Annotated in this window: 45 protein-coding genes, 4 tRNA genes and 1 riboswitch (2 of these 50 only partly in view); of the genes, 29 read left to right on the forward strand and 20 right to left on the reverse strand. The window is 36.7% G+C overall.

The window, feature by feature from the left end; all coding sequences use genetic code 11:
- Both A1704_RS11495 and A1704_RS11500 read left to right on the forward strand, forming a co-directional pair.
- Positions 1–2,279: the 3' portion of a SusC/RagA family TonB-linked outer membrane protein gene (locus A1704_RS11495; RefSeq protein ID WP_062673469.1), read on the forward strand. The gene continues 655 nt to the left of window position 1, outside the view; the window shows 2,279 of its 2,934 coding nt (coding positions 656–2,934); its start codon lies beyond the left edge, outside the window; the stop codon is at positions 2,277–2,279.
- 18 nt (positions 2,280–2,297) lie between these two features.
- Positions 2,298–3,791: a RagB/SusD family nutrient uptake outer membrane protein gene (locus A1704_RS11500; RefSeq protein ID WP_062673472.1), complete on the forward strand. Its 1,494-nt coding sequence runs from the start codon at positions 2,298–2,300 to the stop codon at positions 3,789–3,791.
- A 95-nt stretch (positions 3,792–3,886) separates the two neighbouring features.
- Here A1704_RS11500 and A1704_RS11505 read toward each other — a convergent pair whose 3' ends face one another.
- From A1704_RS11505 to A1704_RS24035, 4 genes are read right to left on the reverse strand one after another with little or no spacing between them, the layout of a single operon-like run.
- Positions 3,887–4,561: a hypothetical protein gene (locus tag A1704_RS11505; RefSeq protein WP_131797504.1), complete on the reverse strand. Its 675-nt coding sequence runs from the start codon at positions 4,559–4,561 to the stop codon at positions 3,887–3,889.
- A 7-nt stretch (positions 4,562–4,568) separates the two neighbouring features.
- Entirely contained in the window at positions 4,569–11,501 is a 6,933-nt protein-coding gene (locus A1704_RS11510) for an RHS repeat-associated core domain-containing protein (protein ID WP_062673476.1), read from the reverse strand.
- 6 nt (positions 11,502–11,507) lie between these two features.
- The gene (locus A1704_RS11515; protein ID WP_062673478.1) at positions 11,508–11,975 is read right to left on the reverse strand and encodes a hypothetical protein; all 468 of its coding nucleotides are present in this window, start codon (positions 11,973–11,975) and stop codon (positions 11,508–11,510) included.
- A 6-nt stretch (positions 11,976–11,981) separates the two neighbouring features.
- Positions 11,982–12,848, reverse strand: coding sequence for a hypothetical protein (locus tag A1704_RS24035; RefSeq protein WP_082798767.1), 867 nt, complete (start codon positions 12,846–12,848; stop codon positions 11,982–11,984).
- Positions 12,849–13,211: 363 nt separating this feature from the next.
- On the opposite strand from A1704_RS24035, the gene A1704_RS11525 reads away from it, so the two are divergent.
- The 19 genes from A1704_RS11525 (at position 13,212) to A1704_RS11615 (ending at position 36,980) form a co-directional block, all read left to right on the forward strand.
- Positions 13,212–13,535 carry a DUF6660 family protein gene (locus A1704_RS11525; protein ID WP_082798768.1) on the forward strand — a complete coding sequence of 108 codons (324 nt, stop codon included), beginning with the start codon at positions 13,212–13,214 and terminating at the stop codon, positions 13,533–13,535.
- A gap of 147 nt (positions 13,536–13,682) precedes the next feature.
- Positions 13,683–18,044, forward strand: a complete 4,362-nt coding sequence (locus A1704_RS11530) for a CusA/CzcA family heavy metal efflux RND transporter (protein ID WP_082798769.1) — start codon at positions 13,683–13,685, stop codon at positions 18,042–18,044.
- An 82-nt stretch (positions 18,045–18,126) separates the two neighbouring features.
- Positions 18,127–19,356 (forward strand): efflux RND transporter periplasmic adaptor subunit, encoded by a 1,230-nt coding sequence (locus tag A1704_RS11535; RefSeq protein ID WP_062673799.1) that lies wholly within the window; start codon positions 18,127–18,129, stop codon positions 19,354–19,356.
- Positions 19,357–19,487: 131 nt separating this feature from the next.
- Complete coding sequence (locus A1704_RS11540) at positions 19,488–20,369, forward strand: bestrophin family protein (protein WP_062673483.1); 882 nt, start codon at positions 19,488–19,490, stop codon at positions 20,367–20,369.
- 16 nt (positions 20,370–20,385) lie between these two features.
- Positions 20,386–21,282 (forward strand): cation diffusion facilitator family transporter, encoded by an 897-nt coding sequence (locus A1704_RS11545; RefSeq protein ID WP_062673485.1) that lies wholly within the window; start codon positions 20,386–20,388, stop codon positions 21,280–21,282.
- Positions 21,283–21,299: 17 nt separating this feature from the next.
- Positions 21,300–21,719 carry a Fur family transcriptional regulator gene (locus tag A1704_RS11550; RefSeq protein ID WP_002983024.1) on the forward strand — a complete coding sequence of 140 codons (420 nt, stop codon included), beginning with the start codon at positions 21,300–21,302 and terminating at the stop codon, positions 21,717–21,719.
- Between the two features lie 378 nt (positions 21,720–22,097).
- Positions 22,098–23,747 (forward strand): heavy metal translocating P-type ATPase, encoded by a 1,650-nt coding sequence (locus A1704_RS11555; RefSeq protein ID WP_455580128.1) that lies wholly within the window; start codon positions 22,098–22,100, stop codon positions 23,745–23,747.
- 405 nt (positions 23,748–24,152) lie between these two features.
- Entirely contained in the window at positions 24,153–24,515 is a 363-nt protein-coding gene (locus A1704_RS11560) for a hypothetical protein (RefSeq protein ID WP_062673489.1), read from the forward strand.
- 211 nt (positions 24,516–24,726) lie between these two features.
- Positions 24,727–25,002 (forward strand): YHS domain-containing protein, encoded by a 276-nt coding sequence (locus tag A1704_RS24820; protein WP_062673491.1) that lies wholly within the window; start codon positions 24,727–24,729, stop codon positions 25,000–25,002.
- Positions 24,989–25,666: an SCO family protein gene (locus A1704_RS11570; RefSeq protein WP_117753100.1), complete on the forward strand. Its 678-nt coding sequence runs from the start codon at positions 24,989–24,991 to the stop codon at positions 25,664–25,666. The genes A1704_RS24820 and A1704_RS11570 overlap by 14 nt, the downstream gene beginning before the upstream one ends.
- A gap of 189 nt (positions 25,667–25,855) precedes the next feature.
- A complete protein-coding gene (locus A1704_RS11575) occupies positions 25,856–26,530 on the forward strand; it encodes a superoxide dismutase (protein WP_062673492.1) in 675 nt (224 codons plus the stop codon).
- Positions 26,531–26,534: 4 nt separating this feature from the next.
- Entirely contained in the window at positions 26,535–26,903 is a 369-nt protein-coding gene (locus tag A1704_RS11580) for a hypothetical protein (protein WP_065119602.1), read from the forward strand.
- 200 nt (positions 26,904–27,103) lie between these two features.
- A complete protein-coding gene (locus tag A1704_RS11585) occupies positions 27,104–27,934 on the forward strand; it encodes an MbnP family protein (protein WP_062673496.1) in 831 nt (276 codons plus the stop codon).
- Positions 27,927–28,976, forward strand: coding sequence for a cytochrome-c peroxidase (locus A1704_RS11590; protein WP_062673498.1), 1,050 nt, complete (start codon positions 27,927–27,929; stop codon positions 28,974–28,976). Before A1704_RS11585 ends, A1704_RS11590 begins: the two co-directional genes overlap by 8 nt.
- A gap of 12 nt (positions 28,977–28,988) precedes the next feature.
- A complete protein-coding gene (locus A1704_RS11595) occupies positions 28,989–29,936 on the forward strand; it encodes a transporter (protein ID WP_062673501.1) in 948 nt (315 codons plus the stop codon).
- A 91-nt stretch (positions 29,937–30,027) separates the two neighbouring features.
- Positions 30,028–30,212: riboswitch (cobalamin riboswitch) on the forward strand.
- 109 nt (positions 30,213–30,321) lie between these two features.
- The gene (locus A1704_RS11600; RefSeq protein WP_062673503.1) at positions 30,322–32,355 is read left to right on the forward strand and encodes a TonB-dependent receptor plug domain-containing protein; all 2,034 of its coding nucleotides are present in this window, start codon (positions 30,322–30,324) and stop codon (positions 32,353–32,355) included.
- On the forward strand, positions 32,352–33,485 hold the full coding sequence (locus tag A1704_RS11605; RefSeq protein ID WP_062673505.1) for a YncE family protein: 1,134 nt from the start codon (positions 32,352–32,354) through the stop codon (positions 33,483–33,485). Before A1704_RS11600 ends, A1704_RS11605 begins: the two co-directional genes overlap by 4 nt.
- 14 nt (positions 33,486–33,499) lie before the next feature.
- Positions 33,500–34,693 carry a hypothetical protein gene (locus tag A1704_RS11610; RefSeq protein WP_062673507.1) on the forward strand — a complete coding sequence of 398 codons (1,194 nt, stop codon included), beginning with the start codon at positions 33,500–33,502 and terminating at the stop codon, positions 34,691–34,693.
- A gap of 28 nt (positions 34,694–34,721) precedes the next feature.
- On the forward strand, positions 34,722–36,980 hold the full coding sequence (locus A1704_RS11615) for a T9SS type A sorting domain-containing protein (protein WP_062673509.1): 2,259 nt from the start codon (positions 34,722–34,724) through the stop codon (positions 36,978–36,980).
- A 165-nt stretch (positions 36,981–37,145) separates the two neighbouring features.
- Here A1704_RS11615 and A1704_RS11620 read toward each other — a convergent pair whose 3' ends face one another.
- The 10 genes from A1704_RS11620 to A1704_RS11670 all read right to left on the reverse strand — a co-directional run bounded on the left by A1704_RS11620 (position 37,146) and on the right by A1704_RS11670 (position 44,593).
- On the reverse strand, positions 37,146–37,934 hold the full coding sequence (locus A1704_RS11620) for a T9SS type A sorting domain-containing protein (protein ID WP_082798770.1): 789 nt from the start codon (positions 37,932–37,934) through the stop codon (positions 37,146–37,148).
- Between the two features lie 224 nt (positions 37,935–38,158).
- The gene (locus A1704_RS11625; protein WP_082798771.1) at positions 38,159–38,932 is read right to left on the reverse strand and encodes a T9SS type A sorting domain-containing protein; all 774 of its coding nucleotides are present in this window, start codon (positions 38,930–38,932) and stop codon (positions 38,159–38,161) included.
- A 297-nt stretch (positions 38,933–39,229) separates the two neighbouring features.
- Positions 39,230–39,301: transfer RNA gene (locus tag A1704_RS11630), tRNA-Glu, on the reverse strand.
- A gap of 64 nt (positions 39,302–39,365) precedes the next feature.
- Positions 39,366–39,437, reverse strand: a tRNA-Glu gene (locus A1704_RS11635).
- Positions 39,438–39,519: 82 nt separating this feature from the next.
- Positions 39,520–39,591 (reverse strand) — tRNA-Glu (locus A1704_RS11640).
- 10 nt (positions 39,592–39,601) lie between these two features.
- Positions 39,602–39,856, reverse strand: a complete 255-nt coding sequence (rpsT, locus tag A1704_RS11645) for a 30S ribosomal protein S20 (protein WP_002983073.1) — start codon at positions 39,854–39,856, stop codon at positions 39,602–39,604.
- 66 nt (positions 39,857–39,922) lie between these two features.
- Positions 39,923–40,243: a hypothetical protein gene (locus A1704_RS11650; protein ID WP_034694584.1), complete on the reverse strand. Its 321-nt coding sequence runs from the start codon at positions 40,241–40,243 to the stop codon at positions 39,923–39,925.
- 447 nt (positions 40,244–40,690) lie between these two features.
- A complete protein-coding gene (locus A1704_RS11660) occupies positions 40,691–42,742 on the reverse strand; it encodes a DNA/RNA non-specific endonuclease (RefSeq protein ID WP_062673517.1) in 2,052 nt (683 codons plus the stop codon).
- A gap of 429 nt (positions 42,743–43,171) precedes the next feature.
- Positions 43,172–43,246 (reverse strand) — tRNA-Glu (locus tag A1704_RS11665).
- A 60-nt stretch (positions 43,247–43,306) separates the two neighbouring features.
- The gene (locus A1704_RS11670) at positions 43,307–44,593 is read right to left on the reverse strand and encodes an N-acetylmuramoyl-L-alanine amidase family protein (protein ID WP_174525196.1); all 1,287 of its coding nucleotides are present in this window, start codon (positions 44,591–44,593) and stop codon (positions 43,307–43,309) included.
- Between the two features lie 53 nt (positions 44,594–44,646).
- Between A1704_RS11670 and A1704_RS11675 the strand changes: the two genes are divergently transcribed.
- The 3 genes from A1704_RS11675 (at position 44,647) to A1704_RS11685 (ending at position 48,212) form a co-directional block, all read left to right on the forward strand.
- On the forward strand, positions 44,647–47,232 hold the full coding sequence (locus tag A1704_RS11675; RefSeq protein ID WP_062673519.1) for a putative LPS assembly protein LptD: 2,586 nt from the start codon (positions 44,647–44,649) through the stop codon (positions 47,230–47,232).
- Positions 47,233–47,376: 144 nt separating this feature from the next.
- Positions 47,377–47,757, forward strand: coding sequence for a RidA family protein (locus tag A1704_RS11680; protein WP_062673521.1), 381 nt, complete (start codon positions 47,377–47,379; stop codon positions 47,755–47,757).
- On the forward strand, positions 47,757–48,212 hold the full coding sequence (locus A1704_RS11685) for a hypothetical protein (protein WP_062673523.1): 456 nt from the start codon (positions 47,757–47,759) through the stop codon (positions 48,210–48,212). The genes A1704_RS11680 and A1704_RS11685 overlap by 1 nt, the downstream gene beginning before the upstream one ends.
- A gap of 64 nt (positions 48,213–48,276) precedes the next feature.
- On the opposite strand, the gene A1704_RS11690 is transcribed toward A1704_RS11685, so the two are convergent.
- Positions 48,277–48,846, reverse strand: coding sequence for a GNAT family N-acetyltransferase (locus A1704_RS11690; RefSeq protein WP_062673525.1), 570 nt, complete (start codon positions 48,844–48,846; stop codon positions 48,277–48,279).
- A 166-nt stretch (positions 48,847–49,012) separates the two neighbouring features.
- The gene (locus A1704_RS11695; RefSeq protein WP_062673528.1) at positions 49,013–50,539 is read right to left on the reverse strand and encodes a trypsin-like peptidase domain-containing protein; all 1,527 of its coding nucleotides are present in this window, start codon (positions 50,537–50,539) and stop codon (positions 49,013–49,015) included.
- Positions 50,540–50,879: 340 nt separating this feature from the next.
- On the opposite strand from A1704_RS11695, the gene trhO reads away from it, so the two are divergent.
- The 4 genes from trhO to A1704_RS11715 are packed head-to-tail and all read left to right on the forward strand — an operon-like array spanning position 50,880 to position 54,355.
- A complete protein-coding gene (trhO, locus tag A1704_RS11700; protein ID WP_062673530.1) occupies positions 50,880–52,241 on the forward strand; it encodes an oxygen-dependent tRNA uridine(34) hydroxylase TrhO in 1,362 nt (453 codons plus the stop codon).
- Between the two features lie 58 nt (positions 52,242–52,299).
- Positions 52,300–53,544: a peptidase U32 family protein gene (locus tag A1704_RS11705; RefSeq protein ID WP_062673532.1), complete on the forward strand. Its 1,245-nt coding sequence runs from the start codon at positions 52,300–52,302 to the stop codon at positions 53,542–53,544.
- On the forward strand, positions 53,544–53,774 hold the full coding sequence (locus A1704_RS11710) for a ferredoxin (protein WP_062673534.1): 231 nt from the start codon (positions 53,544–53,546) through the stop codon (positions 53,772–53,774). The genes A1704_RS11705 and A1704_RS11710 overlap by 1 nt, the downstream gene beginning before the upstream one ends.
- Before the next feature lie 5 nt (positions 53,775–53,779).
- Positions 53,780–54,355 (forward strand): 5-formyltetrahydrofolate cyclo-ligase, encoded by a 576-nt coding sequence (locus tag A1704_RS11715; RefSeq protein WP_062673537.1) that lies wholly within the window; start codon positions 53,780–53,782, stop codon positions 54,353–54,355.
- Here the strand turns inward: A1704_RS11715 and A1704_RS11720 are convergent.
- Complete coding sequence (locus A1704_RS11720; protein WP_062673539.1) at positions 54,304–54,885, reverse strand: hypothetical protein; 582 nt, start codon at positions 54,883–54,885, stop codon at positions 54,304–54,306. The genes A1704_RS11715 and A1704_RS11720 overlap by 52 nt on opposite strands.
- A complete protein-coding gene (locus A1704_RS11725; protein ID WP_062673541.1) occupies positions 54,869–56,050 on the reverse strand; it encodes a hypothetical protein in 1,182 nt (393 codons plus the stop codon). Before A1704_RS11725 ends, A1704_RS11720 begins: the two co-directional genes overlap by 17 nt.
- Before the next feature lie 183 nt (positions 56,051–56,233).
- Here A1704_RS11725 and A1704_RS11730 point away from each other — a divergent pair, with 183 nt between their 5' ends.
- The gene (locus A1704_RS11730) at positions 56,234–56,563 is read left to right on the forward strand and encodes a hypothetical protein (RefSeq protein WP_034694620.1); all 330 of its coding nucleotides are present in this window, start codon (positions 56,234–56,236) and stop codon (positions 56,561–56,563) included.
- 122 nt (positions 56,564–56,685) lie between these two features.
- Here A1704_RS11730 and A1704_RS11735 read toward each other — a convergent pair whose 3' ends face one another.
- Both A1704_RS11735 and A1704_RS11740 read right to left on the reverse strand, forming a co-directional pair.
- A complete protein-coding gene (locus A1704_RS11735; RefSeq protein WP_062673543.1) occupies positions 56,686–57,453 on the reverse strand; it encodes a TrmH family RNA methyltransferase in 768 nt (255 codons plus the stop codon).
- Between the two features lie 20 nt (positions 57,454–57,473).
- A protein-coding gene (locus tag A1704_RS11740; protein ID WP_062673545.1) for a CPBP family intramembrane glutamic endopeptidase crosses the window boundary here: on the reverse strand, positions 57,474–57,671 show its 3' end. The gene runs 594 nt beyond the window's last position; 198 of the gene's 792 nt are visible here — the last part of the coding sequence; the start codon falls outside the window, past its right edge — the gene reads right to left on this strand; its stop codon occupies positions 57,474–57,476.

Here is a 57,671-nt window from a genome sequence, read left to right on the forward strand (position 1 = left end):
TTTCTTCTCAGCAGGCTGCTCAGATGGCAACGGATAATCTTGTTTCTACCCTTGGAATTAATCCATATGGAACTGCTTATCCAAAACCGGTGGGAACAGATGGGAAATTATTGCCTGGTGCATCACCACTCTGGAATGATGACTGGAGAGATATTTTACAGAGAGTGGCATCAAGAAACCAGGTGGATCTTGATATCAGCGGAGGTAGTGATAAAAGTAATTACTTCTTTTCACTAGGGTATCTGGATGATAAAGGGATGGCGATTGAATCCGGTTTTAAAAGATATAATACCAGATTAAAAATCAATTCGGAAGTGAAGAAATGGTTAAATGTTGGAGCAAACTTAAGCTATACAAACAGTATTCAGCAGGCACCAACTTCTTCAGATTCCAAGGCGAGCAATATCATCAATGCCGCAAGGTTTATTCCTTCTTTCTATCCTTATTATGAAAGAAATGCTGACGGAACTTACGTTTTAGATGCTGACGGAAATCCGATTTATGATTTTGGAAAGTACAGGCCCACAAATGCACTTCAAAATCAGAATGCGGCTGCAACTTTACCATTAGACAAAAACGAAAATAAAGAAGATAACTTTTCAGGAAAAGGATTCATGGAATTCACTTTCCTGCCGGAACTGAAATTCAAAACAAGCTTCTCAGTTGATTTGGTGAATTATAACGGTCATTATTATTTAAATCCATTACTTGGGCAAGGAGCGGAAATTGGAGGTTCAGTGACGAAAACCAATACCAGAACACTATCTTATACAACCAGTAATATCCTTACGTACGATAAAAAGTTTGGAAAGCATCACGTTAATGCACTGGCAGGACACGAATTCTACAAATACGATTATCAGACGATATCGGGAACAAGAAGTCAGTTTTCACTGCCTTATTACTATGAGCCGGATGCTGCTTCTTTGCTGGGAAGTTTCAGTGGAAACAGTAATAAATTAAGCTTATTGAGTTTCCTTGGAAAAGTAGAGTATGACTACAATAATACTTACTTCTTATCTGCATCGGGAAGAGCAGACAGCTCTTCGAGATTTGAAAAAGATAACAGATGGGGGAGATTCTGGTCAGTAGGAGGTTCATGGAAAATATCCAATGAGGAATTTATTAAAAGCCTGAATATATTCAATCAATTGACATTGCGTGCCAGCTATGGAGGACAAGGAAATGATAAATTACTTAGACCTAACGGACAACCGCTTTATTATGCTTATCAGGAGCTGTACAGATTTATCAGCCTTGGCGGAGAACCGGGTACAACTCTTGAAAAGACTTCCACTAATAATGTGAAATGGGAAACCAACCTTAATTTAAACGTAGGATTGGAATTCGCTATTTTGAATAACAGAGTTAAAGGGAATATCGAATACTTCAAAAGAAAAAGCCAGGATCTTCTGTTTAATATGCCGGTGGCACCATCGTTGGGTATCAGTGATTATCCTGCCAATATCGGAACCATTCAGAATACAGGATTTGAATTTTCACTATTCACAACCCCTGTTAAAACTGAGGATTTCCAATGGAATGTTGATGTTAACCTAAGCACTTTAAACAACAAAGTAACCAAATTACCGGGAGGTTCTCTTGTGGTGGGAACAAAGTTATTAACGGTAGGAGGTTCTGTATATGATTTCTTTATTCCGGAATGGGTGGGTGTAGATCCAGGCAATGGAAAGCCATTGTGGAAAACAGTTTCTACCGATGCTAGTGGAAATTCAGTGGAAGGAACTACTTCGGAATACTCAAAAGCAACAAAACTATTACAAGGTTCCGCATTGCCGAAACTGACAGGAGGAATCAGTACAAGCATTACCTATAAGAATTTTGACTTTTCAGGATTACTGACATTCAAAATCGGGGGTAAAATTTTAGATACAGATTATACTTCCATCATGCATAACGGAAGTGCGGGAGGACGTGCGTGGAGTTCTGAAATACTGAACAGATGGACACCGGATAATCCATATACAGATGTTCCCGCATTGAGCACAACAACGAATAACTGGACTTCAACGTCTTCAAGATTCCTGTATTCAGGTACTTATGCAAGACTTAAAAATGTAAGCTTGGGATATACACTTCCTGAGGATTATTTTGAGAAAATAGGATTGAAAAAATTCAGAATTTATATTCAGGCAGAAAACCTTCTGACCTTCTATAAACATAAAGGAATGGATCCTGAGCAGGCTTTGGACGGAACCACGTATTACAGATATCCTGCCATGAGAACCATCACTTTTGGTCTTCAGGCAACTCTTTAACCTTTTAAAATTGAAACAATGAAAAAATTAAAATACATATCATTTGTACTTATCGGATTTTTGTCGTTGGCAAGCTGCGAAAGCGAGCTGGATACAGCTCCTACTGATCAGGCCAGTAGTGTAGAAGTTTTCAAAACAGCCGAAAGTGCTGAGACGGTAGTGAACGGTACCTGGGCAAAATTTAATAATGACGGAACAACCTATGCCAATATCGGGTATTCCACTGTGTTGAGAGCCAGTGATGCAATGGGAAGTGACGTAGCGGTGCTGACAAACAAGTATGGTTTCGCTTCTACCTATGCCTTTACAGAAATGGTGAACAGTACAGCAAGCCGTCCGCTGTTTATCTGGACTATGTTGTATTCCACTATCAATAATATGAATAATGTGATAACAAGAATTGATGGAACAGAGGGCAGCCAGGAGAAAAAGGATCAGGTGAAAGGCCAGGCAAAGGCATTACGTGCTTTCTGTTACCTGAATCTGGCGAGCTTTTATCAGTTCAGCTATCTTAAAGACAAATCAGCGTTGACAGCCCCGATTTATACAGAACCTTCCACAACAAGCACAGTAGGGAAGAAGAGAGCAAGCCTTGAAGAAATTTATACTTTGATTAAAAGTGATCTTACCGACGCCGATAACCTGTTGAAAAATTATACAAGAAATAATAAGGATAAGATCAACCGTTCTGTGGTAAACGGACTTTTAGCAAGAACTTACCTGAATACAGGAGAATGGAGCAAAGCTTCAGCATCAGCAAAAATCGCAAGGGAAGGATTTTCTCTTATGGCTCCGGAAAAATATAAGGATGGATTCAATGATATCAACAATGCAGAATGGATCTGGGGACACGGTCAGACTCAGGAGCAATCTGATGCGAGCTATGCCTTCCACTATCTTGATGTATATTCATCAGGAAGTTATTATTATAGCTTTATGGCGGATCCTTATTTTAAAGACCTTTTTGATACTAATGATATCAGATCTCAATTGTTTTCATGGGATGGACAGAAAGGAAGAGAAGGATTGCTGAGGTATGCAAAGTTTAAGTTTAAACCAACTCTTATTGCAGACATTGTTTACATGAGAGCTGCAGAAATGTACCTGATCGAAGCAGAAGCCGAAGCCAGAAACGGAAATGTTTCTCAAGCGGTAGCAGTCTTGAACCAGTTGAAATCTGCCAGAAATGCTAATATTTATTCTGGATCATTGTCACAGAATGCAGTAGTAGATGCCGTTCTGATTGAAAGAAGAAAAGAATTGTTTGGAGAGGGTTTCTCTCTTTCAGATATTATCAGAACACAGGGCACAGTAATAAGAAAACCATTTGTAGATGCAGATGGAAAACCGATAAAAGTTCAGGTAACTACACCGGACGGTACCGTGAAAACTGTAGACGGTAAAGGACATTCTGTTCTTGATTTCCCGGATAAATCTGCTTTTACACCCAATAGTAATTATTATTTATTCAGTATTCCACAAAGAGAATTTGAGAATAACCCGAATTTATAAGATATAGTCCATAATTAGATTGATTTTTTTAAGCCACTGCTTTTGCGGTGGTTTTTTTGTGAAATAAAAATCCCCCAAATGATTGGGGGATTAAACTATGGATTATTGTAAACTTTATAAATCAAAGGGATCTTATTTGAATATATTTGCCCAGTAAATATGGTAAACTGTTGTTCCTTGTCTTTATTATGTAGTACACTGTAATATCTAAACATGATCTCCTGTGGGTTTTGTAAACTTACTTGGAAATAATAATCTTTGGAGTTCTCCATGTTAAAATACCTTCCCATATAACTTGGAAAATTAACTTTAGTACTGAAGGTTTTCTTTTCTTTGGATTTTATTATGATAATTTTTTTTGAAATTCTATACGCAATCTTCATCTCGTATTCATCGTATTCTTTTAAAAACTGCCTTCTGAATTTTTGAAATTCTTCTGAGCTTAGATCAAATTGAGGATGACAATTGGTTTTACTGGCTCCAAAAGAAAACATTGGTGATAAAAGTGTATTTTTTTCATAGAGATAATAATCAGGTAATCCAATGAAAAAGGGCTCTACTGTATATTCAGGATCTTCATTGAATTCCTCATTATCTAATACTAATAAATAGTTTTTTTGTGAATTATTAGTAATTGTGTACACAATATTATTTTGATCAAAATAGGAACTCTTTTTTATTGTATCATTTAAAATTTTTATTTCGAGGTCATTTTGTCCAAAGTAATAGTTTGAAGTTAAGAATAGTAATGCTATTAATATATTTTTCATATTTATTTTAGTAAAATCTATTAGATTTATACTCAATTTTATAAGTGGTTTTGAGTATGTTTTCATATTTCGCTAATCCTGCCTTACCATGAATAGTATTTCCCATTTCAATTTCCCAACTATATGCTTCAATTTCAGAAATATTAAATCCAGCTCTCCAACTTTTTTTAGTAAATTCTCTTATTTTGGAGGTCAAAGATACATTGTGATAGACATGAATCATTTCGTGTCCTAATGTGATGGCTAAATCCCAATTTGTTAAATTTAAACTTTTAGATATAAGTACATTATTGCCCTTAGTTAATCCCATGTCTAAACTTCGAGTATTCATATCTTCTCCTGGAATATATTCAATAGCTCTTATTACAGCTGTTTTACCTCCAAGTTCGAATAGTCTTCTTAGCTCAGGAACTGTATCAATCATTTTTTTTATTCCGGTATCAGAGAAGTCAGGTTTGCCGTCTAGCCCATATCCAGCTTTATCTAATTGTTCTTTTAAATTAGCTTTGAATGCTTTCATAGGTACTTGATGTAAATAATGATTAAGTCCTGCTACTATACCTCCAATTACAGCGCCTTTCCAGAAATTTCCTCCTGTTAATTCAGATGCAACACCACCTAAAATCATTCCTGATGCTACAGTGCCCGCTGCGCTATTAGCAAAACTACCAGCAAAAGCACCAAATAAAGAAGCTCCCCAGCTTCCAGAAGCACCACTTGCAAATCCATGTGTGAAGTTTGCCCCCTGCATTAATGATAAAGTACCTTGTGCAAAACCATGCACCAATCCCTGAGCCATAGCACTTGCCACTTTATCTGTTAAAGTTAGTACAGTCCCTGCGGTAGAAGTAAATGCGCTTCCTATTCCAAATGTAACGGCTCCACTTATACCTCCCCAAAACATGGATTTAAGAGCTCCTCCCAATTGCCATTTACCGCCACTTATCGCAACTCCTAAAGAATAGGCAGCCAAACCAACTGCTGTACCAATAACTGCTGCTGTAATAACTCCTGCTAAAAACACATGAGCTGCTGCCCAAGTTGCTCCCAAGAACCAAATAAATTCACCACTTGGATCATTAAACATTAATGGATTATTCAATACATACCCATACTTATTATAGTTTTGTGTATTGAATATATCTTGTATATTTTCGTCTGCATTTAAGAATCTCCTTAATAGTGGATCATACAACCTTCCATTCATATGGATAATTCCGACTTCAGCAAAATGTTCATGGCTGGTATAGCCTCTTTCCAATAACAACGCAGTGTTGTCAATGATATTTTTATCTGTAATAATAGCTCCGTTTCCGATCTGAAGATGGGTGAAATTACCCCATGAATCGAAGTGTCTTTGTTCCAATTTGTTTCCGGCTTCATCAGTGATAGCTAAAATACTTCCGATATAATCTTTATGCAAAAATTTGTAAGAACCGCTATTCTCCGTAAAGTTTTTTAAATATACAATATTACTTTCATAAGGAGTACCTCCAATATAAAGAATATGCTTTTCCTTTCCAGTTGTATTATCTTTTATCACTTCATAACTCCCATCCTCACTATAAAACTTAGTGAATTTACCGTCACCATCGACACTGAAATTACCTCCATAAGTTACTCTCTGTCTCATTGAAGATAATCCATACTGGAAAGCTGCATCTCCTTTCATCCCATCAATGAATACAGGGTCATTATTCTCATTATATGTAATGCTTTGTATTAAATCATTATTATAATTCTGTTCTCCGGTAGCATTTAATGTCATTCCTGTAGCTTGATAAATCTTAGCAGGGTTTTCAAACTTGATCGTTCCTACCTGGTCGTTTTGGGTAATTCTTCCTTTAACATCATAGACGTTTCTGTTCGTTGTTGGCTTGATTCCTGTTACTGGATTTGTCCAGTTTACCAAACGGTTATTGTCATCATAATCAAAAGACTCAGTAATGTTAAAATCTCCTCCGGTAGTTCTGCTCTTGAGTTCATTTTTGATGGCATCAAATGAATAAGATAATTGCAAGATACCTGGTTTTACCTGTGAGGAATGATTAACATTTGTCAGGAAACCATTGGTATCATAGATGTTATTAATATCTGTTGCTCCTAACTTGGATTTTAATACCTGTCCTTTGACGTTGGTTTCTTTAAGTTCCCACAATATCTTTCCTGCTGCCTTATCTTTAACTTGGTACAGCTCGCCATTCCAGACACTGTATACATTCTCAATCTGAACTTTAGTAAGGGTACCAGAAGAATAGAGCTGCTTTTCATAAGAGACTACCCTGGCTTTATCATCATAAGTAATTCCTTTTTGGATAAAATATTTTCCATTGCTGCTTTCTGAGGATGATATTAATCTTCCCTGTGGGTCATAAGAAATATTGTAGTTGTAAGCCTGTCCTTTGGAAGTTCCTGATTTGGAAATAAGTTTACCTTTGTTATCATATGAATACGAAATCAATTTATTGGTTGCTTGTCCACCGTCTGTTGAGGATAGCTCCTTTTGGGAAATGAGCTGCCCTAAACTATTATAGGTAAATTCTTTCGTTCCTTTTGGGCTTATTATTTTTTTTGGTTGTCCGAATCCGTCATATTCATATTGATATAATCCGTTGGAAGGATCATTGAATTCGGATTTCCTTCCCCAAGAATCGTACTTAGTGGTAACAATATTTTCAGCATACTGTGACTTTATTTGTTCGCCTGCTGCATTATAACTAAACTGAATTGTTCCGCCTTTATCGGTTGAGGAAATTATATTTCCTAATACATCGGAAGTTTTGGAGGTAGTTCTTCCATAACTGTTCAATTCTTTAATAGTTGTGATTAAACCAGAAACAGTAGTTTCCATTTTCTTCCCATTGAATGCTGTAGCAGTTGCTTTGGCAGGAAATACAGAATCGTCGTACTCTATTGTATTCCATTGATCTACCCCTTGTCCTTCATAGAAGGGTTCCGATTCTTTGATCTTTCTTCCTAATATATCATATTGAGTAGCTTTTAAAACCGAATTACCTTGCTTAAAAGCTTTAATGGAAGTCATGTATTCCTGCCCTAATATATTAGTATATTTCTTTGAAATATTTCCGTCGGGATCGTTTTGGGTAACAATAATATTGTCATTATTATCCCTTTCGTACTCATAGGTAGTTGTACCTTTTAAATTAGTTTTTGAAGTTAATATTTTACCCCATCCATCATAGGTATTTGTGATGATATTTCCTAATGGATCAGTTTGCGTTAAAACCTGTCCCCAGTTGTTGTAAGTAATAAGCATTTCTAATCCTAAATTATCGGTTTTCTTTACCACATACCTTCCTTTAGGATCATATTCACTTGTAGTGAATTGGGTTTGGGAATTAATACTATTACTTATGGTTTTTCCAGTAATATTTCCAAATCCATCATAATTATAGGTTTCCTGTAAATATCCTGTATTATCCCTATTCCATGTTTTTAGAGTCTTTACAAGATCATTTTCATAAGTATATTCTTCTTTTGCTGATTTGATGTCTCCATATACTTGGACCACATCAATCTTTGACTTTGGTCGTCCTATGTAATAATTGGGGCCTACTCCGGCTGGGTTGTGAGTGTATTCAGATGTTGATGTTGTGATAGCATATCCATTATTGACATTTGATATGCTTTGGGTGGGAAGATAATACTCTCCATAGGTTATGGTACTTTCAGTAATTGTGCTTGTTAAAAAGTCTTTAACCTTACTGATCTTAGGAGAAACTACTGTTACTATCTTTGGTTTATCAGAGTCTGCGATAGTAGTCATTATCTGTCCATTTAATAATTTATCTATTTTGTAATTAGTAGATTTAAAACTTAATAATTGAGTATTATTCTCTGAAATGTCTGTTGGGAATATTTGATTTTCATTATTCGTTCTGATAGACCATTCTTTTACAGGAACTCCTTCCTGTAAAGGATCCATCTCAGTACCTGACCATATTTTGGTATTCTCAAAGCCATCAGCATACCAGGAAGAACGAGCGGTTTGACGAAAACCGGCTACTCCTTTCCCATATAAATTAACAATGTATCCCCTATATCGGAAATCCTGTTTTCGAACAGTTTGGCCATCAGTTTGACGAAGTTGAGAAACACCAAAAGTCTGAGATAATCGATCCATTTCAACAAATGGATATTGTTCCTTTTTTATAGGGGCATAAATACTAGAATTAACAGAGGGGTCAAGTTCTTTATAATCTATATGATAATTTTGGGATCCTTGTGATATTAATGAGATATTTTTATCGGGATTGAGACTATAATGTCTATAACTTATGATTTTTCTTTCATTATTACCATTAATTCCTTTTACCAGAAATAATATTTTGGAAGAAGAACTATTAACTCTGAAGTCTCCAAATATAGGACTTACCACTACTTCATTCCTTACTGAACTAAAGATTCTTTTTTTTGTAAATGACCATTTAAATTGTGAATTATTTGGGTCGTATGAAGTTTCACCATAACTATCAATGTACCATGATGAATGATAGGATCCATTACTTGGAGTAATATCGGGTCCAAATGACACATGAGAATTGATAATCTCACTTTTCCCATCATTATCCAAATCCATTAATTTTGGAATTGTATATGAATAATTATCAGTATTGCCAGGTGTATAAGGAAAATAAGGCATAAGACCTTGAATATCTTCTTGTAGCCCATTGCCAGTATTTAAATAGATAGCCCATCCTTGAAGACGGTTTATGTAATGTTTACCAACAGGTAGTAGAACTTCAATATTTCTATCACCATTTAAATCACCAAATTGTAGCCCATCTGCAAATCCTTTAATGGAAATTGTTTTCTTTAAATTAAGAGTGTAATTATTCCCTACCTTTTTTAATTCATATTGTTTTAAATCATTTAAAAGTGCCTCAGTAGTAAGAGATACAGGCGAAGAATCATTACTTACTGAATTAGTGGCTTGGGTATAAAATGTTACATTAACTTTCGAGTCCGTTGGCTCAAGAAACATAATGTCCTGTTTTCCATCATTGTCAAAGTCCATAATACCTCCTTTACTCAAAATGTTTTTAGAAGTAGTTCCTTGGATGATACTAATGGTATTATTTTGTATATTATAATTATCTACAACAATATATCTATACCCTAATGTTTTACACTGCCATCTTCCTTTTGGTGGATCGGGTGTTATAACAACATATTTACATTTTTTGTCTTCTATTGGTAATACTAGTTCAGATATCCCATCTGAATCAATATCTACTTCTTTTAATACTGATAATCCGGATTGATTAAGCCCTCCAAGGTATTCAGGATCAGTTTCCGGTGGATATAGAGAGCTGTCAAATAAATAATTATTACTTTGTATCGTTTTTGAGTATTCAAATACTAGAGGATTGTTATATGTATTAATAACAGATGCATCACTTTTGATTGAGTAATATGCTAATTCTATATTTCCCGTAGATGGAGGGTTAGATCCTACATTTGCTTTTGTTATTACTAGTCCTTGTCTTGGCTTAATAAAATTATCTGCTGATTTTATATTAACTGTAGTTAGGTAACTGCTTGGCCAAAAAAGACTTGTAGCGCCTAAATAAACAAAAGAAGAATTACTGTTGTTTAGAGTATTAAAATATAAGTAATAACCTTCTGGGCGAGAGTTCTGAGCTGGTTGCCTGACAATAAAATCTACAAGTCCATCACCGTTATAATCTCCTGTTGTGATAATATCATCATACTCCCCAAAATCAAATTCATTTGAACCTGTAACTAATGGGTTTGTTGATAATGTTATAGGATTGGCTTCCTTTCCTTCCGAGTTGATTTCAATAATCTTTTCAACAAAATCATAATTAATTTTATTGTTAGAATCATTATTAACAATATTTTGTGTTCCAGAATATTGAATTGAATAACTTTTGAATGGAGAATCATTAGTCTTAACTTTTATTTGATCTAATATTTTATCCTGCTTGAATAATATTCCTTTCACATAAGATGTCTCAATATTCTTTCTGGGTAAATAAGCAAATTCAATGGTATTAAAATTAACTTTACCTAAGGTTTCATTCCCTCCCCAGCTAATACTCGAAAGTATGGCTACATTATTAGAACTGTTCTGACTATAATTATAGACAATATAATTTCCTTTTACATCTTTCCATTTAATAATATTGTATTCTAGCGGTGTTCTGGCTGTACTACTTCCCGAAACAGTAGCCCCATACCAGGCCTGGGATCCGTCCTCAAAAGTTATTTCCCAATATTCAGGTCCTTGCCATGCTTGCCCGGTTATAGATCCAACAGATTTTATTTTGAGGTTAGAATACTTTTCGGTTACATATTCTGCACCATCCTTGCCATATTCTCCGGATTTTAGTACTAATCTCTGCCCATTGAAGCTATAATAATCGGAATAATCCAATTGTATTCCTTTTACTTCTCCATCTTTATCAATATTTTTTCCAACTCTGGAAATAGAGGTAACACCTGAAATGTTCCAGCCATATCCTGCTATTCCATTAGAAGAACCGCTGGTATACATAAGATTAACTTGTGGTGCTACGCTTTTCACTCCTGGCGGCAAAGCAATAGGTAAAGTAAATTGCAATTGCCCAGCTCCATTGACCTCGATATTTCCTTTGGTGTCATGAAAACTTTTGCCATCTGGAGCTGTTGTTCCATAGGGATTATTAGCCCCCGCATTTGAGTCAGTTGGTCCTCCGCCAGAATTTTCTGTCGCAGGTCCTATTTTAGCTATAAAAGGATTTGAAAGAGTTGCTTTAGCCTGAAATCCCTGAGCAAGTACTACTACTTGTGGATCCTGAACCGTTCTTGAGGTACTCTCTGCCTGATACAGTATGGTTTGTGAAAAGCCTAATACCGAACATAATGACAGGATGAATGATGAAAATATCTGTATTTTCTTATCGTAAAGTTTCATGGTTATCTATCGTTTGGTGATGTTTTTACTGAAAACTCTGCCGTCTTTTAGGGTAAAGCGAACAACATACACTCCCCAGTCATAGCCCGTCATATTGATCTTAACCTGGCGGTTTAAGTCTGGGATATTCTGTTGCTGAAATTTCCAGTGAACTGTACTGTGCTGATACAATGAAACGGATTCTATAAGCCCATCCACTTCCTCTGTCCAGTCTATGGTAAGATAGTCGTTGACAGGAACGGGGTAAAGGCGTATTTGTTTCAAGAATGTTTTCTCATCAATAACAGGAGCTTGTCTGGTAACAGCTGCTACCTTTGACTCTTTTGAAACAATCTCTTCAGCCTTTTTACCAGCAGCGTCGATTCCCCTGTATCGCTGGTTTCCGGCCTCATCATATTTGAAATACACTTCGGTTTGGGAAAAGCCGAAGAATCCTATCATCAGGGATGATAGTGAGAGTAATTTTCTTTTCATTTGTGGTTATTTTTGTGTTGATAAGAGTTGCTGAACCTGCTGTTCCAGTTTTTCAATTTTCGCAGATTGGGCTTTCAAAGCTTCATTTTCATCCTTAAGATGTTTCAGTTGATCTGACTGTTGCTTTATTTGTTTATTCTGATCAATTGAGTACAATGTAAGTTCTTCTATTTTTTGTAATAGTTTGATCTGGAATTCGCCTACATTTACACCCTCCTTTTCCATTACTTTAGCAGAAGCAATTTCAGGAAGGTGCTTTTTTTCTTTGATATGTTTTTCAACTTCTTCTAATTTTGGGAGATCGTATTTTTCATCAAATACAAAATCAGCAGTAGGAGTTAGGGTTACTTTTAGTTCTTTGGCTTCAAGTTTACCTTGTAACGAAGCATTTCCATTGGGCATAATAGCCATCTGTACTTTCTTGTTTGTAATAAGGTTAATCGCTCCGAAATCTGGGGATGAAATCTCATTTTCAATATTAAAGTCACCATAACTTCCATATCGGAAGCCAATACCAGTATATGTAGAATTTAATTCCAGATTTGCAGTTGAGTGGTACTTGATGCTAACCATTGCGCTACCTCCTGTAGGTCCGGAAGAGGAAAATTTCCCAATAACCAAATTTTGACTATTTGTATTCTCTTGAGCTATATGCAATTTAGTGTCGGGATTTGTAGTTCCTATTCCAATATTCCCATTAGACTTAATTCGAAGGCTCTCAATATTATTAGACTTCAGAACCAAGGGTTGATTATCTGTAGTTCCAATAAAATTATTGGATGAGTTTGTCCCTGAATTTCCTGTGATATTCCAACTTTGAGCAAATGTAAATGATGACACTAGCAGTGCAATCGAAAATAATTGTGTTTTCATAATTGTTAATTAATTTTTTTTGTAAAACTATAATCAAAAGACGACAAATAATGTCGTGTTTAATAGAAATTCTATTAATGAGAAATTATTGATTTTTTCACTTGCGAATTTAAGAAAAAATACAGCTTGGTCTTATTAATGTTTCGCTGTTTTAATTGTTTTTAATGAAAATAATTTAGATTTGTGATTTATTTAATGATTATTTAGTTTTTCTATTGTTTTGTTGGAATATTGTCTATATGATGATTTTTTTTAGTTGAATCCTTTCTGTTGCAATAAATTGCAGCAAAAAACTATGCTTTTATGAACTAGTCCCATGGCAGGAGTTCTCAATTTTAGAAAAAAATCTCTACCTTTGTAACAATGAACCTCTTAAGATGGATATTGGCAATTTACTTCATGGCACTCTCATTAATGCCGTGTGCTGATGTGTCTCATCCGCTGAATTCAGGAGATAATAAGATTGCATTAAGCATTCATGGTGTTCATTCTACAGAAAAAGGAGATATCTGTTCTCCGCTGTGTGCCTGCAGCTGTTGCCAGATAACAGTTTCAGCATTTAAAATGGATCCTTTATTGGAGATTCCCGAGCAGATTCCTGCTTATTTTTCAAAGAAGATTTTATTCCACAAAAACGACTTTGCTTACCAGGTTTACGACCCTATCTGGCAGCCTCCTAAAATTTAATTTTTATTGATTTTTAGAAAGTTATGCTTTCTAATAGTTATTCGTGCTTGAAACTTTGCAATACCATTGCAGAGGTTTTCAGGATATTTTTGCTGCAGTATTTTATACTGTGTGCATTCACTTTTCAATAAAAATTAAATACAAATCGTGTTAGATAAAATTATAAAATTCAGTATCAAAAACAAGGTGATCATTGGATTGATGACGTTGGTGCTGATCATCTGGGGAACATGGAGTGCCACCAGATTACCGATAGATGCTGTACCGGATATCACCAATAACCAGGTACAGATTATTACCGTATGTCCTACATTGGCAGGACAGGAAGTGGAACAGCTGGTGACCTTTCCTATTGAACAGAGTATTGCCAATGTTCCCGATATTCAGGAAACAAGAAGTATTTCAAGATTTGGGCTTTCTGTGATTACAGTAGTGTTCAAAGAAAATGTAGATGTTTACTTTGCGAGACAGCTTATCAATGAACAGCTTAAAAATGCTGTAGAAGAAATTCCCAAAGGAGTAGGAACTCCCGAGCTGGCTCCCGTGAGTACAGGACTTGGAGAAGTCTATCAGTATATTCTTCACCCTAAAAAAGGAAGCGAAAAGAAATACAATGCCAAAGAGCTCCGTACCATGCAGGACTGGATCGTTCGCAGACAACTGAACGGAACACCGGGAGTAGCGGAAATCAACAGTTTCGGAGGAGAATTAAAACAATATGAAGTGGCTATTGATCCCAATCGCTTAAAGGCAATGGGAACAAGTATCACTGAAATTTTTACAGCGCTCGAAAAAAACAATCAGAATACAGGAGGAGCTTATATTGATAAAAAACCCAACGCCTATTTCATCCGTGGAATTGGTCTGGTTACCTCTTTGGAAGACATTAAAAACATTGCGGTTAAAAATGAAACAGGAAGCGTTCCGATTTTTATAAAAGATGTTGCTGATGTTCGTTTAGGAAGTGCCGTTCGCTACGGAGCCTTGACTTATGATGGAAAGGTAGATGCTGTGGGTGGAGTAGTCATGATGCTGAAAGGGGCTAATAGTAATGAAGTGGTCAGCAATATCAAAGCAAAAATTCCGACCATTCAGAAATCTCTTCCTGATGATGTTATTATAGAGCCATTTCTGGACAGAACAGACCTTGTAGACAGAGCCATCAATACCGTACAGAAAAACCTCATCGAAGGAGCACTGATCGTTATTTTCGTTCTTGTTATTTTCCTGGGAAATCTGAGAGCCGGGCTTATCGTGGCTTCGGCCATTCCGCTTTCCTTGTTGTTTGCTTTGGGAATGATGAACGTTTTTGGGGTAAGTGCCAATCTGATGAGTCTTGGAGCTATAGACTTCGGATTGATTGTAGATGGAGCGGTAATTATTGTAGAAGCTACTTTACATCATTTGGGTGTCAGAAAATCTGTCCGTGCTTTGACACAGTCTGAAATGGATGAAGAAGTATTCCTTTCTGCCTCAAAGATCAGAAGCAGTGCGGCCTTCGGAGAAATCATCATTCTTATCGTATACATCCCGATTCTTACTCTTGCAGGTGTAGAAGGAAAAATGTTTACTCCAATGGCAAAAACAGTAGGATTCGCCATTCTGGGAGCATTGATTCTTTCTCTGACTTATATTCCGATGATGAGCGCTTTGTTTTTATCTAAGAAAATATCCCACAAAGAAACCTTCTCTGATAAAATGATGAACCGTCTGCAAAAGGTATATCAGCCCTTATTGCAGAAAGCTATCAAAGTAAAATATATTATCGTGTCAGCAACGGCTGTAGTGTTCCTTATCTCTGCTTTTATCTTTAAAAATATGGGTGGGGAGTTTATCCCGCAGCTGCAGGAAGGAGACTTTGCATTCCATTGTATTTTACCGCAGGGGAGCTCACTGAGTCAGAGTATAGAAACCTCCATGCAGGCATCAAGAATTATCAAACAGTTTGATGAGGTGAAAATGGTCGTTGGGAAAACCGGTTCTGCTGAGGTTCCTACAGATCCTATGCCTCCTGAAGCAACCGATATGATCGTAGTATTAAAACCGCAAAGTGAATGGAAAACCAAGAAATCCTACAACGAACTCGCGGATGAGATCAGTGAAAAACTGGAAACCATTCCAGGAGTGTTTTTTGAGAAAAATCAGCCTATTCAGATGCGTTTCAATGAGTTGATGACCGGGATCAGACAGGATGTGGCGGTAAAAATCTTTGGAGAAAATCTGGATTCTTTGGCAGTGTATGCTGATAAAGTAGGAAAAATCATTCAGACGGTAGATGGAGCTACGCCGCCTCAGATTGAAAGAGTAAGTGGTCTTCCACAAATCAATGTTCAGTATGACAGAACAAGAATAGCCAATTACGGATTGAATATCGAAGATGTCAACAATGCAGTAAGTACAGCCTTTGCAGGAAAAGCTGCCGGACAGGTATTTGAAAATGAAAGACGTTTTGATCTGGTTGTCCGCCTGGACAGTCTTCACAGAACAGATATTTCAGATGTGAATAATCTGATGATCACATCTGCTACCGGAGCCCAGATTCCACTCTCGCAGGTGGCGAATATAAGCTACAAATTAGGGCCGGCACAGATCAGCCGTGAACAGGGAAAACGTAGAATCGTTATTGGCTTCAACGTGAAAGACCGTGACGTGGAAAGTGTAGTGAAAGATATTCAGTCAAAACTGGAGAAAGTGAAACTGCCTTCAGGATACTACTTTACCTACGGAGGTCAGTTTGAAAACCTGCAGGAAGCAAGCCAACGTCTGATGATCGCTGTTCCGGTATCATTACTTCTGATTTTTATGCTTCTGTATTTTACTTTCCGCTCATTCAAGCAGGCTGCATTGATCTTTACAGCTATTCCTATGAGTGCGATTGGTGGTGTATTTGCCCTTCTGGTAAGAGATATGCCTTTCAGTATCAGTGCCGGAATTGGATTTATTGCCCTTTTTGGAGTAGCAGTTCTTAACGGAATTGTTTTGATAGGAACATTCAATCAGTTAGAAAAAGAAGGCGAAACGGATATTCTGAAAAGAGTATTTGAAGGAACAAAAACCAGATTAAGGCCTGTATTGATGACGGCTACTGTAGCTTCACTAGGATTTTTACCAATGGCTATTTCCACCGGAGCCGGAGCTGAGGTACAGAAACCTTTAGCGACAGTAGTGATTGGTGGTTTGGTAACTGCAACATTCCTAACATTATTCGTTTTGCCGATGCTGTACATTATTTTTAACACAAAGATTTTGAAAAGAAAGAATAATAATACGGGAATTATTACTGCCGTTTTGGTGGTAGGATTTATGATGGTGGGACAGACTTTTAACGCACAGTCCAGACCAATTTCCGTAGAACAGGCGGTAGAACAGGCAGTGAACAATAATTTAACCCTGCAGTCAAAAGACCTAAGTATTAAATCTGCCGAAGCACTAAGGGCAACTGCAAAAGAACTTCCGAAATTGAGCTTTGAAGCACAGCTTGGTCAGTACAACAGCCCAAAGTTTGACCAATCGTTTGCGATCTCACAGAGTATTCCTTTTCCAACATTGTTTAAAGCAAGAAAAGATTTAATCAATGAGAATATTAAAAGCAAGCAGATTGATAAGGAAATTACAGCCAATGAACTGATAAAGCAGGTTCGTACCTATTATTACCAGATTGAATATCTTCAGTATAATAAAGCCCAGCTGACCAGTCTTGATCAATATTATGAAGAGTTTATCAGAATTGCAACCGTGAGATTTAAAGCAGGTGATATCAAGAAAATTGAGATCAGTACTGCAGAAACCCAGAAAGGGGAAATTGATCTGCTGCTCAGACAAAATGAAGTCTATCTGAATAATGCCTATAAGAATTTAAAAACTCTGATGAATACTTCGGAAGATATTGAGGTTCCGTTTAACAAAGATTATGCTCCTTTAAAAGCAGAAAATGTCCTCGACAGTGCTGTGGTTGCCAACAATCCTACGGTAAAAGCTTTTTACCAGGAAATGGAAATCGCCGAAAAAAACAAGAAAGTTGAAAAATCACTGGGGCTGCCAGATTTCAGTTTGGGATACACCAATCAGTCTTTGATAGGTCTGCATACCATTAACGGACAGGAGAATTTTTATAATTCAGGAAAACGTTTTCAGTCAGCAACAGTAGGAGTAGCAATACCGTTAACATTTGGAGCGACGAAAGCAAGAATTCAGGCGCTCGAATATGAAAAACAGGTCGCTGAAACCAATGCTAAAATGCAGCAGAAACAGCTTTCTGCTCAGTTGGAAAATGCCTTCAGCCAGTATCAGCAGGATTTACAGCAGTATGATTACTATACAAGCCAGGCATTGCCTAACGCAGAGAAAATTGTAAAAGCAGCTCAGCTAGGATATAAAACAGGAGAAATTTCCTATGTGGAATATCTTTTTGCCCTACAGACTGCCACAAATATCCAGTTGAAATATCTGGAATCCATCCAGCAGGTGAACCAATCTGTAGTTACTATTAACTCCATTATAAACAAATAATATGAAGTCGCTGCTTATAAAACTTTATGCCGTATCAATAAGAACAATGGCATACAGCATCAGACAAAATACATTTTTACTTATGAAACTCAAATATAATATCATCCCTCTCGCCCTGATCTCAATCTTACTAACAAGCTGTGGAAAAAAAGAAGCTTCGGAAGAAAAAGCTCCTGAAAAAACAGAACAGAAAGAACAGGCTCACGAAGAAGCTCCACAAACAATAGCTTCCCTTACAGAAGAGCAGATGAAGTCTGTAGGAGTGGCTTTAGGAAATGTAGAAATGAAAGAGTTGACATCTACCATAAAAGCTAATGGTTTGCTGAGTGTACCCAACAGCAATAAAGCAACCATCACTTCTCTGTATGGAGGAATCATCAAAACCATCAATATTCAGGTGGGAAGTATCGTAAAGAAAGGACAGGTCATTGCCACCATTGCCAATCCGGAATATATCCAGCTTCAGGAAGATTATCTGACTACCAACAGTAGAATAACCTATGCAGAACAGGAATACAGAAGACAGAGAGAGCTTTTTGATAATGATGCTGGGGCGAAGAAAAATCTTCAGAGTGCCGATGCGGAACTTAAAACCTTAAGAACAAAAAGAGCATCTCTTTTGAAACAGCTTCAGATGATGGGAATAAGCCCTGGAAAAGTAAGCAATGGAAATATGAAATCCGGTTTGGTGATTACAGCACCCATCAGTGGAACAATCAGCAGTATTACCGCACAGATCGGAAGCTATGTGGATATTTCTTCTCCTGTTGCTACAGTAATTGATAACGGTTCTATTCATCTCGATCTTCAGGTTTTTGAAAAAGATCTTCCTAAAATGAGAGTAGGACAGATTGTTCATTTTAAACTGACGAACAATCCGGAAACCGAATATGATGCAAGAATTTACAGCATAGGATCTTCTTTTGAAAACGAAAGTAAAACCATCTCTATGCATTGTGAAGTGATCGGAAACAAATCCGGTCTGATTGATGGAATGAATATCACCGGAATTGTAAGTCTTGATAAAAGTACAACTCCTGCAGTGCCTACAGAAGCCATTGTAGAAGCAGATGGAAAATATTTTGTATTTGTTCAGACCGATAAAAAAGCGGAAGAAGAACACAAAGAAAAAGGAAAACCTCATCCGAAAACCTTAAACTTTGAGAAAATAGAAGTGGTAAAAGGAACTTCCGATATGGGATATACCGCGATAACTCCGGTAGGAAATATTCCTGACAATGCAAAAATAGTAGTGAAAGGAGCATTTTTTGTGAATGCAAAACTGGTAAATTCCGGCGAACACGAACATTAATGAAAGTTACCGGAACCAGTAAATTGTCGATTTTAATCCTTACATTAGAGCTGTTTACGTAATTTTTTATTGAATGAAAACGGCTGGAAAAGTGAAAATGATCTCACCGAATTTTAATAAATAACCCGATTATGTTATTAAACAAAAAAATATCAGTCTGGTATTTCATCCGTGAAATAAAAACCCAAATTCTGTTGATCGGAATATTTTCCGTCACTATTGGTCTTTTGGACGAATTGCCATGGTTTCGCAAGATCTCACTGCCTTTAAATATTCCGGCACTCCTGGGAACAGCAGTATCATTACTGCTGGCCTTCCGTACTTCCCAATCCTACGAAAGATGGTGGGAGGCAAGAACAGTTTGGGGTGCTGTTGTCAACGATTCCAGAACTTTTGTGAGACTGATCATTCAGTTTATGCCGGCAGGAGAAAATAAAGTAATAAAAAAGTTTGCCGAAAGACAGATCATCTGGACTTATGCACTTGGAGAATCACTGAGAAAACTTCCATTTTCTGAAAAAGTTCAGCAGTATCTGGATCAACATCAGATCAAAGCAACCAACATTCCCAACGCAATTCTGGACGAACACTCCAGACAGCTGAAAGAAATTGCAGCTTCCAAAGGACTTACCGATTTTCAACAGATGCAACTCAATGATATCATTACAAGACTATGCGACAGTATGGGAAAATGTGAAAGACTGAAGAATACAGTCTTTCCACGCTCATACAGTGTTTTAGTTCATATTCTGATCTATGTTTTTGCCGCCATCCTTCCGTTTGGACTCGATGATTCGCAGCTGTTGGTAGAAATTGCCATTACTTTCCTGGTTCCGGTGACATTCATTGCCATTGAAAAAACATCCATCATTATGCAGGATCCGTTTGAAAATAGTCCTGTAGATACACCCATGACTTCTCTGGCACGGACCATAGAGATCAATATCAGACAGATGATCGGTGAGCAGAATGTTCCCCCAAAAAAAGAAAATACATCTTATTATGAAATGTAATTAAACCATACACAATATGGAAAGTAAACCAACACAAACCGTTTCTGCAGGAAGCAGACATAAAAAGAACCTTCTGATTGTTCTCTGCCTTAGCGGAACCTATCTCATTGCTGAGGTAATAGGAGGAATCATTACCAACAGTCTTGCATTGTTGGCTGATGCAGCTCATATGCTGACCGACGTGGTAGGATTATTGCTGGCATATATTGCCATTAAAATAGGAGAAAGAAAAGCAGATCCTTCCAGAACATATGGTTATTATCGGACAGAAATATTAGCAGCCTTAATCAATGCAGTGGTGTTATTGGCCATTTCGATCTATGTTTTGTTTGAAGCCTATCAGCGTTTTCAGAATCCGCCGGAAGTACAAAGTAAATCAATGCTGATTGTAGCCGGAATCGGATTGATCGTTAATATTGTCGGAATGATGATTCTCAGAAAAGATTCAGAAGGTAGTCTCAATATGAAAGGTGCATACTTTGAAGTACTTTCAGACATGCTTACTTCAGTAGGAGTAATGATAGCCGGAGTAATTATGCTGACAACAGGCTGGTATTATGCCGACCCGTTAATCTCAGCTGCCATCGGATTATTAATCTTTCCAAGAACATGGAGGCTGTTGAAAGAAGCCATTAATGTTTTGCTGGAAGGAACACCTAAAGATGTGGATATTCATGCACTTCGCCAATCATTGGAGAGCACTCCCGGAGTGAAAGATGTTCATGATCTGCATGTCTGGTCGCTAACATCCAGTGTCAATGCGATGAGCGCGCATGTTGTAAAAGAGAATGGATATTCCCAGAATCAATTATTAAAAACATTGACAGATACTACGGTTAGTAACTTTAAAATCAGTCATACCACTTTTCAGATTGAAGAAGAAGGCTATGAAGAAACTGAAGCCCATCTGTAACCATTTAAAAGCTTACAATGAAAAAAGATATAGAACACAAACTCATTGATAAAAATACCAAACCCACCAGTATGAGGATTTTGGTATATGATTTTTTAAGTTCTCAGGAAGCTGCTTTATCCCTTTCTGAAATAGAAAATCATTTTGATAATGCTGACAGAATCACCATCTACAGAACCTTGAAAACCTTTGAAGAAAAAGGAATTGTTCACAGCATTCAGGAAAATACAACCACAAAATACAAACTCTGCGAAGACGATTGTGATGAAAAAACACACAAAGACTGGCATCTGCATTTTTACTGTAAAATATGCAAGCAGACTACCTGCAAAGAAGATATTTCTTTCCCTGAAAATATCCAGACCAATTTCAGGATTGACGAAATAAGACTCTTTGCCAAAGGAATCTGCGAAAACTGTCTTGAAAGTTTGCAATAGCATTGCATCAGTCTCATCTTTACATTTGTATAAAAATATTCAGTTATGGAAAAATGCTGTAGTACAACCCCGGAAAAACCAGATACAAAAGGACACAAACATAACCATGCAGAAGGAGACGGACATGACCATGACGGACATGATCACTCTCATGACTCCGGAGATCAGACGGTCTTTCAGATGTTTCTGCCGGCCATTATATCCTTTATCATCTTATTATTGGGAATTGCCTTTGATAACTATATAAAACCTGCATGGTTTACAGGCTGGGTACGGTTAGTATGGTTCCTGGCAGCTTATATTCCTGTAGGATTTCCGGTATTGAAAGATGCTTATAAAAGTATCATTAAGGGAGATGTGTTTTCAGAATTCTTTCTGATGAGCATTGCAACCATTGGTGCTTTTGCCATCGGAGAATATCCTGAAGGAGTAGCAGTAATGCTTTTTTATGCGGTAGGAGAAGTATTTCAGTCTATGGCGGTTACCAGAGCCAAAGGAAATATAAAAGCATTATTGGATCAGCGTCCTGATGAGGTAACGGTTATGGAAAATAATCAGCCCAAGACTATGAAGGCTAAAGAAGCTAAAATTGGAGACGTCATACAGCTGAAACCTGGTGAAAAACTGGCGCTGGATGGGGAATTGCTTTCAGATTCGGCTTCATTCAACACGGCAGCTTTAACGGGAGAAAGTAAACCCGATACCAAAAATAAAGGAGAAATAGTCCTTGCCGGAATGATCAATATGAACAGTATTGCTCTGGTAAAAGTAAATACAGCTTATGAAGACAGTAAACTGAGCAAAATCCTGGAATTAGTTCAGAATGCCACAGCCCAAAAAGCACCGACAGAATTGTTCATCAGAAAATTTGCGAAAGTATACACGCCCATCGTTGTATTTCTTGCCATTGGAATCTGTTTACTGCCCTATTTCTTCGTGAGCGATTATCAGTTTAGAGACTGGCTGTACAGAGCATTGATATTCCTTGTGATTTCATGCCCTTGTGCCCTTGTTATTTCAATCCCGTTAGGATATTTCGGAGGAATTGGTGCTGCTAGCCGAAACGGAATCTTATTCAAAGGAAGTAATTTCCTGGACAGTATTGCAGAGATTCAGAATGTGGTAATGGATAAAACAGGAACCATGACGGAAGGCGTATTCAAAGTTCAGGAAGTAAGCATAAGCCCTGAATTTAACAAAGAAGAAATCCTTCAGCGGGTTAATGTTCTTGAAAGTAAAAGTACCCATCCGGTGGCAACAGCAATTCACAATTATGTTGGAGAAATCAATCACAGCATTCCTTTGGAAAATGTAGAAGAGATAGCAGGTCACGGATTGAAAGCGACTATTAACGGAAAAGAACTTCTGGTTGGGAACTTTAAGCTGATGGATAAGTTCAACATTCGTTATGATCTTAACCACTCCAATATTGTATATACGGTAATTGCGGTGGCTTATGATAAAAAGTTTGCAGGCTATATCACTATTGCAGACAGCATCAAAGAAGATGCTAAGGAAACCGTAGACAAGCTGCATAAAATGAATGTGAAGGCAACAATGCTGAGCGGTGATAAAAGTACCGTTGTGAAATATGTAGCAGATCAACTGGGTATCGACAATGCATTCGGGGACCTGTTACCTGAAGACAAAGTAAACAAGGTTAAAGAAATCAAAGCCAGAAACCAGACGGTAGCTTTCGTAGGAGACGGAGTGAATGATGCGCCTGTAGTGGCTTTAAGCGATGTTGGAATTGCAATGGGAGGTTTGGGAAGTGATGCCACCATTGAAACTGCAGATGTAGTAATTCAGGATGATAAACCAAGTAAGATCCCAATGGCCATCAATATCGGAAAACAAACTAAAAAGATCGTTTGGCACAATATTGTCCTTGCCTTTGCTGTAAAAGCTGTTGTTCTCATCCTGGGAGCCGGTGGATTGGCAACCATGTGGGAAGCTGTGTTTGCCGATGTAGGAGTAGCATTGCTGGCTATTTTAAATGCGGTGAGAATCCAAAGAATGAAATTTTAACAAGCAAATAATAAACACAACTCAATTATATTCAATAAAAGCTCTGCTGAATCTCAGTAGGGCTTTTGTTTTTAAACTTTATCGGAGATAAAATCCTTGCGTCTTAAAACAGTAAGCATTTTAAAAAGAACTTGAGACTTGGCGATTTCCAACAAAACAAAGAATATAAAAAAGCTCTGCCAAAAACATCAGCAAAGCTTTTATCAACAAGATTAAATTGTATATAAAGAACTAAATTTTTATTTAGGTCTAAAGTCTTACTCAAAGTTCGGGATAAAATTATTCCGGTGACAGGCACAGTTTTGTGATTTTTATAGGTAACAGTAGATAAGCATAATGACATTCATCATAAATCTGTTATAAAACAGTTTTGAAGTAGTATATTTGTAACAGAGAACAAAATCGTTGAGGTTATTCATTTCCATATTCATCATTTTTACCGTTGCATTACGTCCTGTTTTGCCATTGGTAAATTATGCCGTGAATTATGATTATATTGTGAAAAACCTTTGTGAGAAGAGAAATGTACCACAGTCAACCTGTAAAGGAAAATGCTACGTGGAAAAAGAGCTGGCTAAAACAGAAAAACAGTCCAATAGCTCCCAAACCATAAAGATTGCTGGATTAGATGTTTTTATTTCTCACGATATCCTTTCCTTCTCCGCTCATTTGAATTCGGAATCACTTTCTGAAATTCCCGATTCAAGTTATTTTAATTCTCATTCTTCAGAATACTTTTCAAGGATTTTCCATCCTCCGTTGGTTTAAATTTTATTATAAACTATATTTTTAGTTTATAAGATGGGAGTTTCTAAAGCTTTCATTAGTAAACCATTAAAGATACATTCTATAATTCAAATGAACCATTGTAAGCAATAAGAAATACATCAGTTCTTCTTGAGAATTGTTGTGCTTTTTTCAGACTTGTATATGGTATCATAACTTTCTTTAACATTATTAATTTCAATTTAACATTAAAATGAAATCTCCTATAATTTTGACTGCCTTGCTGTCAGTATCATTACTGTCGTGTGCCAAGGAAACTCCTCAGGTAAAGCATGCAAGCCACATGGACTCCTCGGGGAAGAAAATAGAAAATGTACAGGTAGTGAACGAAGAAGATCCTGTCTGCCACATGAAAACTGCCGGATCTATAAAAGATACTGCTGTGTATAAAAATAAAACGTACGGTTTTTGCAGTGTTTCCTGCAAAGGTGAATTCAAAAAAAGTCCTGAAAGATATGCCCAAAAATAAAAAGACCGCAAATAAAAGTAAAGTGATCATACCCATTGCGGTATTTGCATTGCTTTTCCTGGGAATAGGTGTGGGAATGGGGTATTTTAAAAAGAACCTTTATACTGTGATGAAAGTTCCGGACTTTGAACTTACAGATCAGAACAGTAAAAAAGTTACCAATAAAGATATGCTGGGAAAAGTATATCTCGTAGAATTTTTCTTCAGCAAATGTCCTACGATATGCCCGGTGATGAATACCAATATGAAGGCCATCCAAAACCAGATTAATGATCCCAACTTCGGCATTATCTCCATCAGTATTGATCCGGAAAATGATACGCCTGAAGCTTTGAAAGAACATGCCCAAAGAATTGGTGCAAAATCTCCGAACTGGCATTTCCTGACTGGAGACCGTACCTATATTGGAAAACTTGCGGATCAGTTTAATATCTACGTAGGTGATAAAGAAGATGAAGGAGAAAGCCTGAACCACAGCGGAATGATTGCTCTGGTAGATCAGGAGGGGAATATCCGTTGCAGATACAACAAGGAAAATATGCCTATTCTGTATTACTCAGGATTGAATTACGCAGATCCGGAAGGTAAAACACCTATGCTGACAGGAAAATATCACCCAGACAGAGAAATTCTTATTGAGGATATTAAAAAATTATTGAAATAGGGAAGGGGGGAAGCCGGATGTCTGAAACTGGAAGTTATTCCAGACTATGAAGCTCTAGCAGTTTTTTGAGATGGCTGTAAAAGGAAATAGAAGTTGAAAAAGTTAGGCTATAACATCAATTACTTCCAGCATCGATCACCGACCTCCCACTTAAAAAGAAAACATTGTTCAACCATAAACAAAAAAATTATGAAGATTTTGAAAATAGCTGCTATAACTGCAGTTTTCGCAGCCCAATTTACAATGGCTCAGTTTAAGCAGACGCCTCTTCCTTATGCTTATAATGCTTTGGAAGGAAATATTGATGCCCAAACGATGGAAATTCATTATTCAAAACACGGTGCAGCATATGCTGCTAACTTGAATAAAGCCATTGCAGGAACTCCACAGGAAAAAGAAACTTTGTTTCAGATTCTTTCCAATGTTTCAAAATTGCCTGCTGCTGTAAGAAATAACGCAGGAGGACACTACAACCACGAATTGTTCTGGACGGTTCTTACACCTCAGAAAAATACACAGCCTTCAGCAAAATTAGCAAAAGCTATCACTGAAACTTTCGGAAGTATGGATGCTTTTAAAGAAAAAATGTCTAAGGCAGGTGCAGACCGTTTTGGTTCAGGATGGGCCTGGCTTTCTGTAGGGAAAGATGGGAAACTGTTTGTTTCCTCTACTCCTAATCAGGACAATCCTTTGATGGATGTTGTAGAAGAAAAAGGAACTCCAATCTTCGGCATTGATGTATGGGAGCATGCTTATTATTTAAAATATCAGAATAAAAGAGCAGATTATCTTACCGCGATCTGGAATGTTACCAACTGGAAAGAAATCAGCAGAAGATATGATGAAGCGATAAGCAAGAAATAATCTGATGAAAATATTGTACAGCATACTTTTTACCTTCTATATGGTGCTAAGACCTTTAGTGCCCGTGGTAGAGTATGCTGTAAATTATGATTATATCGTTAAAGTTCTCTGTATCAATAAAACCAGGCCGGAGGTTCACTGTAACGGAAAATGTTACCTGAGTAAAGAGCTCGCCAAAGCCAATGATTCAGAATCTTCACCTTTTCAAAAAATAAAAAACTCAGGACAGAAAATTCTTGATACCTATATTCTTCCTGAAACTACAACGGTCAACACTACGGAAAGACGTCAGTTTTTCAGTTTCAATTTCACTTACGAAACAGCTTATTCTTTTCTGTTTCTTACCCATATTTTCAAACCACCGGTTTTTTAAGTTAAACTATCACTATTCAACCAAAAAAGTCACAAAAGCTTACTCAATTAAAAATCAAAGATTTTTAAAAAGTTTAAGTGCTCTTCTGAACATAATACGTATCACTTAATAAACTTAAGTGTAAGAACTTTTGTGCTTTTTGTGGTAAAAAAACAATGCTGTTACAGCCATTCAAATTAATTTAACTTAAAAAATCAACAATGAAAATTTCTCAATTTTTATCACTATTCTTTATTGCCTTTACTGTATTCTCTTTTACAGCCTGCGAAAGCAGCAGGGATGATGAGAACACACAGGATACTACGCCTGGAAAACTTCAGATCAAATTTGAAAACGGATTTAACAATGTGGGAGATATCGTTCTAAATCAGACGGTTCAGACTTCTGCTAACGGACAGAAACATAACTTTTCTGCTTTGAAATACGTCATCAGTAATATCGCATTGATAGACGAGAACGGAAACGAATTTAAATACAACGAAAATAATCCTGACAAAGGAGCTTTTATCGTAGATCAGGCAGATGCGGTAGCCGGAATTGTTTATCTTAATCTGGATGGCGTTCCGAAAAACAATTACAAAAAAATAAGATTTGGATTAGGTGTGAGTCAAAAAGCGTATTTGCTGGGACAGGACGGACAGGCTGAATTCTGGACAAAAGCCAAGCAGAAGGGAATGTCCTGGTCATGGGCTGCCGGTTATGTATTTGTAAAACTGGAAGGGAAATACGGTACAGATTCTCCTTCAAAAGAATTTATGAATCACACAGGAAATATGGGAAATACTGCAGCCAACAATACACCTGATCTGTATCGCGAAATTACACTGAATCTTCCGACAACAGCAAGGGTAACGGCAAAAATTCGTCCTTCTGTCCATATTCTGGCAGACCTGAACCAATTTTTGAGCGGAGATAAGACACTTACACTTACCACAGCCAATGATATGCTGATGGGTTCAAACCAGCACCTGGTAGATGTTACCAATAATCTTACAAAAATGTTTAAAGTAGACCACGTTCACAATGATTAATTTTTTTGTTAAAACGATACTGGTTCTGCTTGTATTTGTATTGAGTTGCATTTCATGTTCTGATGAGGTGATTCAGCCATTGGAAAAAGATGAAGCCTACAATCTGGAGTTTCCTTCTTATTTTCCGGAAATGACTTTTGATACATCCATTAATCCGGTGACCAAAAACGGTGTGGAATTGGGACGAAAATTATTCTATGAAGGCAGGCTTTCAAGAAATAATACCATTTCATGCGGTTTCTGCCATATTCAGGAAAATGCTTTTACCCATCACGGTCATACGGTAAGCCATGGGGTAGACGACAGAATAGGAATAAGAAATGCACCGCCCATCCAGAATATGGCTTTTTTGAAAAGATATATGTGGGACGGAGTGATTCACAATCTGAATGAGCAGCCTATCAGCCCGATTACTGATGTGAATGAAATGGACAGCTCCATACCGGAAGCTATTTCGAAAATAAAAGATGATCAGAAGTATAAAAAACTGTTCAGAGAAGCTTATGGAGACGAAACCATTACCGGCGAAAGAATTTTAAAAGCATTGTCACAGTTTATGGCTTCTTTAATTTCTGCAGATTCAAAATATGACCGGTTCAGACAGGGAAAAGAACAGTTGACTTCAATAGAATCCCAGGGAATGACATTATTCAATCAGAAATGTGCTTCCTGTCATAGCGGAGAGCTGTTTACGGATGAGAGTTTCAGAAATACCGGAATGTATTACAATACAGAATTCAAGGATGCAGGTAGATACAGAGTGAGCCTGAATCAGGTAGATTGGATGAAATTCCGTGTTCCGAGTCTGAGAAATGTAGAATATACCGCACCTTATATGCATGACGGAAGGTTTTATACATTAGATGCGGTACTCAATTTCTATTCGGATCAGGTGGAAGATAATGTTAATCTTGATCCACAGCTTAAACAGAATGGTCACATAGGAATTGCTATGAACAGCCAGGAAAAACAATCCATCATTGCGTTCCTGAAAACATTATCGGATAAAAGTTTTATATCCAATCCAAAATTTGCAGAATAATTTATAAAAAACATGAAGAAGATTATATTGATAGTAAGTTTGATCCTGTTGAATCAGTATCAGGCAAAAACCATCAGAGACAGTGCTTATGTTGCTCCCGAAACGCTTAACAGATTCGATTTTGATGATGATTGTGATGCGTGCGGCTGTGCTGCAGGAAATGGATCTTCCGGCTTTGAGTCATTGTTGAATCCACAGTTTGTCGGAATTAAGTACTTCGCCCAGCATTACAAAGCCAAAGAGAACTTATTTGTAAAAGACCTCACGCAGGATCAGTATTTCAATACGTTGCAGCTGTGGGGGAAGATTCCACTGACTAAAAAACTAAGTGTTTATGCAAGTCTGCCCTTCCATTTCCATGAAAAGAAAACGATGCAGGGAGATATCAGAATCAATGGAATAGGAGATTTAAACCTGATGGGAATTTACCAGCTGATGAGCTCTAAAGATAATTTCCATCATCTGAGCGGAGGTTTGGGCTTGAAAATTCCACTCGGGAAGTTTGATGAAAAAGGGGCATCCGGTGTCAACCCAAGCTTTCAGCTGGGAACCGGAAGCTGGGATTATCAGGCGGCTTTGAATTATAAATTTCAGAAAAATAAAGTAGCCGTACTGGTCAATACAGATTACACCATTAAAACAGAGAACAGGAAAAATTACCGTTTTGGAAACCAATGGAACTATGCAGCAACAGGTTTTTATCAGGTTGCAGGAAATGAAAAATCTATATTCTCTGTAAAAACTGGAGTTCAGGGTGAAGTCTACGCTCAGAACAAACAGTTTGATGAGGCACTGCCGAATACTGCTGGTAGTGCTTTGTACGGAAAACTGGGATTTGAAGTCTCTTACAAAAAGCTGAGTCTGGGAAGTGAAATCATGCTTCCCATGTACACGCATCTGGCGGGAGGAGATATTGAAGCTCAATCAAGATTCAGTATTTTTCTGAATATTGGAATTTAAAGCGACACCACCAATAAATGATGTTAAAGCTCCTTCGGGAGCTTTAATTGTTTATAAATCATGATTTTAGTTGGGGATTAGGAATAATTATTTATCTTTGCCGGAATTTGGTGAGCCGTAAAAAGCTCTTAAAAGGGAATCCGGTGAAAATCCGGGACAGACCCGCTGCTGTAAGCTCCGCACCAAAGTTTTTGAAGAATATATCCACTGTTTTTTAATGGGAAGGATTTCAAAAATGGAGTAAGTCAGAAGACCTGCCAGACAATAATCGTTTGACGCTTTCGTGGAATAAAGCTTAGGACATCAATGATTCTGTGCAGTGACAGCTGTGCTTTGTCGTTGTATTCTTATACCCATTAGCGTCTTCATTATCCTAAATGAGCTAATGACAGCAAAACTAATTACTTCTGCAATTCATAAAGCTGTTTTCACAATATTAGTGTTAACATCTCAACTTGTGTTTTCCCAAACTAAGAAAAAAGACAGTCTTCAGGAAGAGACCATTAAAGGAATCAATCTTTATAAAAAGAATTTTAAAGAAATTCTTCCGGCACAAACGCTGCAGGGAGAACAGCTGGAAAGACTAAACAGTCATTCCGTTGCAGATGCATTGCGGTATTTTTCAGGCGTTCAGATTAAAGATTACGGAGGATTGGGTGGTTTGAAAACCATCAACATCCGAAGCATGGGAAGCCAGCATGTAGGGGTTTTCTATGATGGAATTCAATTAGGAAATGCTCAAAACGGACTGGTGGATCTGGGAAGGTACTCTTTGGATGATCTGGAAGAAATATCGTTGTATAACGGACAGAAAAGTGAAATTTTTCAGCCAGCAAAGGACTTTGGCTCTTCTGGGTCTATCTATTTACAGCCTAAAACACCCGTATTTAAAGGAAATAGAAAAACCAATTTGGTGATAAGAGCAAAAAGTGCATCTATTGATCTCTTTAATCCTTCATTCCGATTGGAACAGAAAATTTCAGACAGGGTTTCTGCCAGCTTCAGCGGAGAATTTATGCAGAGTGATGGAATTTACAGATTTCGTTATGCCAAGAAATATCCTGATGGGCAACAGGCGTACGATACCATTGCAAAAAGACAGGACTCAGATATCAAAGTAAAACGTTTTGAAACTTCTCTCAACGGAACTTTAAATAACGGAAGTTGGAATATCCGTGGCTACGGTTATATTTCAAACCGCGGAATGCCGGCACCTATTGTTAACGGGCGCTTTGAAGGAAGAGGAGCGAGGCTTTCCGATGAGAATTATTTTGTACAGGCTAATCTGAGAAAAAAACTGTTCCCGAAATTTGAAACACAGCTTAAAGCAAAATTTGCTTACGATTACACCCATTTCATGGACACAGTTCGTTCGCAGTCTATTATTTATACCGATAATACCTACATCCAAAGGGAACTTTATCTTTCCTCTTCCAATATTTACTCAATCACTCCCAATTGGGATGTCAGCCTGAGTGGAGATTTTCAGTATAATAACCTGGATGCCACTCTGGATAATTTTTCTTATCCTACACGTTACACTACATTGGTAGCATTGGCAACAACCTATCAGTGGAACAGATTCAAAATTTTGGGAAGCCTTTTAGGAACCTTTACTTTTGAAGAAGTAAGAAAAAATAAAAGACCGGGAGATGCCAGAGAGTGGACACCTGCGGTGTTTATGAGCTATCAGCCGGAAAAAATTCCGGAGCTTACTCTAAGGGCTTTCTATAAAAGAATTTTCAGACTTCCGACCTTCAATGATTTGTATTATACCAATATCGGAAATACCTATCTGAAACCGGAATTCACCAATCAATATGATTTAGGATTTACTTATCAGAAGAATTATAACAACCGTTTCTTTAAAACATTTTATGCTAAAGTAGACGGTTACTACAATAAAGTACAGGATAAAATTGTGGCAGCTCCGAACGGAAGCATGTTCCGCTGGCTGATGATGAACCTTGGACTGGTTGAAATCATTGGTGCAGATGTGAATGTACAGACTGAAATGCAGCTTGGAAAAGTAACCCTCCGACCTTTGCTTTCCTACACCTATCAAAGCGCGAGAGATATAAGTGATCCGGAAGACACGTTTTATCGCAATCAGATTCCTTATACCCCATGTCATAGCGGATCGTTCAGTCTTATGGCAGATTATAAAGACTGGAGTTTCAATTACAGTGCAATGTACGTAGGAGAAAGATATGACGTGAATCAGGATAACATTCAATACAATTATGTGCAGCCCTGGTATACGCACGATTTGTCTGTTCAGAAAAAATTCAACTGGGCGAATCATCAGTTTAAAATAAGCCTTGAGATGAATAATATTTTCAATCAATACTATGATGTTGTCCTCAATTATCCGATGCCCGGAAGAAACTTTAAACTTATTCTAAACTTCACCCTATGAGAAAACTAAACTTTTATTTTTTATTTCTTGTATTAGCTTTTCTTACTTCATGTCGTACAGATGAAATTATTGTCCGTCAGGAAGTGGTAGAAGGGCTTCCTTCAGAAAATACAGCAATAAAAGGCTTCTATATGCTCAATGAAGGGAACATGGGGAGTAATAAATGTACCCTTGATTTTTTTGATTACACCAAAGGAACCTATTACCGGAATATCTACGCAGAAATCAATCCCAATGTCGTAAAAGAGTTGGGGGATGTAGGAAATGATATCAAAGTTTATGGAAGCAAGCTCTATATCGTTGTTAATGTTTCCAATAAAATTGAAGTGCTGGATGCTAAAACGACTAAACGTATTACTTCTATTCCATTACAAAACTGCCGATACCTTGCTTTCAAAAACGGAAAAGCTTATGCCAGCAGCTACGCCGGACCTGTAGCGATTAACCCGAAAGCACCGAAGGGGAAAGTAGTGGAAATTGATACGGCTTCTCTTTCCATCCAGCGTGAGGTAGTGGTAGGATATCAGCCCGAAGAAATAGAAATTGTGGGAAATATCTTATTTGTTGCCAATTCCGGAGGATATAAAGCTCCCGATTATGACAATACTGTTTCGGTAATTGATCTGAATACTTTTACCGAACTCAAAAAAATAAATGTTGCCATCAATCTTCATCACATTAAAAAAGATAATTACGGTGATCTCTATGTAACCTCAAGAGGAGATTATTATAATGTTCCTTCCAGTCTTTATCTCATAGATGCAGCCACGGGAACGGTCAAGAAAGATTTTCATCTCTCCGTGAGTGAAATGACAATCGTAAATGATAAACTCTATTTCTATGGAAATGAATTCAATTACAACACCCACAGCTATAAAAAGACATTTGGAATCATTGATGTAAAAACAGAACAGATCATTGCCAACAGAATTTTTGACAAAGAATATGAAGATGCCATTAAAACCCCTTACGGCATTGCCGTAAATCCCATCACAGAAGATATCTACATGACAGATGCCAGAAATTATGTATCCATGGGATTTTTGTATTGCTTTGATAAAAACGGACACTTTAAATGGAAAACGGAAGGGGGAAATATCCCTGCCCACTTCGCTTTTTTATACAAATAACCAAACTTTAAAAAATGAACAGAAATAGCTTTACTTATTTGAAAATCGGATTTCTATCCTGCTTCCTTGTAGGAGTGATAGCCTGTAAACATGATGATGAAAATGAATTTACATTTAATGGACTTGATGATTCCTATACCATTGAACGTTTAAAGGTTTTGAGTATTCCTACCAATGCTTCAGGATCGGTTACATGGAGTATTAATGACTCTATTATCTCTCAGAATTCAGAACTTGAATTCATCAGTCCTACTGCAGATGCTTATCCTTTGACTTTGAAGATTAACAATAAAGGAAACGAGCAGGTTTTTCATTCTAAAATAATCGTTACCAAAGAAAAAACACCTTACAGTAAATATATTTCTAAAGTATTGGAGTTCCGTCCTGCCGTAGGGCAGTTCATGAACGAAATTCCGGAATATCTACCAGGAAATACTACCGCGAATATGCTTCAGAAAGCCAACGAATCGTTGGTAGGAGGTAATTCCACCATGATCAGTCTTGGTGGCTATGGCGGATATGTAGTGTTTGGTTTTGATCATACGATTCCCAATCTGAATGGACGTGATTTTAAAGTACTGGGAAATGCATTCTTTGGAAATGATGCTGCGGATCAACGTTCAGGATCTTGTGAACCGGGAATTATTATGGTGGCCTACGACAGAAATAAAAATGGGAAGCCTGATAATGATGAATGGTACGAAATTGCTGGCAGTGAATATTTCAAAAATGCTACAGTGAAAGACTACAGCATAACCTATCATAAACCTAACGAAAATAAAATACCTGTACCCGGAACTGAATTCTGGCAGACCGACGTGGAATATATAAAATGGAGTGACAATCTGGGGAATCAGGGCTTTAAAACAAAAAATACGTTCCATGCGCAAAGCTATTATCCTTTATGGTTTACCGAAAGTTCTTACGGGTTTTCTGGAACAAGACTGGCAAATAATTTCTACGATCAGAACGGGGACGGATCCTATTGGGTAGGAAAATCATATGAGTTCGGATATGCAGACAATGCTCCGAATAATGATGAAGCCTCCAATATCGATATTTCCTGGGCGGTAGACAGAAGTGGGAAATACGTGAAACTTCCGGGAGTAGACTTTATGAAAATATATACGGGAGTTAATCAGGAAGCAGGATGGCTGGGAGAAGTTTCTACAGAAGTGGCAGGAGCTTACGATTTACATTTCAAATAATAATACAATCTATTTAAATTAATAAAAAATGAAAAAGTTTTATCTTTTTATGATGCTTTTTCTGTTCGCATGCGTATCGAATGCACAGATAAAAGTTCAGGGTGTACCCAGAAATGATATTTCAGGGATCAGCAAGCTTAATACCACTACCATTAGTTTTTCTGATATTCAGTATTGGGTAGGATCAGGAACCAATCAGGCTGCTTTTGTAGTACAGTGGAATGACAGTAAGAATCCTGATGCCATGGTCTGGGGATTCAAATGGAACGGGAATGCTACTGGAGAAGATATGCTGAAAGCTATTGCTAAAGCAGATCATAGATTATACACTTTGTTGTATCAGGGAACACAGTTTGGATCAGCAGTTGGAGGAATTGGATTTGATCTGAACGGTCAGGGAACTAATGCACTGATCAAAAGCGGAAATACCACTTATCCTTTATATCCGGTAAATGGTTTTGTGAATACAACTGCTTATGATTTTGACAGCTACACGATTGTAGATGCGGCTAATGATCACTGGCAGTCCGGATGGACGGTTAACGGGTATTGGTCATATTGGGTAAAGAATCCTGCAGATGCTGATTTCGGGTATTCCAGTGTTGGAGCTTCTTCACGTGTATTGGAAAACGGTTCCTGGGATGTCTGGAATTTCAACGTAGGATTTAATCAAACTCCGGTTTCTTCCACTATTACTCCTGTTTCTCCGTATGTTGCTTCCAATAACTTTACCAATGGATATTTCATGGTAAATGAAGAATGGTACGGACACACCAACGGTTCTGTAAACTTCATTGATAATAACGGCCAGATTAATTACCGTGTCTACAGTAATGCAAACAATAATCAGGCTTTCGGTGCAACTACACAATACGGAACGATCTATGGTGATAAATTCTATTTCGTTTCAAAACAAGCTGCTGATGGAGGAGATACTCAATATACTCCTGGAGGTAGATTGGTCGTAGCCAATGCGCAGACCATGCAGAAACTTGCCGGTTTCAATAATATCGGAGGTGGTGATGGTAGATCATTTGTCGGAGTAAATGAACATAAAGGATATATCGGAACTTCCACTGGAATTGTTACTTTTAATATTGATAATTTACAGGTAGGTTCTCTAATTACCGGTACAGGTGGAAACGGGCAGATCGGAAATATGATCCGTACTTCACAATATGTTTTTGCTGTTAAGCAAGGAGTAGGAATTTTAGTGATTAATCCTAATACTGATACGATTGTGAGTACTGTTGCCGGAGGTTTCTATTCAGTTACTCAGGCTAAAGACGGAAGCGTATGGGGAATTCAGGATCAGAAGCTGATCAGCATCAATCCTACCACTTTTGCAACACAAGCTTACAATATCCCAACTACAAAGTATATCGGAGACTGGGGCGCATGGAATGCCGGAAGATTCACAGCAAGTAATAAAGAGAATGCTTTATACTGGATCAATTCAATAAGCAGCTGGAGCTCAGGAACACAGATCGTAAGATTCGATGTAACTACGAAAACATTTAATGAAAATTTTGCTGCCATTCCTGGACAAACAGGTCAGTTTAAACAAATTCCGTACGGAGCAGCTCTTCGTGTAAACCCTGTTACCGGAGAATTGGTTCTGAATACCACAGAAAGCGGATATGGTGCACACTACCAGAAAAACTGGATTCATACGTATGATATGACCGGTTCGCTTATCAATACAAAAACACTTAATGACTATTATTGGTTCCCTTCATTGACGGTATTTACCAACAATTCAGTTCCTGTTGTTAGTAGTGTTTTCCCTTCACAGGTTACTGCCGGAAACACAACAACAATTGATCTGAAAGCAATCGTTTCTGATGCTGATAATTTGGCTGTGTCAGTAGTAAAGTCAATCAAATCAAACAGCAATCCTACAACAGTTTCTGCTGTAATTAATGATAATGATGAGCTGGTTTTGACGCCGCTTGTTTCAGGTACATCTGACATTGTGATCAGTTTTAACTCAAATGGTAAGCTTGTGGAAAAAACACTTACAGTAAACAGTACAGCTTCCACTTTGGCAACCGCTGAGGTGAAGAAACTTGAATTTGGTATTTATCCAAATCCGGTTACTGATATTCTTACTATTAAAACCAAGGAGAAAATCCAAAATGTTTCTATTTATGATGCATCAGGAAGAATTGTTAATGCTCAGTTGAACAACGGACAGATCAATGTAAGCGCACTTCCAAAAGGTATTTATATTTTAAAAGCTACGACGGATAAAGCCGTTTATCAGCAAAAATTAATTAAAAACTAATAAGAGTTTAGATCGTAATCTTGTTAAATAAACCTCTGGTCAATGTTGATCAGAGGTTTTTATTTGTCCTTCAGTATGATTTTATATGGGATAGGTTCATTAATGGGATATAAAAACCCGGCAAGCTTGGAAAGCTTGCCGGGTTCGTTCTCTTATGTATCTTTTTTATTTGATAATCACTTTTTTAGAGTATGTTTTTCCTTCTTTTGTCTGAAGTTTCATAATATATACTCCCTGTGGTTGTTTGGTTTCAAAAGAATTGGATGTCAGTTTAGAACGGAATACTTCTTTTCCTGAAGTATTGGTAAGAGTAACCTCTGAACCTTCAGCAGAAACATTTTTATCCAGAGTAAATTGTCCATCCTTGCTATGAGCCATGAAATTGATGAAAGGATCTTTGTATTGGTAAGCATAGTATACTCTAAGCTCTCCACCAATATTCAATAATCCTGAGTTAACATTAATTTTGATACGGTCAAAAGGAATGTTCATGGTCATCTCAATTTCACCTTTGCTTGGATCGCCCGCTCCAAGATTGATCAGTTTTGTAGCAAGACTTGTGTAATCATTATTGGAAACATCTCCATTAAATGTTTCAATAGATACTCCGCCCAATAGCTGTGCAGATAGAGGAGTTCCATTTGAACCTATCGCAAGAACAAGTTTATTGGTATTGTTCGCAATATTGGTTGTAGGGAAAATCAATGTCTGTTCTGTTCTTGCAAGAAGACCCACTGAAACCTGTAAAGTAGAGTAGTCATTCTCGTTGCTTCCTACAGCATTTTGAGGATTTAATACACCACAACCCAGGCATACTCCAAGAACCTGATTGGTTTGGCTGCTTGCATAAGTTTTTACAATTTGTGCAGAAGACATTGCGCTTGTTAAAAATAGGAATGATGCCAGGATTGCAGCTTTCATTGTGCGTTGGCCAAATAATAAATAAGTTTTCATATGTAGAAAAATTTTGGGTTTTAGCTTTTTTGTAAATTTATAAATAAAATGATTATGTTGATTATTTTATTTCATAATTATGTGATTTGTTAATAATTTATTGATATTTGTAATTATGGATTTAATTTTATTTACTAATTACAGGTTGTATTTGTCTGAGAATGAATGAAAAAAATACGGCAGCTTTAAAAGTCTACCGTATTTCTTGTATCGCTTATTGAATATTATTTGATTAAAATTTTTCTGGAATACGTTTTCCCTTCTTTGGTTTGTATATTCATAATATAAACACCCTCCGGTTGTTTTGACTCAAATGTATTTGATCTCAATGTGGAACGGAATACTTCTTTTCCCGAAGTGTTGAACAAAGTAATTTCCGAACCGTCTAGAGGAACATTCCCGCCAAGAATAATCTGGCCGTTTTGACTATGAGCCATAATGTTCATTAAGGGATCCTGGTAAGCGTAATAGATTCTGAAGCCACCACCAAGGCTGAGAACGCCACCTGTTAATCCGATTCTTATCCCATCATAAGGTTTTGTAGGTTTGAATTCTACCGTACCTCTGTTAGGAGTTGCACCCAGTTTAAGAAGACTTACATCAATTGTTCTTCGGTCGTCATTAGAAGTGCCTCCATTCATGGTTTCAAGCGTTACTCCGCTTAATAACTGTACTGATAATGGGATATTATCTGTTCCGATTCCTACTACCAGCCTAGTATCTGATCTCAGATCTGGGAAAATCAACGTTTGCTGGATTCCTCCCAATAGTACTGTGCCCAATACCATTGTTGAATAGTCGTCTTCATTGTCTCCTACTGCATTAAGCGGATTATCTATACGACATCCAAGGCAGGCTACACCGAATACCCCTGAGCTTTGTGCATGGGCATAAATTCTGTTTTGTGCCAATGACATGGCGCTGGCAGAAAATAAAAATAAAGCCATCAATCCGGCTTTTAAAGAAGAAGAACTTCCCGAAAATAAATTGAATTTCATGTTATATATTTTAGAATGAATAGTTTTATTCAAATTTAAGGATTAATGAAAGAAGTATGAAATAATATTTCCATTATTGGTGATATTTTTAATGAAATTTAATATACTTCACTGGCTGTGATGAATGACATAAGAAGTTTTGTCGGTGAGATATGTTGACTGAAAAAAACGTTTTCGCTCGATAGAGTAGGTGTAATAACTATAGAAAGCTTAAACCTGTTGATTCTTTTGGGAAGAAATTGCTGAAATAGTAATGTATATAGAAACGAAAAAAGGACTTTCGAAAAAGTCCTTTTGTAGCCCGTAGGGGAATCGAACCCCTCTTACCAGAATGAAAATCTGAGGTCCTAACCGATAGACGAACGGGCCCTCTATCTTCCATTACCGAAGTAATGTGTTAGCTTTTTGTTTTTATAAGTATCAACTCTTATTGTAGCCCGTAGGGGAATCGAACCCCTCTTACCAGAATGAAAATCTGAGGTCCTAACCGATAGACGAACGGGCCGGTTAGATTTATTTTAATATAGCTTTTTCTACAGTTATCTTTATAAAACCACCGTTGTTACAGTGGTCTTATAAGATGTAAGTAGCCCGTAGGGGAATCGAACCCCTCTTACCAGAATGAAAATCTGAGGTCCTAACCGATAGACGAACGGGCCAGCTATATTGTTACGCTAATTTATTAACGTGCTTTGTTAATTTGCTTTTCAAGTTAGCTGCTTTGTTTTTGTGGATAATGTTTTTCTTAGCTAATTTATCCAATAAAGCGATAACTTTTGGCAATTGTTCTGTAGCAGCAGCTTTGTTCTCTTCATTTCTTAAAGCTTTTAAAGCTGTTCTAGCAGTCTTGTGGTAATATCTGTTACGAAGTCTTCTAGTTTCGTTTTGTCTGATTCTCTTTAGTGCTGATTTATGATTTGCCATATCGTTTAAATGTGAGTGCAAAACTATAAACTTTTTTTTAAACTACCAAATTTATTTTTAAAAATTTTAATTTTCTTCTGATAGGTACTTTCTCAGTTTATTTATTGCTTGTTCTATTTTTAAATTTTCTTGTTCTTTCTCTATTTTTTTGATCGTATTTCCCAGCATGATCAGTGCATTATTCCATTCTCCAGTGGTATTGGTGAAAGTAAGTTCGTCAATTGTTACTTCAAAAGCAACCCTTTCTCCAGTCCTGTAAAGTCTGAAACTGATTTTATCATCTCTGCCTGTAATCCCGCCTTCATTGATTTGTAAATCATAACTTTTTGGGTTAGAGTGGATTTTCTTAAAAAGCAATTTCGCTTCTTGTATTTTTAAATCCGGCATGATATAAAATTTGATAGTCTGTAGAAAACTACAAACAATGATTTATCAATAATATTTTTCATCAGTGTTACCATATTGGTAGAACCAACTATGGATAAATTTTTTGCAAATATAATGCTTTTGTGACATATAACATAAATGGAATGCTTTTTTCAAATAAAAGTCCCGGTCTTTTCAGGATAATGACAGTAATTATCAGACTTTCAGTGTTCTGAAATTTGGGTGTTCCTTCATGAATATAAGTATCAAAATTTGAAAAGTTTTTCATCGCTATTAATGATTATAAATATTTCTGAACGAAGGCTTGGTGTTGAAAATCAATACCCTGAAATTTATTTTAAATAATAAAGAAGGGCAATTAATTGTCCTTCTTTATTGTTCTCCAAAAAAGTTTGATGTTCAAAATTTTCACATTAAAAGTAGCTTTTTTAAGCCATTAAAGGAAATTTATAATTTTATATCATCTTTCCCTGTAATTTCAATAATTTGTAGAGTCTCGCGAAGATCAACTCTGTTTAAAGGATCAAATTCATTGTAATCATTAAAAGCAATACCCGTAAGATCTGCAATTTTTTGTAATGGAACCTGATAAGTCTTAAATTGCCCAAAACCATCTTCTCTGATTCCTTCTTTATTCCTAAAATCTTCAATGTTATCTGGTTGTTTTAACATATAACCACTTACGGAAGGTGTTCCATCTGCTTTTATCATCACGGCCACTTTCCAAAATTGTAATGGCAGCAAAACACCTCTGTATGGAATGTCATCTTCACTAAATACAGGACCTGTAAAAACAGAAACTTTAATATCTTCCCGTCCCGCACTATCCAATATATAGTTTTCAAGACTTAACCAGGTCTTTTGGTTCAGGTCTTTATGTTGCGGAGTAGAATTTGAAAAATGAAAAGTATCATCATTTGCAGCAGCTGCATTTGGCCCCCAAACAGGATCCAATCTCCTAACCATATGTCCGCGATCCAGATCATTATCTGCATACACGGCTGGACCTGTTTGATATTTCTCGTCCATTCTTGGATCAATTATCCATTTTGTATTTTCTCTTTTTATAGGATCAAGTCTATTGCCATCGATATTGACTGCTGTCATCATACATAGCTTTCGGCTCTTATGGATGGCTATCGAAAAATTAAAATAATGCAGAAGACTTTTATTGGTCTCTGTAGGGTTTAATAATGGTGCTAAATTTTTACCTTGAGATTTTAATAAGTCCTCGATGTCAATTTTGAAATTATCTGAGCTTACAAAGTTTGCGTCATATCCGTTTCTGCCCTTGTAATTTGGGTTTGTTGCTTTTTCTATAAAGAAAGATTGCTCCTTAGCATCCTGGTTAGTGGGAATACTGTCTGTTGTATTTTGTAAAGCCAAGTTGTCTGCAAGACCTATACCTATTGTAATTTCAACTGGTACGTTAAGTGTAATTTTGTTGCTCATTTCATTTAATTTTTTATTGTCAGATAGAGGTTGATGGAGATTTTGTTCTGTTAAGATCTGTACATCAGAATTTGAATTTGAATTATTGAATATTTCTTCAACCAGATTATTGGAGAATTTTGCCCGTATACTGTTTATGTTGTTTTTAACATTTTGCAGAATGGAACTAATTCTGACGCCTTCATTGGCAATCCAGTCTATAAGATTCTCATCCATGTTTTCTTGAAATACGGTTCCGTCCTTACATAAATAATTACCTTGCTCGTCCTTTCGGGGGACTCCGCTATGATGCAGTGCAACAACCTGCCACTGATCATTATAAACAGGTGCGCCGGAAGAGCCCGGTGCCGTGTCTGTAAAATAGGTTATAAAGTCTTCTGTTTTAGCAATTAACTGGTTTTCCCTAATAGCAATCTGTTTATATTGTCCTGAAGGATGTTGTATAATTGACACGTATTCTGAAACGAGTGCTTTATTCGGGTCTTCACTAAGCTTTAAAAATCCAAAATGATAGAGCGGTTTAATTTTGCTTTTAGAATCGGGATTTACATAGACAATTGTAAAGTCTAATCTTTCATTTGTATAAAAGAATTTACTCACATTAAAAGTGAATATCTGGCTTACTGTAGGCTCGCCAAACTGGTCGTATTGAAAATTGAATTCAGCCAGACTATTTTGGGCATCGTGCTCGTTGGCAAATACATGATTGTTTGTGAGCAAGAGATTGGGAGATATTAAAAAACCAGTTCCAAAACCTATGTTATCACCACTTATATTCTTTATGTGAATTCTGCATACAGGATTTGATGCTAAAAAACCCAATTGTAAATAATTTATACTCATTAAATCATTTTTCTTCAAGATTCTTTCCCTTGCAAGATTGAAAGGTTCAAAGCGATTTGAAACAAGATGATCTAATCTTTCGTTAATAATAACTTTCTCACTTAACCATGTTGGTGATTCAATTGTTGCTTTAGCATGAGGAAGACTCAATTTTGAAAATCTTTTTTCAGTCTCTGCTATGAATTTTAGATTGGATAGTTTCATATGTTTTTAATTAGTTTTTACGACTGTATATATGAATGTCAATTCTCTACTCCTATACTTAATTTGATGCTCAATTTTTACAACGGTGTTCAGTTTGTACAATAATTAGATTATGCATGAGTACAAATTTCAGTTATAATCAGAATCATTTCAATTACCCTTTTTCGTGATTTTGAGTTTTTATTTGCTCAAAATGGTTTTTGAAATGAGAAATGTAATATGGGGCCATCAAAGTTTGCTTTTGTGGATATTGGAAAAAAATGAAACTATTGCCCTAAAGAATCTTTAAAAGGGATGAAGAAAGATTATGGAATTCGCCCTGTACAAAGTGTGTACAAGAGTCCTTTTAAAACTTGTGGAGATTCCGTTGAATTTTGGAATAAAAAAATCCCTGAACATTGCATTGATCAGGGATTGAGTGATGTAGTTTGGTAGCCTATAGGGGAATCGAACCCCTGTTGCAAGAATGAAAATCTTGAGTCCTGACCACTAGACGAATAGGCCAAATTTTGAGGTTGCAAAAGTAGGAATTAACTTTTAAACTTCAAAATTATTTTTTTTGATTTATTTGTAGACCTTTTGTATCACGGTATTTTTGATACCTTTAGCTTCAAGTTCCTTTTGAAGTTTTACAGCATCTTCCAATGTGTATACTTTTCCGTAGGTGTAGTAAAATACACCATTGTCCTTATTTCGTTCCACATCTTTTAAATTCTGAAGAATATAAGAATTACCATTCAGTTTATCACCTGCATATACTTCAATCGTATAATATCCCATGCTGATTCTCTGATTCGGCATAAATCCTACAGCAAATGCATTTCTGAAACCTGCATCTTTCGCTGTTTTAAGATTAATATCTTTTACCGAAGCCATATTGGTTACAGCATAGTAATATTTGTACTGCCCGTTTTCTTTAAGCGTAAGAATATAGTTCAGGCCTTTCAGGGCAGGATCATTTTCATTGTATTTCGTAGGAGAACTCATTAATAGAATTCTGAAATCATTTTTCAAAGGAACCTCTGCAGGTTTTTCTGGCTCTGGTTTTCTTGTTGCAATAGAACCGCCGGATTTTCTGTCAATCGCCTTTTTATAATCAATAATAGCATTGTAGATACTTTCTGCAATTTCAGTCTGTCCTTTGTCTGAGGCGATGTAGTGGCTTTCCTCAGGATGATTGATGAACCCTGTTTCTATCAGTACGGATGGCATGGCATTCATACGGAGAACGTGAAGGTTTTTCTGAAATACACCTCTTGATGATCTTTTATCTTTATTCACAAAATTATCTTCTACCAATCCTCCCAAAAGAAGACTTGATTCGAGATATTTACTTTGCTGAAGTTTCAGAGCAATTAATGACTCCGGTGAGTCCGGATTGTAAGAACCAAAGATCTGCTTATCTTTTTCATCCAGGAAGATCACGTCATTTTCCCTTTTGGCTACTTCCAGGTTTTCATTATTCTGGTTAGGTCCCTGTACATATGTTTCTGTTCCATACGCTGTAGGTCTCTGGGAAGAGTTACAGTGAATGGATACAAAAAGATCTGCTTTGCTCCTGTTAGCCAGATTGGTTCTGTCAGACAGAGAAGGGTATTCGTCAATTTTACGGGTATATATTACTTTGAAATCTCTGTTTTTCTCTAACATGGCACCTACTTTTAAGGTAATGGCAAGTGTAATGTCTTTTTCTGCGACTCTTCCAATGTCGGAATATGTCCTGTTGGCTCCATGATCACTTCCTCCGTGTCCCGCATCCAGAACGATAGTAAACTTCTTTTGAGAGAAAATAAAGTTGCTGGTTAGGATAAGGAGAAATGATAAAATTATTTTAAAATTTTGTTTGTGCATCTTACAGTTATAAAAATTATATTAATTTTGGGCCTTAATTATATAGTATAAAATTGGCCAAAACCGTCTTCAAAAATATATTACAAATTTTAATTATCCTAATTTTTAACAATTTTTTAGCACAGAAAACTCCTGAAAAATTGCCTAAAAATGCGGTTAATGATACTATTTCCAAAAAGGATACCATAGTTGTAAAAAAAGAACCTTTAAATGATGTTCTTCGTACAAAAGCAGATGATCAGAGAAGAGATGTCCCTAAAAAGATGACATTCCTGAACAAAAATGCTCAGGTAAAATATCAGGATATGCAGATTGATGCAGATTATATCTCTATTGATGATAACAAAAATCTGATCTATGCGCGAGGAAAACAGGATTCTTTAGGGAAAATTGTAGAACCTGTAATTACGACGCAGGCCGGGAAAAAATACGAAACCAATGAGTTCAGCTATAATACAAAAACAAAACAGGCCATTGCCTTCAATGCAAGAACAGAAGAAAGTGAAGGCGTAATTATAGCTCAGAAGACTAAAAAATATAATGATTCCGTATTTGCAATGAGAAAAGCGGATTATACAACGGATGATTATTTTATCAAGAAAAAAGATACGGCAGCAGATTATTTTATGAGAGCTTATAATATTAAGCTGATTAAAACCAAAACAAAATCCCAGATCGTTACAGGTCCTATTCAGATGTTTATTGAGCAGGTGCCTACACCACTTTACCTTCCATTTGCTATTTTACCTTTTTCAGATAAAAGAGCTGCAGGTATTCTGATTCCGAGTTTCGGGGAAAGGGAAGATGTAGGTTTCTTCCTGAACGGGATAGGATATTACCAACCCATTGGAGAGCACTTCGACCTTAAAGTTTTAGCAGATATTTATACAAAAGGAAGCTGGAACTTACGCCCTCAGGTGAATTACCAGAAAAAATACCGTTACTCAGGAAACTTTACTGCAGATATTGGTACCATGGTAAGAGGAATTAAAGGTTTGGATGATTATACTAAAAACAGTACCTACAGAATCAACTGGACACACTCGCAGGATTCTAAAGCCAACCCTTTCCTTACATTCAGTGCTTCTGTAGATATTGTAAGTACCAAGTTCTATAATAACCCGTTGAATAACAATTACATTTTCAATCAGAATGTATTGAATACCCAGCAGAACTCTACGGTAACCCTTACCAAAAGATTCCTGAAACTGCCGATGACGATTACAGGAACGGCTTCCTATTCCCAGAACTTTGCCACAGGATTGGCAGATCTTCGTCTTCCACAGATGAACGTGGCCATCAATCAGTTCTATTTATTTAAATCAAAAACAGGAATCAGACAAGGGCTTCTTGAAAATATTACGGTAAATACCGGCTTCAACCTTACCAATTTCGTAAACACTCAGGAGAATGAGTTGTTTAAAAAAGAAATGTGGGATAAAATGCAGACAGGACTTAAAAACAATATCGCATTAGCAACCAATACAACATTGGCAAAATATTTCACTTTCAGTTTAAGTGCCAATATCGACAATGCTTTGACAACAAAAACGTTGAACAGATATTATGATCCGGTAAAAAATGTAACGGTTGACGAAATCAATAAAAACTTTACAGGATACTCTACTTTCTCTACTTCTGCCAGTCTTCAGACCACACTTTTCGGAATGATGAAATTCAAAAAAGGATCTACGGTAGAAGCGGTGAGACATATGATGACTCCAAGTTTGAGCTTTACTTATTCACCAGACTTTTCAAGTCCTAACTTCGGATATTACAGAAACTATTATAATGCAAACGGAGCGTTGACGCCATATTCTATTTTTGAAAAAGGAATTATCGGAAGCCCGTCAAGTGGAATGCAGGGAGCCTTAGGTTTCAATATTGGTAACAATATTGAGATGAAAGTAAAGTCTAAGAGTGATTCTACAGGGGTAAAGAAAATCAAAATTTTTGAATCTTTAAACCTTGCAGGAAGCTACAACTTTGCCGCTAAAGATCATCCCTGGTCTGTATTTTCAATCAACGGACAATCTTCATTTTTCAATAATAAACTGACAGTAAATACCAGCCTTGCACTGGAACCTTATAAAATTGAGTTCTTACCAGGACAGGATACAGGAATCAGAACAGAGCAGTTCGGACACTTCAGTGTACAGGGGTTCAACGTTCAGTTATCTTATCCTTTAAGCAGCGAGATCTTTGGAGAAAAAACAGATTATGCTAAAAAGTATTCCTCGAAGGGAGAAGTCCGAAATGAAAATTACTATTTTGATGATGATCATTATGCTCATTTTGATCAGGCATGGACTTTAAATATCAGTGCCAATTATGCGTACTCTAAAGGCTTGAGCAGGTTTGGTAATAAAATTGCATCCCTAGGTTTGGATGGAAGTATCAAACTAACTCCTTACTGGAATATCAACGGAAGTACGCATTATGACATGGTGACTAAAGAATTGGCATATACAAGAATTGGTTTTTCAAGAGATCAGCGAAGTTTTACCATCAATTTCAACTGGGTTCCGTTTGGTCAGTATAAAGTGTATGACTTCTTTATCGGTATCAAAGCCAATATTTTAAGTGATGCATTGAAGTACAAAGACAGAAGCTTTACCCAGCCTAATGCACCTTTCTAATATCAGATTGGCATTTGACAATATAAATTTTATATTTGCAAGCAAAATAAATTCTAATGAAAATCACTGTTGGCAGAATTCAAATACCAACAAATATTGCAGATAGTGATTGCATATAACCATAGAAAAAAATAAATATCCGCTATGAAACAAATAATCAACACAGTTAATGCACCTGCAGCTATCGGACCTTATTCACAAGCTAATATTGCCAACGGAGTTTTGTATATCTCCGGACAGATTCCTGTAGATCCTGCAACTGGTAAATTGGTAGAAGGTATTGAAAAGGAAACGCACCAGGTAATGAAAAACCTTGAAGCGATTCTTACTGAAGCCGGCATGACTTTCAAAAATGTTGTAAAAGCTACTATCTTCCTTAAGAGTATGGATGATTTTGCTGTAATGAATGATATCTATGCATCTTACTTAGATTCAGAAAGCTATCCAGCTCGTGAAACAGTACAGGTTTCATGTTTGCCTAAAAATGTGGATATCGAAATTTCTATGATTGCACATCAGGATTAATGAACTTTATAAGAAATACAATTGCGGTTTTGATAGGTCTTGGTATTACAGGACTTATTATTACTCTTGGTATAAGGGCTTTTCCGCAATGGGTAACTTTTGAGGCTTTTGCTCCGTTTGAGCATTGGCAAAGGTTTCTTTTCAGCATGAAAGATGATAAGGCGTTTTTCGGCTTCCTTTTGTTTATTTCCGGATTAGGGACTACAATCGGGGGAGTGGCAACCGCTATCATTGTTAAATATGCTAAAGTAGCCTATGCTATTCTGATTGGCTTTATTATGCTTTTTATTGCTATGCTGGATGTTATTATTTTTCCATATCATCCTACGTTTTATAAGATTTCCATTTTCCTTACGTTCTTTCCGTTTTCCTGGATTGGAGGTAAGATTGTAGAAGTTATCTACGAAAGAAATAAAAAGAAAAGTATCGCTGACAAAATGAATAAGTCTAAATAAATAATAAAAAAACGCTGCAGATTCTGCAGCGTTTTTTGTTGAAAAGAGTTAGTAGATTTCCATATTAAACATATTTCAAAAAATAAAGGGGATAATCCAGCTCAAAGGTTTCATGGAAAATGGTAAATCCATTTTGTTGATAGAAGGTTCTGTTTTCTAATGTTGTTGTTTCAACATATATGAGTTCGTTCTCATATTTACTCATAGATTCTTTTAAAAGTTTTGTTCCAATTCCTTTTCCCTGTTCACCAGGAACTACAGCCATTAACCATAAATGAACAAATTTTTCTTCCGGATGAAATTTTGCTAAGAGTTTTTCTCGTTGTAAAACTTTAAAGATATTTTCAATTCCAATACAATTGAACAGCAATTTTATTTCAAGCCAGATTTTTTTTAAACTGATCGGGAATTTGTCTAAGTATAAAATGCACGCTTTGTGATCGTCGCTGAGAAATATGCTTCCATTTAGCATTGATAAATCAAATTGAAACTCCATTAATGCTTTCAATCTCTTATATCTGTTGCCAGAATTCTTTATGACAAAATTGATAGGATTAGGAATAAGAACATTTATGAAAGCCTGGCATAAAATAGTAACGACTTTTTCTCTATCCTCATAGGTAGCTTTTTTCATGCACTTTTGTTTTTTCAAATATATAAAAAATAGAAGTGTGTTAATCAGTGTTTTATATGGCTTGTGTTAGTTTCTGCATTTGGCTTAGTTAACGTATTTTTTTCATAAAAAAACCATTCTTAAGCAAGAATGGTTAAATTTTTAATGTGAAATCAAAGAAATTCAATTAAGGCATTTTGAATCCTTTGGTATAAATTCTTCCGTAATCATCTACGAATTTTACCTGTACATTCCCCTGATATTTCTCAAGGATCTTTTCTACATCTTTCTGTGAATTGACCGGTTTACCATTGACTTCAATGATGATGTAGTTATCTACGATTCCGATTTTAGCCATTTCACTGCCCTCAGAAACGTTTTTAGCTACTACACCACTGTTCAGTCCGTATTCTGTTTTGAAACGCTCTGTAAGAGGGTCAAATTCAGCTCCGATTTTTTCAGTTACGGTAAGATCTGCTTTTGTTCTGGTAGAAGTACCTCCTTTTTGGTCTCTCAGTGTGACAGTAGTAGTGCCTTCTTTACCATTTCTTGAATACGTTACCTGAACTTTATCACCAGGACGTTTGCTTCCGATAGACATGGAAAGATCGGCAAAATCTGTGATGTCGTAGTTGTCTACTTTAGTGATTACATCTCCTTTTTTCAATCCTGCATCTTCAGCACCGCTGTTTTCACCAAATCCTGTAACATAAATTCCTGAACCTACTTTCAGATTTGTTTTAAACTGCTTGTTGTAAGATGCTACTAACTGATCATTTGAAAGATCTAAAGACTGAACTCCAAGGAATCCTCTCTGTACAATTCCGAATTTCTTGATATCCTCAACAATTTTTCTCGCCAGGTTAGAAGGAACGGCAAATCCGTATCCCTGGTAATATCCTGTGGTAGACTGAATCGCAGAATTGATCCCGATAAGTTCTCCATTGGTATTTACCAAAGCACCTCCTGAGTTACCCGGGTTAATAGCAGCATCCGTCTGGATGAAGCTTTCAATAGGGTTCGCGGCTTTTCCCTGGCTTCCCAGGATTCCGATACCTCTTCCTTTAGCAGAAACAATACCTGCTGTTACCGTAGAGTTTAATCCTAATGGATTTCCTACTGCAAGAACCCATTGTCCTACATCAATATTGTCAGAATTCGCAAAATTCAGATAAGGAAGCCCTTTTTCTTCAATCTTTAATAAAGAGATATCTGTATTAGGGTCTGTTCCTACCAATGTTGCGATATATGATTTCTTGTTGCTTAGTACAACTTCCAGCTTATTGGCACCTGCTACCACGTGGTTGTTGGAAATGATATAACCGTCCGGAGAGATGATTACCCCTGAACCCATTCCCGATGGCATATTATCAGGAACCTGCTGCTTTTGTCTCTGCTGGCCTCTTCCACCGAAAGGATCTCCGAAGAAAAAGTCAAACAAATCCTGCTCTGAAGCTCTGCTTGATGTTCTGCTTTGATAATTTTTAATAGTTACTACAGCGGGAACGGTTGTTTTAGCCGCCTTTACAAAATCATCACCTACTGCTCCCGTATTCATTCCTGCGAATGAAGTATTGGGTGCTGCTGTTGTGAAATAAGATTGATCTCCATTGTTGGAGCCGTGTCCGAAATATTGTAAAGCTCCAACGGTAGTAGCTCCGGAAAGGACTCCAACTACTGCAAATGGTAATAGTTTTTTTAAAGTACTCTTCATTGTATATCTTTCTTGTTTATTAATTAATTTTCTTTTTATGTTTTTGAGTAAACAAATTTAATGTTAAATAAGTAAGCAATTAGTATGCTATGTTTCAATTTTAACTAAAATTTAACGGCTATTATATGATTTTGTGCCTTATGTCATAATTGTTAATGTCACAGTTAACAAAACTTAAAAAAAAATTAAAGAAAATATGGCAGACTTATCATACATAGTGATCTGATTTTCATTGCTGGCAGGTTACTGATTATTGTTCGTGATTGGTGTCATAAATATACTTAATTCTAAAATGATTATCTTTGCAAAAATTTTTATTCTCACTTAAAACGTTTATAGCATGCAACTGTATAACACCTTAAGCGCAGAAGAAAGAGCTCAACTTATTGATGAAGCCGGTAAAGACCGTCTTACCTTGTCTTTCTATGCGTATGCCAAAATCGAAGACCCCAAAAAATTTCGCGACGAACTATTTATAGCCTGGAATGCCCTTGATGCTCTTGGCCGTATTTATGTTGCTACAGAAGGAATTAATGCTCAGATGAGTGTTCCTGCAGATCAGTTTGAGGCTTTTCGTGATACGCTCGAAGTTTATGACTTCATGAAAGGAATCCGTTTGAATGTAGCGGTAGACCAGGACAATTACTCATTTTTAAAATTAACCATAAAAGTCAGAAGCAAAATTGTTGCTGACGGTTTGAATGACGAAACTTTTGATGTGACCAATAAAGGAATTCACTTAAAAGCTCAGGAATTCAATAATATGCTGGAAGATCCCAATACCATTGTTGTAGATTTCAGAAATCACTACGAAAGTGAAGTAGGGCATTTTGAAGGTGCCATTACTCCGGATGTGGAAAATTTCAGAGAAAGTTTACCCATCATCAATGAACAGCTACAGGATTTTAAAGAAGATAAAAACCTGTTGATGTACTGTACCGGAGGAATCCGTTGTGAAAAAGCCAGTGCGTACTTCAAACACCAGGGTTTCAAAAATGTTTATCAATTGGAAGGAGGTATCATTGAATATACACGCCAGATCAAAGAAGAAGGAATAAAAAGTAAATTCATTGGTAAAAACTTTGTATTTGACCACCGACTAGGGGAGAGAATTACAGATGATATTATTGCACAATGCCACCAGTGTGGAAAACCTTGTGATAATCATACCAATTGTGCCAATGATGCCTGTCATTTGTTGTTTATCCAATGCGACGACTGTAAAGCTGCGATGGAAAACTGCTGTTCTACGGAATGTCTGGAGACCATTCATTTGCCGTGGGATGAACAGGTGAAACTGAGAAAGGGATTACAGGTTGGAAATAAAGTATTCAGAAAAGGAAAATCAGATGCCCTGAAATTTAAAAACTCAGGAGATTTAACTGATAAGCCTTTAGCAAAAGCTGAGACAAAAAATATCCGTCAGAAGATTGCTGTTAAAAAAGAATTGATTGGAAAGGCAGAACATTACTACTCAAAATCAAAGATTGCACAGTTTTTAATTGAACATAAGGATTTATCAGTGGGTGATAAAGTATTGATCTCAGGTCCTACAACGGGAGAGCAGGAAGTCACCATTACTGAAATCTATGCTAACGGAGGGCCTTGTGAAACGGCAAACATTGGAGATCAGATTACTTTTGCGCTGCCATTCAGAGTTCGTTTGTCTGATAAATTGTACAGAATTGTGCAAAATGCATAATTCATAGCTGTCAATACAATTATTTCTGTTTTAACAACTTAATAATTCCAGACTTGAAATGACAAAAAGCGGAAAAATAGAACTGATGTCTCCTGCAGGAGATTTCATATCACTTCAGGCAGCTATAGATAACGGTGCAGATTCTGTCTATTTTGGTGTTGAACAACTCAACATGCGTGCAAGAGCAACAATGAACTTCACCATTAATGATCTGCCGGAAATCGTCAGAAGATGTGCTGAAAAAGGAGTAAGAACGTATCTGACCCTTAACACCATCATCTATGATCATGATCTTTCTATCGTCAGAACACTTTTAGATAAAGCGAAGGAGGTCGGTCTTACAGCAGTGATTGCAATGGACCAGGCTGTAATTTCTTATGCAAGGCAAATTGGTATGGAGGTGCATATTTCCACCCAGATTAATATAACCAATATTGAAACCTTAAAATTCTATGCTCTTTTTGCTGATACCATGGTGATGAGCCGTGAATTAAGTATCAGCCAGATCAAAAAAATCTGTACTCAGATTGAAAAAGATCAGGTAAAAGGACCTTCCGGTCATCTTGTTGAAGTGGAGATTTTCGGGCATGGTGCCTTATGTATGGCAGTATCCGGGAAATGTTATCTGAGCCTGCATTCCCATAATTCTTCAGCAAACAGAGGGGCCTGTAAACAGAACTGCCGGAAAAAATATACTGTGATTGATCAGGAGTCAGGTTTTGAAATTGAACTTGATAACGAATATATGATGTCTCCCAAAGACCTTTGTACGATTGGTTTCCTGAATCAGATTGTGGATGCCGGTGTGAAAGTCTTGAAGATAGAAGGAAGAGGAAGGGCTCCTGAATATGTAGCAACAGTTACAAAATGTTATAGAGAAGCAATTGACAGTATTGCCGAAGGAACGTTTTCTCAGGAAAAAGTGGATGAATGGATGAAACTTCTGGAGACCGTATACAACAGAGGCTTCTGGAGTGGATATTATCTTGGCCAGGAGCTGGGTGACTGGTCTTCAAACTCCGGTTCCAGTGCAACACAAAAGAAAGTCTATATTGGAAAAGGAAGGCATTTTTATCCGAAATCCAATATCGCAGAATTTGTGGTTGAGGCCTATGATATTTCTGTAGGAGACAGTGTCCTTATACAGGGACCCACTACAGGATCACAGGAAATGGTCATTGAAAGTATGATCGTTGATGAGAAGGCTGGGGCAGACAAGGCAACAAAGTCTGATGTGATTACTTTCCCTACGAAGTTCCGTGTACGGCCAAGTGACAAATTATATAAAATTGTTAAAGCGTAATGGTCATTGCTACACTTCAGAGAGATAAATGTATTGGTTGTAATTACTGTGTCGAATTTGCTCCGGAATATTTTAGAATGTCTAAAAAAGATGGTAAATCAGTATTGCTTAAGACGATTGATAAAAAAGGCTTCTACACGTTAAAAACACCAGACCACGAAGCGTTTGAATATTTGGAGAGAGCCGCCAACGCCTGTCCTGTGAAAATTATTTCTGTAAGAATTACTTGATCATTATGCTGAAAGCTGAGCTTAGAAAAAAATATACCCAAAAAAGGAAAGCCTTGTCTCCAGATGAGGCTTTTCTATTATCTGAGAAGATTTTTGAAAATTTCATTCAATATTTTAAGCCAAAAGAATCAGAAAAAGTACACGTTTTTATCCCGATTCCGGCAAGGAAAGAAATTGATACCCAAATCTTCATTCAATATTTTTTAGCGCACAACATCCGTGTTTATGTTCCTAAAATTGTTGGGGATAAGCTTATTAATATTGAGATTTCTGAAGATACTGTTTTTGAAACCAACAATTTGGGGATCTCAGAACCTGTTTCCAATGAAGATTCTGGCGAAAAATACTTTCATTATGTGATTACGCCTTTGTTGTATTGCGACAAAAAAGGGAATAGAGTAGGCTATGGTAAAGGATTTTATGATAGCTTGTTTCAAAGTATATCTGAGGAGACCAAAAAAATCGGAGTCAATTACTTTGACCCCGATGAATATGTGGATGATGTCTGGGAAAACGATATTCCCCTGGACTATTTGGTTACTGCTACTGAAGTGCTGTCTTTCTTAAGCGGTTTGGAATAAAAATCTAAAAAGTAAAATTTAAATTCTTTTTTAAGTTTGGAAGTTGAAAGCAGAATATACTGTGCATTCTTTTCAAAGCTCCCTAAAGACTTATTTTTATTATCAAAGTATTCCACATTGAACTTGGCGTAGTCTAATGTATCTTTTTTATAAAATTCTTTATAGACATTCAGGTTACTCACTTTAGCTGTTTTTGCTTTCATGCTGTCCAGTTCTTTCAGCAGCCTTTTAAACGTCAGAGAATCCGGTTTGTGGAAATAGCTTTCCATTTGTGAATAAATCACGGTATCTATTTCTGTATTTCTGTTTCCGCTGAGATATAAGGTAGACAGATCAAGAAGCTCCTGAACTTTCTGCTTGGTGATGGAATTAATCGCCTGCATACTATCCATCTGTACGGCAGGATAGCTTTTTTCATTGTTGCTGTTTCGTAGTTTATCGAGGTCGCTCACCTCTGATGTTTTATTATTACATGCAATAAATAAAGTCAGAAGCACGGTGAAAATTAAAAAATTACTTATTCTTTTCATCTGTGGTAGCAATTTTAAATTTGATGGATACAATTTTACCTTTGGTATCCTTTTTCATTTCTATTACATTCAGGTTTTTCAGAGAGGTCGTTGGAGTCGTTACCAGCGTGATATACTTCTGCTTATCCAGTCTTTCAATGCCATAAGTATCATTATCATATACCTGATAAATTACTGCATTGTTGCTGATCAGGTTTTCAAGCTGATTTCTTTTTTGCTTGATAAGAGCAACCTGCTCATCCGGATTTCCTCCTTTGATGTCTTTTATAGAGAAATAATAGACAGCCATCTTATAATCATCCGGCTTTAGTTCTATTTTTTCTTCTTCAGGGGCATTTTCAAGATTTCTGTTCACTTCCAGAGGCTCATAGAAAGGAGCACTGATTCGCATTTTTAAATTTTTATCCTTGGTAGAATAATAAAAACATTCGCCTGGTTTTATTTTATACATCAACGGAGATTCATTTTCCTTCACTACCATTATTTCTAAAGTATTGATCACAGAAACACCTCTGTCCTTATCAATGAAACAATATTTATAAGTTTTTGAAAAAAGTACATCTTTAAAACCTAAAAGACCGGTAATCGTAATCAAAACTGAAGTAACAAGTGCCCAGGCATTCTTTTTGAAGAAATTTTTCTTAGGCGGAACATCTGAAATTTCTATCTCATTTGTTATTGATTTGTTTTGTGTAATTTGTTGATTTTCAGTATTCGATTTTTGTAAATCAGTATTTTCTGGGGTCCTGATTTCAACTTTTTTAGGTTGAAGTTCAATTTTTGGAAGTTCAGGAGCTTCAGAAACTGTTTTTTCAAGTTCTTCGAGATCTTCGTCTTCAAAATTTTCATTTTCCTGAAGTAATTCACCCGCAAAAAGATGCTGTTTCTTGAAATCGTACCATGAGTTGTAACCCGCATAAATGCTCAATAAATTGAGCATGTCTATTCTTGGTAGTTTAGTAACCGGTGAAGTTTTAAAATAAGTGTAAAATGACTTTTCACTGATGTTTCCTTTCGCTTTTTTTCGAAGGTCTTCCTGAAAATATATAATATCTATACCCTTCCACTTGGATATGTCATCCTGCGAAGGGGTATATTCTTTTAAGTATTGACCCTGAACATCCTTTTTTAGCTGTTCAAAGTGTAATAGATCTAAATCTGTCAATTTTTCAAAAAATAATTAAATTGTTGATTATCAGCTATGTTTTTTTGTAAAACTATTTTACAAAGGTATTACAATTATTTTTCATAGACAAATTTTCTAACTGCTCTACCTTTGTCTTGTTCAAATAACAGAACAGAAGAAAATTTTATAAAACAATATTAACAAAATTAAATTTAATTTATTATGAAAAAGTCATTATTCGTAGCTGCTATCGCTGCAATCTCTCTAGTTGCTTGTAAAAAAACTGAAGCTACTGCTACTGAAGGTACAACTGATTCTGCTGCTGCTACTGTAGCTGATTCTGCTGCTGTAGTTTCTGATTCAGCTGCTAAAGTTGTTGATTCTGCTGCAACTACTGCTGTAGAAGCTACTAAAGATGCTGCTGCTGCTACTACTGCTGCTGGTGCTGAAGTTGCTAAAGATGCTGCTAAAGGTGCTGCTGACGCTGCTAAAGGTGCTGCTGATGCTGCTAAAGGAGCTGCTGATGCTGCTAAAGATGCTGCTAAGAAATAATTCTAGCATACGCTTAACAATAAAAGAACCGTTTCACCCAGTGAAACGGTTTTTTTATGCTTAGTCATTGCGAGCTAAAGGCGAAGCAATCTCTTTCATATCAAAATCAGATCAGGAATAGCTTATCCCTTCTTCTGTTTCAAAGATTCATAGCAGGTAATAGCTACTGCATTACTCAGGTTTAAAGAATCAATACTTCCTGCCATCGGAATTAAAGTGTTTTTTCCTTTTCCAATCCAGAAATCACTCAATCCGGAATGTTCCGTCCCGAATAATACGGCAGAACGCTGTCTGAAATCTCTCTTATAAAGGTCTTCAGCACTTTCGTCCATCAGCGTAGTGTAGATATTGAAACTGTTTTTCTGCAGGAATTCCAATGTTTCCGTATTTTCAGCCTGATAGACTTCCATTCCGAACAGGCATCCTACACTGGATCTGATCACATTAGGGTTGTAGAAATCGGTTTTCCCGTCAGCAACAATCAGGGCATCAATACCAAATGCCTCACAGCTTCTTAAAATAGCGCCAAGATTTCCCGGTTTTTCTACACCTTCAACAATAATTACCGTAGAATCTTTTTTAGGAACAAATGATGAAAGTGAATTTTCTTTGATATGGTAAATGCCGATAATTCCTTCGGAACTTCCTCTGTAAGCGATTTTTTCATATACCTTCTCACTTACATAATGGATTTTTCCATCGGGAAGAGTTCCTTTAAAGATATTTTCAGAGATAAAGAACTCCAGCGGCTCAAAATCATACTGTATGGCTCTTTCATTTTCCTGCTGTCCTTCTACTACAAAAACTTTTGATTTTTTACGAAACCTGTTGTCAGTAAGAAGCTTAGTGACATTTTTTATTTTATCGTTTTGAAAACTTTCTATCAACATGCTGCAAAATTATGCAAAATTTATGATTGAACTTCTCTGGTTTTAATAAAAAGGTTTTTCCAAGTCATCTCCATTGGAATTTTATTTTTTCTATTATAATAGATAATGACTAAGATCAAGACGACAATGGATAACAATTTATAGAGGTTTCCATAGAAATTTCCGGAAACGTTTTCCGAAATATTAAAAATTTCCCAGTACAAATTCATAAAAAAATG

It is taken from the genome of Chryseobacterium cucumeris, from assembly GCF_001593385.1.
GTDB lineage: Bacteria > Bacteroidota > Bacteroidia > Flavobacteriales > Weeksellaceae > Chryseobacterium > Chryseobacterium cucumeris.

What these genes read in the sequence shown, in the direction of transcription:
- A1704_RS11500 (WP_062673472.1), top strand. Translation starts at nt 2,298, where the DNA reads ATGAAAAAATTAAAATACATATCATTTGTACTTATCGGATTTTTGTCG.
- A1704_RS11505 (WP_131797504.1), bottom strand. Translation starts at nt 4,561, where the DNA reads ATGAAAAATATATTAATAGCATTACTATTCTTAACTTCAAACTATTAC.
- A1704_RS11510 (WP_062673476.1), bottom strand. Translation starts at nt 11,501, where the DNA reads ATGAAACTTTACGATAAGAAAATACAGATATTTTCATCATTCATCCTG.
- A1704_RS11515 (WP_062673478.1), bottom strand. Translation starts at nt 11,975, where the DNA reads ATGAAAAGAAAATTACTCTCACTATCATCCCTGATGATAGGATTCTTC.
- A1704_RS24035 (WP_082798767.1), bottom strand. Translation starts at nt 12,848, where the DNA reads ATGAAAACACAATTATTTTCGATTGCACTGCTAGTGTCATCATTTACA.
- A1704_RS11525 (WP_082798768.1), top strand. Translation starts at nt 13,212, where the DNA reads ATGAACCTCTTAAGATGGATATTGGCAATTTACTTCATGGCACTCTCA.
- A1704_RS11535 (WP_062673799.1), top strand. Translation starts at nt 18,127, where the DNA reads ATGAAACTCAAATATAATATCATCCCTCTCGCCCTGATCTCAATCTTA.
- A1704_RS11540 (WP_062673483.1), top strand. Translation starts at nt 19,488, where the DNA reads ATGTTATTAAACAAAAAAATATCAGTCTGGTATTTCATCCGTGAAATA.
- A1704_RS11545 (WP_062673485.1), top strand. Translation starts at nt 20,386, where the DNA reads ATGGAAAGTAAACCAACACAAACCGTTTCTGCAGGAAGCAGACATAAA.
- A1704_RS11550 (WP_002983024.1), top strand. Translation starts at nt 21,300, where the DNA reads ATGAAAAAAGATATAGAACACAAACTCATTGATAAAAATACCAAACCC.
- A1704_RS11555 (WP_455580128.1), top strand. Translation starts at nt 22,098, where the DNA reads ATGAGCATTGCAACCATTGGTGCTTTTGCCATCGGAGAATATCCTGAA.
- A1704_RS24820 (WP_062673491.1), top strand. Translation starts at nt 24,727, where the DNA reads ATGAAATCTCCTATAATTTTGACTGCCTTGCTGTCAGTATCATTACTG.
- A1704_RS11570 (WP_117753100.1), top strand. Translation starts at nt 24,989, where the DNA reads ATGCCCAAAAATAAAAAGACCGCAAATAAAAGTAAAGTGATCATACCC.
- A1704_RS11575 (WP_062673492.1), top strand. Translation starts at nt 25,856, where the DNA reads ATGAAGATTTTGAAAATAGCTGCTATAACTGCAGTTTTCGCAGCCCAA.
- A1704_RS11580 (WP_065119602.1), top strand. Translation starts at nt 26,535, where the DNA reads ATGAAAATATTGTACAGCATACTTTTTACCTTCTATATGGTGCTAAGA.
- A1704_RS11585 (WP_062673496.1), top strand. Translation starts at nt 27,104, where the DNA reads ATGAAAATTTCTCAATTTTTATCACTATTCTTTATTGCCTTTACTGTA.
- A1704_RS11590 (WP_062673498.1), top strand. Translation starts at nt 27,927, where the DNA reads ATGATTAATTTTTTTGTTAAAACGATACTGGTTCTGCTTGTATTTGTA.
- A1704_RS11595 (WP_062673501.1), top strand. Translation starts at nt 28,989, where the DNA reads ATGAAGAAGATTATATTGATAGTAAGTTTGATCCTGTTGAATCAGTAT.
- A1704_RS11600 (WP_062673503.1), top strand. Translation starts at nt 30,322, where the DNA reads ATGACAGCAAAACTAATTACTTCTGCAATTCATAAAGCTGTTTTCACA.
- A1704_RS11605 (WP_062673505.1), top strand. Translation starts at nt 32,352, where the DNA reads ATGAGAAAACTAAACTTTTATTTTTTATTTCTTGTATTAGCTTTTCTT.
- A1704_RS11610 (WP_062673507.1), top strand. Translation starts at nt 33,500, where the DNA reads ATGAACAGAAATAGCTTTACTTATTTGAAAATCGGATTTCTATCCTGC.
- A1704_RS11615 (WP_062673509.1), top strand. Translation starts at nt 34,722, where the DNA reads ATGAAAAAGTTTTATCTTTTTATGATGCTTTTTCTGTTCGCATGCGTA.
- A1704_RS11620 (WP_082798770.1), bottom strand. Translation starts at nt 37,934, where the DNA reads ATGAAAACTTATTTATTATTTGGCCAACGCACAATGAAAGCTGCAATC.
- A1704_RS11625 (WP_082798771.1), bottom strand. Translation starts at nt 38,932, where the DNA reads ATGAAATTCAATTTATTTTCGGGAAGTTCTTCTTCTTTAAAAGCCGGA.
- rpsT (WP_002983073.1), bottom strand. Translation starts at nt 39,856, where the DNA reads ATGGCAAATCATAAATCAGCACTAAAGAGAATCAGACAAAACGAAACT.
- A1704_RS11650 (WP_034694584.1), bottom strand. Translation starts at nt 40,243, where the DNA reads ATGCCGGATTTAAAAATACAAGAAGCGAAATTGCTTTTTAAGAAAATC.
- A1704_RS11660 (WP_062673517.1), bottom strand. Translation starts at nt 42,742, where the DNA reads ATGAAACTATCCAATCTAAAATTCATAGCAGAGACTGAAAAAAGATTT.
- A1704_RS11670 (WP_174525196.1), bottom strand. Translation starts at nt 44,593, where the DNA reads ATGCACAAACAAAATTTTAAAATAATTTTATCATTTCTCCTTATCCTA.
- A1704_RS11680 (WP_062673521.1), top strand. Translation starts at nt 47,377, where the DNA reads ATGAAACAAATAATCAACACAGTTAATGCACCTGCAGCTATCGGACCT.
- A1704_RS11685 (WP_062673523.1), top strand. Translation starts at nt 47,757, where the DNA reads ATGAACTTTATAAGAAATACAATTGCGGTTTTGATAGGTCTTGGTATT.
- A1704_RS11690 (WP_062673525.1), bottom strand. Translation starts at nt 48,846, where the DNA reads ATGAAAAAAGCTACCTATGAGGATAGAGAAAAAGTCGTTACTATTTTA.
- A1704_RS11695 (WP_062673528.1), bottom strand. Translation starts at nt 50,539, where the DNA reads ATGAAGAGTACTTTAAAAAAACTATTACCATTTGCAGTAGTTGGAGTC.
- trhO (WP_062673530.1), top strand. Translation starts at nt 50,880, where the DNA reads ATGCAACTGTATAACACCTTAAGCGCAGAAGAAAGAGCTCAACTTATT.
- A1704_RS11705 (WP_062673532.1), top strand. Translation starts at nt 52,300, where the DNA reads ATGACAAAAAGCGGAAAAATAGAACTGATGTCTCCTGCAGGAGATTTC.
- A1704_RS11710 (WP_062673534.1), top strand. Translation starts at nt 53,544, where the DNA reads ATGGTCATTGCTACACTTCAGAGAGATAAATGTATTGGTTGTAATTAC.
- A1704_RS11715 (WP_062673537.1), top strand. Translation starts at nt 53,780, where the DNA reads ATGCTGAAAGCTGAGCTTAGAAAAAAATATACCCAAAAAAGGAAAGCC.
- A1704_RS11720 (WP_062673539.1), bottom strand. Translation starts at nt 54,885, where the DNA reads ATGAAAAGAATAAGTAATTTTTTAATTTTCACCGTGCTTCTGACTTTA.
- A1704_RS11730 (WP_034694620.1), top strand. Translation starts at nt 56,234, where the DNA reads ATGAAAAAGTCATTATTCGTAGCTGCTATCGCTGCAATCTCTCTAGTT.
- A1704_RS11735 (WP_062673543.1), bottom strand. Translation starts at nt 57,453, where the DNA reads ATGTTGATAGAAAGTTTTCAAAACGATAAAATAAAAAATGTCACTAAG.